This window comes from Paenibacillus sp. FSL M7-1046, assembly GCF_038007405.1.
Taxonomy (GTDB): domain Bacteria; phylum Bacillota; class Bacilli; order Paenibacillales; family Paenibacillaceae; genus Paenibacillus_AQ.
On the sequence record NZ_JBBOXB010000001.1, the window covers coordinates 230,686 to 288,356 of the forward strand.

Consider the following 57,671-nt stretch of genomic DNA (forward strand, 5'->3'; position numbering starts at 1 on the left):
AGGATATCACGGATACTTTCCTTGTATTGATTGTAGATCACCTTTCGTCTATACTTTGGGGTGAATACGATATGGTATTTGCACATCCATTTGGTGTGTGCCATGCCTTCTCTGGCTTGTGCCACAAAAAACCACCTTCTCCTTTCGTTATACATAGTAGCTTGAACACTCCTATTATAACGCTCGCATCAGGTGGTTTTTTGCTATAAGCATCACTACACCACCCGCATAGCAGGTGGTTTTTTGTTTCGCACGCTTCGCGTACTCAACTGGCTAAAGCCATAACAACCTGAAAAGGAGGGCTTTCGCCCCCCTTTTCACGAATCATTTCCTATTAAAGAGCAGATTACTTTGTGCCGGATGCTAGCTTTTCGGAGTCCTGCATCCGCTTTTGTAATCCTTTGGTGTCATTCCGCACATTTTCTTGAACAGCTTGTTAAAATATACAGGATCGCTGTAACCGACCCTTTCGGCAATTTCATAGTTTTTGAGATCAGGCTGTCCAATCAGCAGCTCCTTGGCTTTCGCGATACGAATACCGATAAGATAATCCGTTATCGTCTGGCCGGTCTTGAACTTAAACAGGCGGCTGATATAACTTGCGTTCATACCAACGGTCTCTGCCAGACGCTCCAGCTCAAAATTTTGGCCATATTCCTTCTCCAGAATGCTTTTGGTCTGTTCAACCACATAATGCTCTCCACCCTCGGCAGCCTGAGCCGGAGGATTCTCCTGTTCAGGTACGGCAATCTTCAGTTCCTTGTTCTCCTCCACCCGCTTCAGCAGCTCGTACAATTGAGCCTTCTCTATCGGCTTAAGCAGATAATCCAGTACGCCGTGACGCATGGCCCGCCGGGCATAATCAAACTCGCTAAATCCGCTCAGCACAGCGATGGATAAATTTTTCATATGGCCCCTGGCCTCTTCTATCAGCTTGAAGCCGTCCATCCTCGGCATCTTGATGTCCGTAATCAGGAGATCAATATCCTCAGGGGCCAGCTTGGAAAGATGCCCCCAAGCTTCCTGTCCATTGCCGTATGAGCCAATGACCTCCACTTCCAAGTCCATGCGGGAAGTAATCTTCTCCAGCCCGCGTCGTATTACTTCCTCATCGTCCGCAATCATGACCTTAATCAATTCGAAACCGCCTCCAATTGTAAATCCGTTACGAATGATTGCGCTACCATTTCAATTATATGCCTCATTAGCCGGTTAGAAAATGTGTTGTGTTGCTCTTTTATAGTCTTCAGTTTACTTTAATTAATTCCCCCTTGAAATCAAACACAAAAAGGTATATAACTAAATTGTATTGTTGTTATTAATAAATAACAATATTATAATAACAAGATGACGAAAAGTTATTATTTGTTAGCATTATTTTATCTATTCTTCCAAGTAAAGCGAGGTTTCCAAATGTCACTGCTTAATGAATATGTCGGAGGTGTCACCTGGGGCTTTATGGGCAGACGCGGAACCTGGACTACTGAAGCAGCCGAAGCTTCGATGGGGCTTATGAAATCGGTTACGGGTGCGAACTGGACCGCAATTGCCTTCAGCGCCATTCAGACCACTCCGCAATCCACGGAAATTCCGTACTGGGAGAAGCCGACAGTCACCGACGAAGAAGTAGTCCGGGCGATCCGCAAGGCCAAAGAGCTCACTTTAAAGGTCTGCCTAAAGCCGATTGTCAATTGTGCAGACGGCACTTGGCGCGCTCATATTAACTTTTTCGACAAGGATGTTCCCTGCGAGCCCAAATGGTCGGAGTGGTTCCGCTCTTATACTGACTTTATCCTGCATTATGCTGCGATCGCTGAAGAAAGCGGTTGCGAAATGTTCTGCATCGGCTGTGAGCTGGTTCAGACCGACCGGCGCGAAGCCGAATGGCGGGCCCTGATCGCTGAGGTACGCAAGGTCTACCACGGGATCATTACCTACAATTGCGACAAATACCAGGAGGATAACGTGACCTGGTGGGATGACCTCGATGTGATCTCCTCCAGCGGATATTATCCGGAACAGGACTGGGAGGCCCAGCTTGACCGGATTGAAGCGGTGGTGAAGTCACACAACAAACCGTTCTTCTTTATGGAAGCCGGTTGTCCCAGCCGTACCGGGAGCGCCGCTATCCCCAATGACTGGACGTTACAAGGTGAACCCAGCGAAGAAGAGCAACGCCGGTTCTACCAGGCGATGTTCGGCAGCTGCGAAAGCCGTGAATGGGTACGGGGCTTTATGTTATGGGATTGGCCTGCACACCTCTACCCGCTTGAAGAGGCGGCAGACAATGATGATTACTGCATGTACGGGAAGTCGGCAGCAGGTGTCATCAAAGCGTATTATGGCTCCAAAATCAATAACTAACGATGGGAGTGGACCAGAAAAATGAAGAACTCACCCGAAGATTGGCTAAAGAAGCTGGAAGCGGAGTTGCAGGACAATATTCTCGGCTTCTGGATGGAACACACGCTGGATGAACAACACGGCGGCTTTGTTGGCGAAATTGATAACCAGTTGAATGTTGTCGAAGGCGCAGAGAAAAGCCTTGTGCTTAATGCACGGATTCTCTGGACGTTTGCGAGTGCTTACCGCATGTACCGCAAAGCTGAATACCTGCCCATGGCTGAACGTGCCTACAGCTACCTGCTGGAGCATTTCACAGATAAGGAATACGGTGGATTTTACTGGATGGTAGATGCTTTAGGTGCACCTTCCCAGCCGAAAAAGCAAGTATACGGCCAGGCTTTTGCCATCTACGCGCTAGCCGAGTTCCATCATGCTACGGGAAATTCGCAAGCCTTGGAACAAGCGGTTGAGCTGTTCCGTCTCTTGGAAAAGCACGGTTATGATCCGCTTTATAAAGGATATATCGAAGCACTGTCGCGTGAATGGCATGTAACGGATGATCTGTCGCTAAGCGCCAAGGATATGAATGAGAAGAAGTCGATGAATACGCATCTGCATGTGCTGGAGGGTTATACCGGCCTGTACCGTGTATGGAAATCCGAGGAGCTGAAGGTTAAGCTGGCCGGGCTGATCGAAACGATGCTTGATCATATCATTGACGCGGAAGGCAAGCATTTCCACCTGTTCCTGGATGAGGAGTGGCATGTGAAATCTGAGCTCGTCTCCTACGGCCATGATATCGAAGGCAGCTGGCTGCTGGTGGAAGCCGCAGAGGTGCTTGGTGAAGAGAAGCTGCTCCAGCGCGTGCGCACAGTTGCCCTGAGTATGGCGGAAGCTGCGCTTGAAGAAGGTATCGCCAGCGACGGGGGCATCTGGAATGAGGCCGACGGCAGCGGGCTGCTGAGCAAGGATAAGGACTGGTGGCCGCAGGCTGAAGCTGTTGTCGGCTTCTATAATGCCTATCAGCTGACAGGGAATCAGCGGTTCCTGAATGCTGCCGAAGGTGCCTGGAACTTTATTGACAGCTATTTAGTGGACCGCAAGTATGGCGAATGGTACTGGGGTGTTGACGAGAAGCTGCAGCCGCTCGCGCATGAGCCGAAAGTCAGTGCCTGGAAATGTCCTTATCATAACAGCAGAGCCTGCTTCGAGATGATCGAACGTCTTAAATCAACTATAAAGGAGAATATCTAATGACAACTTTATTCGAAGAACGCAAAGAGCAATTAACGGCACGTTATGAAGCCCTGATCGGACGCAAAAATGAGAAGGTGCCTTACGGCAACGGGACTTATGACCGTTATCAATATCCGCTGCTCACCGCGGAGCATGCCCCGCTGATCTGGCGTTATGATTATAATCCGGCAACCAATCCTTATTTTGCTGAAAGAATCGGCGTTAACGGCATCTTCAACCCGGGCGCCATTGAATTGGATGGCAAGTTCTATATCGTAGCCCGCGTTGAGGGCAATGACCGCAAATCCTTCTTCGCCGTAGCCGAAAGCGACAGCGGTGTAGACGGCTTCCGCTTCTGGGACCATCCGGTAGTGTTGCCTGAAACAGAAGACCCGGATATCAATGTCTACGACATGCGTCTGGTTAAACATGCAGATGGCTGGATCTATGGCTTGTTCTGCACCGAGCGTAAAGATCCGGATGCACCGCACGGCGACCTCTCCAGTGCTGTAGCCCAGTGCGGAATCACCCGTACCAAGGATCTGAAGACCTGGGAACGTCTGGCTGACCTGAAGACCGGTTCCGCCCAGCAGCGCAATGTCGTGCTGCATCCTGAATTTGTGGATGGCAAATATGCCTTCTACACCCGTCCGCAGGATGGCTTCATCGACGCCGGTTCCGGCGGCGGCATCGGCTGGGGATTGTCCGATACAATCGAAAACTCCGTAATTACCAGCGAGTCCATTATGGATCAGCGCTATTATCACACCATCAAGGAAGTGAAAAACGGCCAAGGCCCGGCTCCAATCAAAACTCCGCGCGGCTGGCTGCACATCGCCCATGGCGTGCGCAATACAGCAGCAGGACTACGGTATGTGCTTTATGCTTTCCTGTCGGATCTGAATGAGCCGAACAAAGTTACCCATGCTCCAGGCGGCCATTTCATCGCTCCAGACGGTGAAGAACGTGTCGGCGATGTATCCAACGTTGTGTTCTGTAACGGTGTAATTGCCCGCGATAACGGAGAAATCTATATTTACTACGCATCCTCCGACACCCGCATTCATGTAGCTACCACTACAGTTGACCAAATGCTCGACTATGTGCTGAATACACCGGAAGATCCGCTTCGTTCCTATGCCTGCGTACAACAGCGCATCGCACTGATCGACCGTAACTTACAGCTATAATTACCTACACTTCCTACGTAAAAAGAGTCCGCCAGGTTGATCTCCTGGCGGACTCTTTTTTTATATTTATATGGGCTGAGGTAAGAACCGGCAAGCGGAATGACCGTATGACCTTTCGGCCGAATTCACCACTCTCAATGCGACTTAATTGTACTTCGTACACTTAAAAACGTAAATTCCACTGCCACCGCGAGTATAGTTGCATACTGTACATTTATGTTGGGATATTTCGGCTTGAATGGGTGAATTCATTATTTTTAACTGCATGAAATGCAATTATTTCTAGAAATAATCTGCTTATGCCTTGAATAGTTGCAGGGAATGCAATTAAAGCCACAGGTGCTGATGATGCCTTCTAAATTGCCCCAATAACCTCTCTTGGTCTCAGGCCAAATTATACAGGTGGCGGAACAGCGCAAAAAGAGAAACTAAACTTGCATTTTTTCCTGTTTTTTGAGATTTGAGCGGACTTAGTACCAACTTACACCGCTGCGCGAACAATGTAATTATCCAAGGTTGCCTGTAACCCTTGGGATGACTGGTGCTGATTGAAGATCCGGCTGATCTCAGGCATACATTGCAACACCATTTCATGAACCGCAGGTGTCTGGCCAAAACAGCGCAACCGCACAATATCCAACGGCTCATGAAAATACTGCACACTCGTAACAATCTCGATTTCAGCGCTTGTAAATCCGCTTGCCTCGAGCCGTTGATTGATCTTGTCCAGTACCGGAGTTCCTTCCGGCTGAGGTGCGAACAGCCCGGGAAAGAGCAAGGACAGCTCTGGCGACAAACGGTCGCCGGGATGGAGAGCAAGCAGCCTCCCGCCTTTAGTGAGGATTCTCGTAAGATCGGAGTATGCGGAGGTCGGGCCTTTACGGTTGTAAGCACAATCAAATTGTCCGTCTTCGAAGGGAAGCTTGTGCTTGGTATTGGCCGTAACAAAAGAAACATTGGAAAGGGCTGTGCTGCTGGCCGTTTCAATAAAATCAGCAGTGACGTCCAGCCCGACAATTTGCTTCACCACAGGACTCCAGCGAATCGTAAAATCCCCGTGGCCGCAGCCGATATCGAGCACTCTTTTCCCTGGAACCAGCCCTGCAACCTCCTCGGCAAACATCGCCTCCGCATCGGGCCCCGTGATCGTGGAATTCCAGGGGTACGTATATTTCCCCGTTGCCCCTCCCAGTCCGGCATACCATTCAAACGAATGCGGCAGTCTCCAATCCGGGTGTTCTGTCGGATCTGCTAACTCTGGTTCATTCCATCTCCTCCTGTCTTCATCGTAAAGTACAGCAGCAAATCAGCTATAGAGTTCGCCGTCATCCCCTTGTACTTTTGCTCCCAACGCAGCAGAGATTTCAATCATTTTGTCAATGACAAACTCATCCGCTCTGTGTACGGTAATTTTGCCTTCCTTATAGCTGAACGGCACACTGAAATCTTCGACGGACCAATAAAAGAAATCCCCTTCAAGGCTCATTGTTCCGAATGGGCCTTTCAAGGAGAGCATATTAGTATACTCAAAATCATCTCTCTGGTCAAAGCAGGACTTTGCCTCTTCGAGGGATATCGGATTATTCATACTTTCGGTCCAATGTTCAGCCCGGGTAAGATGTACATTATAACTCACTAGAACTCCTCCACTATATAAACTTATAATTCTTCTAGTATGGGATTGGCCGTGACTGCAGAGAATGTTTGGACTTCCGGCCGCTGTCGCTCCTTCCCCTTAGCTCTGCGGTCCGGCCGCTGAATCCCGGTGGACGATATCGGCAGCGATCAGAATTTTCTCCAGCGGTGCTGACGGATTATGAATGCGGTTCAGCAGCTTCTCCACTGCCGCCCGGCCCATTGCCTCCTTGGGTACATGCACGGTAGTAAGCGGCGGAACGCCTCTTGTTGCATCCTCGATGTTGTCAAATCCCGTGACCGAGATGTCGCCCGGTATGGAGAAACCTTCTTCCTTCAGCGCCTCGCTGACTGTGAGCGCGATGAAATCATTGGCGCAGACTAGCGCTGTCGGCATGGTTTTGGCTTTTTTCCGCTTCGCCATCCATTGGTTGAACTGCTCTTGAATGATTGCGTCATCCATGCCTTCCAGCTGAAGCATCTCGTCATCACCGGCAGGGGGCTTCAGCTCACTCTCTTCCAGGGCGCTGCGGAAGCCGATCCAGCGGTCGCGGAAGCTGCGCGAGTAGCGGATATTACCGATAAAATGCAGCAGCTTATGCCCAGTTGCCATCAGGTGGTTGCTCAGCCGGTTCATGGAATCAGTATTGTTGGCGAATACTGTATCACTCGGAATTAGCGGATCTTCATGATCAATCAGCACCATCGGCAGTCCGATACGGTGCACCTCCAGCAGCAGCGAGGTAGAAATCTGTCCTACCCCAAGCAGGCCGAGAAGACCGTTCGGGTTCAAAATATTGACGAAATTATCTGCACGGTGCTCGGAAACAATCACCATTCCGAGGCCTTCCTGATCCAGTGCAAGTGCGATACCGTCAACAATTTTGCCCCAATAGAGGGAATCCTGAGTCTGTGAACGGATATTGGGCATCAGCACCAGCACCGACTGCTTATTCCGGTCGCTCCCTGAACCCTGGGAGGAACGTTTTATATTTTGCACGTATGCATTCTTCTGTGTGAAATAGCCAAGCTGTGAAGCAGCCTGGATTACCCGCTCTCTGGTTGTTTCGTTGACGCCGCCCTTGCCTGAAAGCGATTTGGAGACGACAAACTTGGATACACCGAGATGATCGGCAATTTTCTGCATGGTAACCTTTTTAGCCATATGAAAACCCTCCAAAATAATCTTGATTTATAAAACAATTCCCGTTTATGGCTGTGGAGAAGCCTGCTGCCCCTGACGCGCTTCCTTCCACTTCTCATTCAACATGTCAAAAGACTGCTGTAAATCCGGCGCGGCAAGCAGCTCCTGAATATAATCTCCTGACCAGAACGACAACTTCGCCCGGTTCGCCATCTCTATGAAGGCATCACTTTGCACCGTAGCCTCAACCAACCGGGGATTGTAGGAGAGAAACTCGCGGAATGGCTCCATAGAAGGCTCTGCAGCTCCCTCAGGAGGCAGGAAGCCCCAGTCAGCCGTGTAAGAGGTCTCTTTTACAAAATACTCTACCCAGGCCATGGAAAGCTCCTTATGCTTGCTGAATTTGCTGACTCCAATGAACCAGTCCGGATTGAGCGGAGCATAATGTTCACTGCTATTGTCATACGGAAACGGGAAGAATCCGATATCCCCTTCAGAAGCACCGGCATCCAGCACCTGGCGGATCGTCCAGTTTCCGAGCAGATACATGCCGACCTCCCCTTTCGCCAGCTTGGTCTTGGAAATCTCCCAATTGTTTGAGAACAGCTCGTCCTCCACATAACCCCTGTCAATTATCGTTCTGGCAATGGACAGAGATTGCCCCCATGCATTATCAATCTGCCACGGGCTGTCCTCATGAACCATGTTGTTCATGTATTCGGGATCACCGGTCATAAAATTGACCATATTATTTCCCCATTCCCGCAGCGGCCAGACGGCTCCGTAATTTAAGTAGACGGGGGTAATTCCCGCCGCCTTCAGCTTGGCGCAGGCTGCGTAGAATTGTTCAAGGGTCTGCGGAATTTGCGTAATGCCCGCCTGCTCGAAAGCCCGCTTGTTATAGACGATTCCACTGGTTGTCGTACCTGTAGATAATCCGTACCTCTTGCCACCGTAAGTAGCGAATGTGGTGAATCTTTCCTGGGCGGACATTTCATTATCCAGCGGCTCAAAAAAAAGCTCAAGCTCTTTCGCCGGCAAATTAACGGGCAGCAGCAGAACATCCCCGGCGTCCTTGGTCGATAATCGGACGAGAATGTCGCTCGCATAATTGGACAAGCCTTCGAATTCCACATTAGCTTCCGGATACTTCTTTTTAAACTGGTCGGCATACCCTTTGAAGGTTCCATTCTCAATCAGATCGATTCGATTCGTCAGCATGACAATCGTGCCTGATAAACTGGATGCGCCCCCGTTTACGGCAGCTGATGCAGCAGGCTCCTTGCTGTTGCTGCGATTCTCGCAACCCGCTGACAGCAGCAGCAGAACCAGCAGCACCGTTTGCACAGGCCAATGCATTTTAATCCTCTTCAAGGTGTTCCCCCCTCTCTTAGCTCTCGCCATTTGTCCGTTCGCTTGGCTCCAGCAGTGGCAGGGATAAGATTACATCCGTCCCTTTCCCGGCCTCACTGAACACTTCAATGCCGTAACCCGCACCATAATGCAGCTGTACACGCTGGTGCACATTTTTCATACCGATTCCTCCATTGATGCTTTTCTTTCGAGGTGTCTCGCGTTTCAGACTGTCATTGAGCTTGTCCAGCGTGTCCTGATCCATACCGCAGCCGTCATCGCTGATATGAAACAGCAGCTTATGCTCCGTAATCTCACATTTAATGCTGAGATGCATCTGCGGCTTGCTGTCATCCAATCCGTGATAAGCAGCATTCTCTATGATCGGCTGGAAGACCAGCTTAATGATGGAGTATTCGTTAAGCTCCTCCGGGACATCGATCTCAAGCAGGAAACGTCCGGGATAACGGCTGCCCAGCAGCTCTACATAGTTGCGCACATATAGCAGTTCCTGCTCCATCGTCGTTTTGCCGGTTAATTCACTCGTGCTGTAACGCAGCAGCTTGCCCAGTATGGAGATCATATCGGCGGCTTCCACATCGTCATTAAGCTCTGCAGTCATGCGGATAGACTCCAGTGTGTTATAGATGAAGTGAGGATTGATCTGGCTCTGCAGCGCCTGCAGCTCCGCCTCCTTCTTCTGCTCTTCAATCCGGTAGATATCCTCGATCAGCTGCCTGATCCGGGCAAGCATCCGGTTGAACTGGTGACCCAGCAAGCCAATTTCATCCCGGCGTTTGACTCGGAAGGTGACATCAAGATCGCCGTTCTGCACTTTTTTCATTAGCTGAATCAATTGAGTCAACGGTTTGGTCAAAGCAAAGGATAAAATAATCGAAATAATCAGCGCCAGCACAATGATAATCAGCGTTGCAGCAAAGGTCACATTGCGGGTCAGCTTCACATCGCGGGTCAACTCATCGACCGGAATGGAGATAATCACCTTCCAATTGGTCTTGGAGGAGCTTGAATATATATTCAGCCTATCCCTGCCGGACACCGTATCGTAGAAGCTCCCGGCGCTGCCCTGCGCCTTGCGGTACAGCAACGTGTGTGAAATATCCGTCGTCAGCAGCTTCTGATCGCTGTCATACACAACTTTTCCGTTCTCATCCACAATTAATGACTTGCCGTGCGTAACCTTATCCAGTTCGGCAACTTGATTTTCCATGTTGCTGATATTGGCATCCACCGCGATCAGTCCGATTGGATTCCACAGGCCGTCGACAATTTTACGGACAACCGTGAACGCATAACGGGTGCTTTGCAGATTGCTTGTGTATGCCTGAGTGCCGAAAAGCAGTGCTTCCCCGCTGGAATACTTGGCCTGCTCGCTCCAGAACTTGTAGCTTTGCTTCAGATCCAACCGGACGCCTCCGTCTTTGGCCGAATAATAACCGTTGCCATAGCCGTCAAAAATATACACGGAATTCGTGCCCCGTTTGATATTGTTGATGAAGGATATATTTCCTTCGATCCCCCGCTGTATAGACAGCAAAAGATCAAAATCACCGGGTGCAATCGACGAACTGTCCGTCTCGCCCGTCATGCCCTGCTTCTGCTCATAATAACGGTTCGAGCGCAGCAGGTTCTGCTTGATATCGTTTACATAAGCGGGCATGGATGAGATTCGTTTCATATCCTCTATGTAGTCATCAATTCCGTCCATCATTTGATCAATCAGCTTTTCTGAATAAGCGATGGTATTATACTCAATGGACTTGGAGTAGCTCTTGAAGCTGATTACACTGATAAAAGAAAGCGGGAGTGTAATGATAATCAGAAAGACAAGGAGTAGCTTGCGTTCCATGCTCATATCCCCGATAAAGGACCACCAGTTGTATTTGCGTTTACCCTTCATACGGCCCTTCTCCTTCAATGGCGTTTACCTAACTTTTCTTATATTCATAACAATTTGCCTAACAAAATCATTATACGTGTTAGTGTGTGGTTGTACAAGAAGATAGCACGCAAAGTTCCAAGTTAACTTCGAAGATTGGTTCCATAGCCCTTTACCAAAGCATTGAAACCTGTTAAAGCGGAATAAGGCCGCTTCTTCCTATGGAAGAAACGGCCTTATCGGCTCAAAAACCTGCGTAACTCTAATGATTTATTTGATGGTAAACAGCGCCAGCTTATCCTTCAGCTGAGTTGAAACGCTCTCCAGCTTGCCTGACAGCGAAACGAGGTGATCGCTCACGTTCTGCTGCTCGCTGCTGAGTGAGGCTACCTCTTCCGAAGTGGCCGAGGATTGTTGCGCTACCGCACTTACGTTGCCCATGGCATCCGACAGGACACCTTGGGAATGATTGAGGCTTCCAATGGCTCCGGTCACTGATTCGAGGCTTGTAATGAAATCCTCCATCTGTCCCTTAACCGATACGAAGATATCGCTTGTGCTCTTCACCGAACTCATCTGCTGCTTGAAGAGCGGTGCAACTTCGGACAGCACAGTTACTGTCTCGTTCATTTCAGCCATGATTTTATCGGTAATCCCGGCTACAAGGGCAATGGACTGCTTGGATTGATCCGCCAGCTGCCGGACTTCCCCAGCCACGACCATAAATCCGCGGCCTGCTTCGCCCGCTCTTGCTGCTTCAATGGTTGCATTCAATGAGAGAATGTTTGTCTGCTGTGTAATGTTCTTCATCACATCAAGCACTTTGATTACAGAGAATACCGTTTCTTTCAAATCGTTGACACGATCCACCAGTGCGGTTGTCATCTCTCCGGTACGGCCTGTCTGCTTCAGCAGCTCTTCCAGTTGCTTCGCTCCGTGTCCGCTGGCTTCACCGACACCACGGGCCGCCTCATCCATCTCGGCATTGGCAGCGATAACGCTCTGCATCTGCGTAGCGATCAGATCCGTCAGTTCATTGCCGCGTTCAGCTTCCAAAGCCAAACTTCCTGCACCACCGGCGATCTCTTCCGTAGCAGCGGCAATTTCCTTCGCGGAAATGGCAGTCTTGCGGGAAGCTTCACCAAGCTCACCAGCAGTATCCAGCACTTCACGGGCTGTGTCCGTTGTCTGTGCAACCAGTTCTGTAATCCGTTCCATCATTGTATTGAAGGAGGCCGACAGTTCGCCGATCTCATCCTTAGATACGTATTCGGTACGCACGCTCAGGTCACCTTTTGAACCTTCAACCATAAGATCCTTCAGGCGTGCCAGCGGTTTGGCGATCATCTGGACCATCCAGAACCCTAGCACTACCGCGAGCGCGGCTGCGGCAAGCGCCGCCAGATAAGTCGTGAACAGAATCGGACGTGCTGCCTTCACCAGCTCGCCGGTAGGCACCACTCCGGTCAGCTTCCAGTCAGCCTTGGTCAAGGGATTATACACTGCCAGCACATCCTTGCCGTCGGCATCACTGGCTTCCTGACTTGCGTTGTTGCTCTTGCTCTCCTTGATGAAGGCTAGCTCTGAAGCCACCCCATCATCAGCAGGTACATTAGAAGCGACTACTATACCATCCGGGTCCACAAGCTGAATCCGTGAGCCGTCTCCGAGGGAAACCGTTTTGAAGGCTTCCTCCAGCAGTGTGTTTTTCAGTTCAAGCATGATTACATAGCCTGAATTGGAACCCATGTTTTTGAGGGATCTTACCATCGCGATATTTTTCCCTTTATCACCTTCAATGGCCGTCGAGAACCAGTAGTTCTGGGATGCTTTGGTTTCCTTGGAGTAATAATATTCATATTCCTGAGTACGGCCTACAACCGTCTTATACCAATCCTGATCTCTTATTCCATCCATTTTCAGTCCGGAGTTGCCGCTTGTAATTACACTATAGTCCGCTGACTGCGGAATCAGTGAAATAGCTACAATGTTCGAATCCGTTGTCGTCTGGCTGGATAGCTTCTTGCTTATTGAATCGGTAGCTACAAATTTATCATAATTGGAACTTGCGGAAGCCAAATCCGTCAAATCACTTTGCATTTTCGAATCAAAATACAGTTGCAGTGCCAGATTCTCATACTGTTTGATAAGAATATCAAGCTTATCAGAGGTCTGGATAATGGTCTGCCGGTTAGCTTCTGATACATTATCTTTAATCGTATTCTTGGCCTTGTTATAGGACAACAGTCCCAAGAGCAGTACCACAATAACAATTGAAGACAAGAAAATCAAAAACAGCTTGACACCAACTGATTTCAGCGGGTTGACCCTTTTCACCTGACGCACCGAAGTATGTAGTACCCCCTTAAGGGTTACCTTGTCGCGCACTTTCTTGACCTTACTTTTGCTTGCTGTCTGTGTTTCACTTGTGCGGTTTGTCTCTGCTTTTTGTACTGTCACCGGTTTCTTCTTGTTCTTCCCCACTCTCATCCTTCTCCCTTTCTGCTGTTCTCCTCTTTTTTCACGCTCGGGAGCCCCCATTACCATCACCTACCAATTAGTTTAGAAGATGTATGTAAGCGTTCACGGAATATATATCGGCATATTGGGTCTTTTTTCTTAGTTTTCTTTACAATTTCCCAGAGAATTTTTTATATTTCCTGAGAATATCCCGAATTTTGGCGGGAGCACAAAAAAAGAGATGCTCTTCAAAAAAATAAGAGCATCCCTTGTAAATAAATAATAAAATTATTTTCTCTTCCGCATCATATCGAAATAAGCTACCGGCTGGTCTACCTTCAAGCGGACACGCTGAAGCGGGTGGCGGGCAACGTCAAGCCGGTTGCCTTCTTCATCCCACAGCTCTCCGACGGTCTGCTTGAAGAAGGTGTTGTCCGGGCCGAAGAACTCCACTTCCTGCCCCGGCTTGAAGTTGTTGCGCTGCTGAATTAGAGCCATGCCGCTTTCGGCATCATACTCCAGCACCAATCCGGCAAAATCATAAGGAGCCGCTTTTTCCTCCGGCTCATAGATATGATCCTCATGATCCGGGGTATCGTAGAAAAATCCGGTGTTCAGCGGACGGTTTGCCGCTTTTTGCAGCTCTTCCAGCCACTCCGGCTTCAGCTCATAACCTTCCGGATCGGCCATGTAAGCATCAATGGCCTTGCGGTAGGCGTTGACTACAGTCGCCACATAGTGAATCGACTTCATCCGGCCTTCAATTTTGAAGCTGTCAATACCTGCCTCAATCAGTTCAGGAATGCTCTCTAGCATGCACAAATCCTTGGAGCCCATCGAGAACTGGTTATCCTCCGGCTGATGCAGTGGAAGCTGGGTTACACCGGGCTCAAGAGGCTGCGGGGACGAAAGGGCTTCAGCCTGCTCTTCTTCGGATACCCATGCACCTTCCGGACGGGCATCTTCGAACAGGTCGTATTTCCAGCGGCACGACTGGCAGCAGCCGCCGCGGTTGGAGTCGCGGTCCGTGAAGTGATTCGACAGCACGCAGCGTCCGGAATACGAGGAGCACATGGCTCCGTGGATAAAGCTCTCGATCTCGATGTCCACATGTGCTTTGATCTCGGCAATCTCTTCAAGGCTGGTCTCACGGCCCAGTACAACACGCGGCAGACCTTCCTCTTTCCAGAAAGAGACAGCCTGCCAGTTCAGTGTGGACTGCTGGGTACTAAGATGCACCTCAAGGCCCGGCACCAGGCGACGCGCGGTATCGACGATGGCCGGATCCGCTACAATAATGGCGGCAATCCCGGCTTCATATAGATTGCGCAGGTATTCTTCAATCCCGGCGATATCTTCGTTATGGGCATAGATATTGGTGGCAACAAATACCTTGGCCCCGTATTTCTTGGCGAATTCCACGCCTTCGCGCATTTCTTCAAAGCTGAAGTTATCCGCTCCGGAGCGCAGGCCGTATTTCTGGCCTCCAATATATACTGCATCCGCACCATAATGCACGGCGAATTTCAATTTCTCCAGATTACCCGCCGGAGCAAGGAGCTCCGGTTTGTCCAGACGGTAACGTTTGCCCTTAAACTTAGGCTTTGTCATGGTTCCCATTCCTGTTCTCCCCTCCATATCTTTGCTGTATAAATAAACCTGAAAATCTTCCTTTTAGATATGAACGCAACTGCGGTAAGTGTTTGGACTTCCGGCCGCTGTTAGGTTTGGATTTCCTGATTTGAACCGTTAGCCACGGTAGAAATCCAAACCTAAAGGCGTACGCTATCGCTCCTACAGTTCCAAACCTTCCCTCCGTTACTCTATCTTTAAGGTTAGGCATTAAGTTCATTTTAAAATCAGCAAATCATTGCATTATTTATATTTTAATATACCTGTTCCTTGTAGAAAAAGCCGAATGTCAGTTCACGCTCAGGGTCCTGCAGCGCCCGGATTCCATCCATCCAGTCCTCCTGGAACGCATAACCTGCCGGATCAGCGGTGTAGAGGTCTATCGCATGGCGGTAAGCCTTAACTACAGCGGCATTGTAGGCAGCGGGCTTCAGCAGCCCTTCAATCTTCAGGCTGTGTACTCCGGCACCCAGCAGCAGATGAAGGTCCTCCAGAATGCAAATATCGTCGGAACTCATAATATGTGTCCCGTTGACATCTTCATAAATCGGAAACTTCTCATTCTGCCGCTCTGCTTCAATCAGGAATAAGCCGCGCTCCTTGCCAAGGCTTCCGCCTTCACTCGGACGGCCTTGATGCGACATATAGCTCTCTACCAGCTTGCGTTTGGAATGATATATATTTGTCATCCCGTGGACGTGTACCTGGGCTTCGATCTCCAGCAGCGGCACCATATCGGTCATCTCATCCATATTCAATTCACGGGCCAGAACGACACGCGATGCTCCCTTGCGGCCCCAATAGTTCGCTGTGGCATAATTGGTCGAGGTCATTTCCGCATTCCAGTGAAGCTTCATGCCCGGCGCTTCATGCTTCACAGCTGCCAGCACCGCTGGATCTCCGAATTCAATGCCGTCAACGCCAAGCTCACCGATCGCCTTCACATAAGCAGGAAGCTCATCCAGCAGACGGTTCGTCATCAGCCCGCCAAGACCGGCATACACCTTGCGGCCTTTGCCGTGAGCCAGACTAACGACAGCCGCAGTGTCCTCCAGCGAGAAGTGTCCGGCAAGTCGCATGCCGAAACGGTCATCCCCGATGAGGAGCGCATCTGCCCCGGCATCCAGCAATACACGCGCTTCTTCCAAGGAAGCCGCCGTTGCCAGCAGCTCCGGTTTGTTATTCATGTTGATTCCTCCTAAATTCATCCGTCCAGCTCATCATCATTTATTTAAAATAGAGGGAGAATTCCCCCTCAAACCCTAAAACGCCTACTGGAATTCCTGGAACGGCAACAGTTCTCATTTTACAGGTTTCCTACTGATTTTGTTCACTTTTTTTGATATTGGCTAAATGTTCCTTGTAGGTCTTGCCAAATAGATGTCCCTGCGTGCCGTCTTTTTTGGTCACATAGAAATAGTACTCTGAGGCTTTCGGCGCAAGCGCAGCCTGAATCGATGCAAGGCCCGGACTTCCGATAGGGCCAGGTGGAAGACCCGGGTTCCGGTACGTATTGTACGGGCTTTCGACCTTCAGGTCCTTATTCAGCAGTCTTTCCTTCTGCTTGTCCAGCAGATACTGGACAGTTGCGTCGATCTCCAGGTTCTGGCCTTTTTTCAGCCTGTTATAAATAACACCGGCTACAAGCGGACGTTCTTCGTCCACAACTACCTCCCGCTCCACGAGAGAAGCTACGGTCAGCAGTTCATGCAGCGACAATCCGCGCTCCGCAAGCTGCGCCTGCCAGTCCGGAATACTGTCCAGCTTCTTCGTCAACTGCTCCAGCATGGCTTCAACAACCTCTTGCGGTGTACTGTCCTTGGCCAGCTCATACGTTTCCGGGAACAAATAGCCCTCAAGCCGGTGCCGTAAACTAGCGTCCTCGGGAATCTTCAGCGTATTTACCTCAGTCAGCCCCGCCCCCGAGTTCATCATTTTCAGAAACACATCGGCTGGCTGGTTCCAAGCCTCTGCAAGCTTCTCAGCTATCTGCTTCGCCGTGAACCCTTCGGGAATGGTGAACACCACCGTATCTTCCTTCACTACATCCCCGGCATTCAGCCGGGCAATCAGCTCATCATAGGTGTCCCCTGGACTTGCCGTATAGGTGCCTGCCTTGAAGCTTGACCCTTCCTTGACCCATTTCAGATATCCCCTAAAGAACATTCCGTTACGTATAATGCCGTTGTCTTCGAGCAGGCTGGCGATTTCCGCACTCCCCATGCCCTTCTCTATCGTAAACGTGACGGCTGGCCCTGCAGGCTCTACCGGCTGCATGCCATTCAAGATATACCATGCTCCTCCCCCTCCTGCCAATGCCAGCAAAAGGATAATAATGAGCACAGTGCGGATTGCGGCTTTCAAATGTGACTCCTCACTTTCCGACTATAAAGTATAAAATTGTATTGTCTTAAATTCAACATAAATTTCATGAGAACGCTGCATCAACCTTTTATGGTCGTATATCAAGCAAAAAGAGCGCGGAAAATCCCGCCCTCTTCATGCTCAACATAATGTTGCATACAGATAAAGATGCTTATTCCGTGTCCTCTGCGGGAAAAGTCAGCTCATCGTACAGCTCGGAAATATCTTCCCACTCTTCATCGTCAACGATGCTCTCCAGCTCCGGAAGACCGTCAGGCGAAACTACAATCCGCAGAATCTCCTGCTCCGCGTCTTTTCCGGAACCGGTCAGCACCGCATATGCGCGGTCACCGACTTCAAACTCGGCAATAATATCGTAAACGGAAGATTTACCCTGCTCGTCTTCCAGTTCCACTGTTTCTCCGTATACTTCTTTGAGCTTAGATGTCCATACCGCTTGTTCGGCGGAAAAATCAGTCATTCTCGGCTCCTCCGTCCAATTCGTCTACCAAAGTATTGAAAGTCTCTTCAACAATGGCCCATTCTTCGTCATTCTCGATCATGAAGAGCTGCAGGTCGTCGCCATCTTCCTCGTAACGGAACGCATACACCTCATCGCTCTCTTCATCCTCGGAATCGAGTGGAACCACCATCATATACTTTGCATCCGAACCGTCGACTTCAAACTTCATGATGACCTCAAATTCCTCTTCATTACCTTCCTCATCGGGAATATAGATAATTTCCGGTTCTTCTTCTTGGCCGATCTGCTCGTTTGTCATATCCGCGCACCCCTCACCTTTTACTGTTAGCATCCAAAAAATTTTGCAAAATCAAGGCTGCGGCCATTTTGTCCACAATCCCTTTGCGTTTCTTCCGGCTGACGTCCCCTTCAATCAGCACCCGCTCAGCGGATACTGTCGTCAGACGCTCATCCCAAAGGTGTACGGGTAATTCGAGTTGTTCCCGCAGCTGGCCGGCGAATTCTATACAGATTTCACCACGCGGTCCAACTGAGCCATTCATATTTTTCGGAAGCCCAACCACAATTTCTCCAATTTCGTGCTCTTTCACCAGTTCGCGGATCCGTTCGAACTCATTCCCGTTTCCGCGGCGCTCAATCGTCTCCAGAGCCTGGGCTGTCCATCCGAAAATATCGCTTGTGGCGACTCCGATTCTACGGTCGCCGTAATCCAGACCCAGCTTCTTCATTTCGGCTGATCCACCCGATGATTGGCAAGGTAGAAACGGACCAGTTCCTCAATCAGCTCATCACGTTCTTTCCTCCGGACCAAACTTCTCGCATTGTTATGGCGCGGAATGTAAGCCGGATCTCCGGAAAGAAGATATCCAACGATCTGATTGATCGGATGATATTCTTTCTCCACGAGCGCGTCGTATACGGCGAGCAAGATTTCCTGAGGAGAAGCTTCCTTTTCATCGCCCTTCACATTGAATTTAACCGTTTTGTCCATGGAGTCCATTTGTGACACCTTCCTTCTGCAAAATCACCCTAAAAGGGCAGCTTCGCAAAGTTGCTGCTGTACAGCTTACTTGCTGCCTTCATCATAACATATTCATGCCCCAACGAGGAAATCCTGCCACAATAATAACGCTTTTTTTGGCATTTTATCTACATTAATATAGATTTTTTTGGCTTTTAAGCTATTGCAGAATACCATGAAAGGCGAATATTCGCAAAAATTCAAAACTTTTTATTTTTTTGAATAAAGCAGCGGCACTGATATGGAGCACTCAGTACCGCTGCTTCTCTGTCTCACATGCTTTTACCTTGTTCGCAGGCAGCGTATCAGCCTAGGCTGATCTGCCTTAGTGTTAGTTGACAGCTACCTTGGGAATCCCTGTAGCCTGATGTTTATGCCAGTGCAGCTACCAGCTCTTCAGCCTTAACGAGTGCTTCGCCAAGCTTGGAGGCATCTTTACCGCCGGCTTGGGCCATATCCGGCCGGCCGCCGCCGCCGCCGCCGCATACCGCAGCAACCTCTTTGACCAGCTTGCCGGCATGGAAGCCTTTCTTCACCAGCTCCTGAGGTACTGCGACTACAAAGTTGACCTTATCGTCCATCGCTGCACCCAGCACAAGTACAGCATCAGGCAGCTTGGATTTCAGTTCATCGGCCGTGGAGCGCAGGGCATCCATATTGCCGGCTTGAACAGCAACAGCCAGCAGCTGTGTACCGCCGCCCACTGTCTTCACGCTGCTTGTCAGCTCTGCCGCAAAGGTAGCGCTCAGCTTGGATTGCAGCGACTCATTCTCACGGGAAAGCTCACGAACCTGGGCATGCAGCGCGTCAATCCGCTTCGGCACATCATTCAGGGAGGATTTCAGCAAGCCTGCCGACTGCTTCAGCAAATCAAGCTGGCTCTCCGTGAACTCATAAGCATAACGGCCGGTAACAGCTTCGATCCGGCGTACGCCGGAGCCGATGCCGCTTTCGCTGACCAGCTTAAAGATTCCAATTTGCGAGGTATTTGACACGTGACAGCCGCCGCACAGTTCAAGGCTGTAGTCACCCACCTGAACGACACGTACCACATTACCGTACTTCTCACCGAAGAGGGCCATTGCCCCCATTGCTTTGGCTTCTTCAATCGGCTTGCTCTCGATCACGACATTCAGGCCGCGCCAGATTTGAGCATTTACGCGATGCTCAATATCACTCAGCTCCTCCGGCGTAATTGCGCCGAAATGCGAGAAGTCAAAACGCAAACGTGCGCCTTCTACTAAAGATCCGGCTTGGTTCACATGGCCGCCCAATACTTCCTTGAGCGCTTTATGCAGCAAGTGGGTTGCCGTATGGTTCTTCACGATATCCCCGCGCTGCTCGCGGTTCACTTCCGCGCGGATACTCTCGCCTACCTTTAGCTCCCCGGCTTCAACAGTAACCAGATGAACATGCTGGCCATGCGGTGCTTTGAACAATCCGGTTACCTTGGCAGTGACAGAGCCTCCGGTAAGCAGGCCGGTGTCACTGACCTGTCCGCCGCTTTCAGCATAGAACGGTGTTGATTCCAAAATCACCTGGCACTCGGTACCTTCACCGGCTGTATCGGCAAGTTCACCGCCGACAACAATAGCAAGTATTTTTGACTCTGTTACGGAGTCATTATAACCAACAAATTCACTTTTAACCGTCAGCTCAGCAAGCGCGCCGCCCTGAATCTTCATGCTGGCTCCATCCTGGCGGGCAGCTCTGGCCCGGTCACGCTGTTCCTGCATCGCGGCATCAAAGCCTTCACGGTCAACAGTAAGTCCTTGCTCGGAAGCAAAATCTTCCGTAAGGTCAAACGGGAAGCCGTACGTATCATAAAGTTTGAAGGCATCTGCTCCAGCGATGGCAGCAAGACCTTCCGTCTTTGCTTTGGCGGTAAGCTCGCCAAGAATGGCCAGACCATCGGACAAGGTTTCGTGGAAACGCTCCTCTTCCGTACGGATGATTTTGGCGATATACTCCCGGTTGTCTACAATGGATGGATAGTACACACCCATAACCTCACCGACGGTTTCCGTCAGCTCATACAGGAACGGACGATCCAGACCCAGCGTCTTGCCGTAACGGACCGCACGGCGGAGCAAACGGCGGATAATATAACCGCGTCCTTCATTGGAAGGAAGCACACCGTCGCCTACTGCAAAAGTAACGGTACGGATATGGTCGGCAATCACCTTAAGCGCGATATCCTGCTCCAAGTTGTCTTTATAGGTAACTTTGGCCAGCTTCGCCGTCTTCTGGATTACCGGCTGGAACAGATCCGTGTCGAAGTTGGAATCGACATCCTGCAGGATGGAAGCCAGACGCTCCAGACCCGCTCCGGTATCGATATTCTTATTCGGAAGCGGTGTATAGCTGCCGTCCTTGTTATGGTTGAACTGTGAGAACACCAGGTTCCACACTTCGAGCCAACGCTCATTTTCTCCGCCCGGATACATTTCCGGATCACTCATGTCATTGCCGTAAGCTTCACCGCGGTCGTAGAAGATCTCTGAGCAAGGTCCACATGGGCCTTCGCCGATATCCCAGAAGTTCTCATCTCCCAGCTTAATGATGCGTTCTGCAGGCAGTCCTACCTTTTCATTCCACAGCTTGAAGGCTTCTTCATCCTCGGCGTACACCGTCACGGAAATGCGCTCCGGATCAAAGCCGATCCATTCCTTGCCGGTCAGGAACTCCCAAGCCCAGGTGATCGCTTCTTCTTTAAAGTAGTCGCCGATGGAGAAGTTCCCCAGCATTTCAAAGAACGTGTGGTGGCGGCGCGTCTTGCCCACATTCTCAATATCATTGGTGCGGATACATTTCTGCGAGTTGGCCAGGCGGGGATTCTCAGGAATCTCCCGGCCATCGAAGTAAGCCTTCAGCGGCGCCATACCCGCGTTAATCCACAGTAACGAAGGGTCATTATGGGGCACCAGCGATGCGCTGGGCTCGATTTTGTGGCCTTTACTCTCAAAAAACTGCAGCCATTTGGAACGGATTTCACTTGCTTTCATCATGTACAGCTCCCGTCTTATCATTAATTCGGCACTTCTGCCGGAATGCACAAAAACGCCCCTGAATGAATTCAGGGACGATTATTATCGCGGTACCACCCTGGTTATCGCCCTGCCCATATGCATGGGACAACTGCTGGCGATCGCCTTGTCGCGGCTGTTAACGGGCGCCCCCGGCGGGATTGTCCCCGCACTCCGAAATCAGCTTTCTGCCGGCCTGTCTTCCGGATTCTCGCAGCCATTACGAATCTATTCGTAACGGAATCCGTTCTCTGAGGGAGCCATGCTCCGGCGTACTTCATTTCATCAACGTTTTATCCGATTTGCATTTTAACATTTCAAGTATAGCCAGTGCCCCTAAATCTGTCAATCTCGGAGGGCAAACGGCTGATGGAAACTTCCCAGTCTATATTGTATAATCGCTCACTTTGCACAACCAAACCATGTGAACCGAATCCGGTCCCCAATAATCCTTAACCACCTTATACGGCTTGCCAAATTTCTGCAGCCATTTTGCCTGCGCACGTTGGTAGCCACTGTCCAGGCAAAACTGCCCAATCCCTTGCTTTCCTAGATATGCCATCAATTCCTTAATCAGCCTCGAGCCTACACCGAGACCCTGATAGCTTGGCAAAACGTATAAGCTTCCTAGCTCTCCCACATCATCAAGTTGATTTCCGGTGCATGAGCGAATATCCTCGTCGCAGGGTGCAAATGAAATCGTGCCGACAACCGTCCCATCTATTTTAGCAACAAGGAAGTATATAGTCGTATTCGCGGGGTTCAGAAAGGCATCAACCATTTGTTTTTTATTGTCAACTTCATGTTGAATGTCCTCCTGCAAATGCCCTAGTCCCTCCTTATCGAAGGCATCTGAAATTGAAGATTTAAAAAGCTCAGATACAAGTCGTCTATCGCCTTGAGTGAGCGTATGTATGGTTAACTGATTAGTCCTAGCCATTGTAAAAATCACCTCTATATTAAAATAACACTTCTATGTTATACAAATGCCCAAATTAACCCACTCCATATATTTCTCTAATATATAGATTCGATGTAATATTTACCCATTTGGTCGAGGACGTAACTACGGTGAATATTTGGACTTCCGGCCGCTGTAGTCGTAAGAATTTCTTGATTGTACCCGCTATATGCGGTGGAAATCCGGTAACAAAGGCGGTCGCTATCGCTCCTACAGTTCCAAATTTCCCCTCCGCTAACAAAGAAAGCAACCTTTCGCGCCCATAGTAAAATAGCACTACACTTGAAGTATTGCTGTTGGTGTCAATGGTTCCTATTCTCTCTTCCATGCTTAAAGGCAGTAATTATGTATGTAGAGCCATCCTCAGATGGCTCATAGGAAACGATATAACGATCAATACGAATATAGTAAGTGTCTTTATAAGTTTTTGACGGAAACAACTTTCCTGACCGAATCACCTTTTCTTCAATCCGCATGAATAGCTTTAATTTATACTCTGCTGTTTCCTGTGGTGAGAAGTGGATGCTTTCGATCTTGGAAAAGCTCTGTGCCGCACTTTTAGTCCAGACTACCTGCATTATAGTTCTCCGTTTCTTATCATATCGATCATTTGCTTAGAAGAAATTATTGAACCATGCATAATATCCCGTTTGGACTCTCGGATCATTTCTGCAATTTCAGGATCAGCATCAAGCTCAGCAATTTGCGCAGCCGAAAGAGCATCTGAGTTGTCCTGAGACTGGATTAATTCAAACACTTCATATTCTGTGTCATTGATTACAATTACAGGCTTCTGACGGTCATTCATAAAAGAACGATACACTTTACCGCTCTTATCCTTTAATTCCAGATACATGTTCTTCAACTCCTTTGTTCAATATTATACCCTGAATTCAGATACACGGATACAACGTCATGATATAGCATAAGACTGATAATCCCAATGTAGTACATGTAGTAATCATGTAGTAACGCCGATAATACTGAATAACACATCTTAGTTCTCAGCAGCAATATAAGCTTATTTCCACTCTGGTTAACACTATATAAGACCCCATAACACACCAAAAGACCCCCGCCCCATGCTTCGGGAGCAAGAGGCCGCAGGTTCAAATCCTGTCGTCTCGACCATACATAAATCCTAAAGTGGACCGTCCCATAAGTGGGTTTTTCGAGAAATGAGACAGTCCTGTTATTAAAAAGAGACCATAAAAAGATAACAGACCAGCGATTCTCCCGTTACTGGAGAATCCCTGGTCTGTCTTTTGGGTCATTGGCTGCTTGCTTTAACAAATTATGGGTGGGGAAACTACCCGACTTCATGTTTTAGTTCATAGTTCATTGGACGCTTGAGCCCTCGTATTCTAGCAACTACGTTATGGATTAATCCCAATGCCCGTTATTGAGCTTGCCCAAGCAGCCTGAAGATAACTGTTGCTGCTTGAGCTCTTGTGGCCTGGCTGTCCGGCGCAAACTTGCCGTCCGGCATTCCGCCAATCACTCCGCTCTTGCGCATGTCTTCCACGGCATCAGCCGCGTAGGATGACACTTGATCAAGATCAGAAAATGACACATGGGCAGCATTGTTACTGGTATTAGCATTGACGCCGGCATTCGCCCCACCGCTCAACGAAACGTTTGCAAGCTGTGCCAGACGATGCAGCATGACGGCCATTTCCTCACGAGTAATCTCCTCATTCAGACCGAAGGTGCCGTCCGGCTTCCCCTTAACAATGCCCAGCTTCTGGGCGCTGGCAACCGCTCCGGCATACCAGGCACCCTGCTTCACATCTGTAAATGTGCTTACGACTGACTCATCAACCAGGTCGAACGCATTCATCAGGATCTTGATGAACTCCGCACGGGTGACGTTGCCTGAGGGGTTAAAGTTATCCGCATTTGTTCCTTGGATAGCTCCTCTGGCCGCGAGTGCTTCGATGCTGTCCACTGCCCAGGCTGCAGTTGCAATATCCTTAAATGAAACATTCGAGTAGCGTGTTGCGTAACTTCCGCTCCGGTTGAGATTGAATTCCAGGGTCCCGGCAGCGGTGTTGTATTTGCCGCTCTTCATAACTTCCAGCTCGCGCTTATCATTGAGATAATAGGCCACTACCCTGTTCGGTTTCTCACCCGGCTTCAACGTGTACGGCAGCGCGACCTTGACGCCCTTCGCCTTCAGTACGGAGGCCGGAACAGCAGTCCCGTCAACACTCAGTCCGAAATCGCTGAGCACATTCACTCCCAGCAGCGCGCTTGCCTGCAGCGGTAAGCCTACCGGATCTATAGCGCTGACAGAAATCTCCAGCTTATTACTCTTTCCGTCGGCATAGACTTTCAGGAAACTCTCATTCAATAGAATGTCCGCCGCTCCAGTCTCAATCTTGACCGTGCGCACACCTTGTACCGCCATGAGCGCTTGCAATGGAAGCTCAACTGACAGCTGCTTCACGCCTGCCGCCGCTTTAACGGATACTGTCAACCTGCCGTCTGTTATTCCCTTGGCTGCAGCCTCAATATTCCCGGCTGTCAGCACTGCCTTGACCGTTCCGTCAGCTCCGGCCACCGGATGCAGCACAATGCTGCCTATGCTTACGGCAGCAGGTGCTGCAGTCGGCGCCGCGCTTGGCGAAGGCTTCGGCGTCGGGACATGCGTCTCGGACCCGGACGCCGGAATTCCCGGCGTAGGTGTCGGTGTCGCCGAAGGCAGCGGCGTTGCTGATGGTGTTACCGCCGGAAGCCGCTGCAGACCGGCAACCGCCGCCGCAAGCCTGCTTAACGCGGCGTCGATTCCCGCCTGGTCAGCCGTTCCGCTCTCCAGCAGCGCAGCCGCAGCGGCTACAGCCTTCTGGAGCGCCGTCCAGCTGTCCGGTGTGTACAGCCCCTGTTCCAGCTCCAGCACTTCCTTCAGCTTCGCTTCCAGGCCGGTCGTGATCACCGGCGGAGTTACGAAAGCCAACGTCAGTGTATACGTCCGGCTCGTTGTTTTGTCCGCAGCCGTTACGGTCACCTTGTACCCGGTCTGGAGCTCCGTTGCAACGGTTATGCCGTCACTTCCATATACGGCAAAGGTTACGCCTGCCGGAACTTGCAGCCCTTCCTTCAATTCTGTCAGTGTAGTCGTCTCCGGCACGATGATTTCTTTCGCTACCTGATCGACAACTCCACCGGGAATCGTGATTCCGCTGATCAGTGCATTGCGGCCTTCCACCGGCTGCAGCGCCTCAAAGGCCGCTTTTAAAGCTGTATAAGCAGCATTAATGTCACCTTCGGTCGAAGCCCCGTTCTCGTACACAGCTTGAGCCGTTGCCAATGCGGCATGAAGCGTCTCCCACTGCCCCGGCGTAGCGGTATAGTTCTCTTCATTCACCGCCGGATCTGCGGCCGTATCAATAGCAGTCTTCAATCTTGTCTTGTCATACTTCACAAATATACGGCAGCTTGCTGATAGCTCTGTTCCGGCAACCTTGCCGGAAATCATGAAGTCTGTAGCAATCGTAAGCTTGTTAAGCGGAATATCCTCCCACTGCACATCTGCCATGCCCTTATTCCCATTCGCATAAGTTACCAGTACTTTGGACGGCAGTGCAGGAACAACCCCTATCGTCGTATTTACGGTAACCTGCTCTATGCTTACAATTTTGCCGAATGTGCCCGGATCGGGTGTTTCTCCCTCCGGCTTGGCCGAGATCGCGCGCCATTCCTTGACTCCCGTGAAAACACTAGCAGATTGTTTTACCAGCGTCAGCCGCAGCTTATCCGTTTCCACCTTATCAAAGGTTACATCGTTAAACTTGTCCTTCTCCTTGCCCTTCTCACTCAGGTTGGTGACAGGTACAAATTTACCGGCTGCCTCATCCCAATAGTCAAGGCTGTAATCAGCTGGCACCTGCACGCCTCCGCCGTCATCGAAGAAATATATCGAGCTGCCGGAGAGGCTTACCTTCTGCTTCCAGGTATATTGCAGCCATTGATTGTCCCCTGAGCCGCCCCAGTTGCCGTACTGTGTTTCTATTGTATTATCACCTAAACCAGTAGAGAAAAGCGGAATATATCCGTCGTTAACCGCATACACCGACTCCCAGGCCGAGGTGTATGAAGCGCTCGGCACAGCCAGCAGCGCCGCATTTCTGTAGCCGAGAGTACTAATGGCTATACGCAATTGGTCTGTAGTAGCCTTTACTTCATCCAGAGTGTAGTTGCCTTTGCTCAGTAATGTTTTAGCCGTATTCAATGCGGTCTGCAGTTGCTGCCAGGATTCCGGTGTGAAGTCGCCGGAATTCCGGACAATTTTCCCTTGCGCCGAATCCCGTTCTGCGAATTTCGCAACCATATCGGCCAGTTCAGCCGTTGCTATGAACACGGACACAGGAACTTCTACGACCGTTTGCTTGTCTCCATCGCTGACGGTCAACTGATACTTATATTCACCTACAGTCTTGAAGGTGGCTTTCAAAACAGCCTGATCGAGCGCACCCTCTTCGACCTCGCCATCACCGGATATTTTCGCCCATTGATAGGTCAGCTTGCCGCCAGGCAGACCGTCATCGTAAATTTGGGGAACCACAGCCAGAAGCTCATCCTGCTGCACTCTTACCGGGGTATCTACCGTTACCTTCGGTGCCTGATTCACTGCTGGCGTGACCGTCAGACCGTTATTGTAGATTTGAATTTCTTTGATCCCTGTTGCGAGTTCGAGTGCATGGGTCACACTGACACGAATCGCTGTCGTATTAACCTTCTCGAACTCCACATTGTTATAGTTGGAGGCCACAACATCCGGGTATCGGAATTGCCCTTTCACCGGCTTCCAGGTTATGCCGTCCGCCTCCAGATACTCGACACCGAACGTCTGCGGTGTACCGTAGCCATCCAGGAGACGGTTATTGTAGAAATAGACCTTCACATTGTCTACGGGCTTGGTGGCGTCAAAATTAAACGTGACCGTATCGGCAGGATTCGGCGAACCGCCGAACAGAGCCGTGTTGAACGTGTGGTCAATGGAAGCTATCGTCGAGCCGTCCGCCAAGCTTTTAATGCTTGAACCGCTCTCGATATACGTCGATTCGATCGTCGTTCCGGCAGCAGCGGCCAGATTCTCGCCACCATTGACAATATCAACGCCCGCCTTGTTGAACATATCCACCGTTTTTGCATTCGTTGCCAGTGAAGTATCATCAGCCTTGGCTAGAGGGGTAGCGCTGCCTTTTTCAAACAACACTTCCGTCTTAGAATTGTCACCAACCGCTCCGGCAACATCACCCTTAGGCATTTCCACCTTGCCAGTCGCTGTATCATAAATAATATGTGACATTTCATTCGTGGTCATTACAAGCTCACCGTTAATGAACAGCGAGAAGCCGGACGGAATGTCTTGATAAGGCAATTTTTTGTCCCCGGTATATACCTTAGGGTCCTGCCAGACGATCGACAGATCCGCATCATGATACCGCACATTGTCTACCGCAAAATGGTCATATTCGACATTGATCGGCCACAGCTCGATCTTGTCGTCCGTTCTCGGCTGAAGACCTGCCATATCCTCCAGTACGGTGTAATTCATCATGCCCAGCGTATCGTGGTGAATCCAAGCCCGCACCATTTTGCCGCTCGGGTTCGGAGGATTATCCTTTGTCCACGGCGTTCCGAAGAAATAGTCCTCCAGCCAGAAGAATTCATTGGAATCAAGGTGATCCGTATTGCCCGTCTCCACCGTATGCAGCCATGCACCCCAGTCGAACAACGTCTTGTAAGTATCACTGTTAATATTGTCCACAGGGTAATGGCGCAAGGAAGCACGGACAGTATTAATGTAGTTGCCGAAGTTGCACCAGGCGAACTGGTCGGTGCCGAAGGCATCCGTCTTGCCATTCTTGAAATCCTCCACCCGTTTCATAATGCTGTTCTGATCCGCTGTGAAGAACGGAAAGATCGGATAATATTCAGGATCAGCGTAATCTGTCAGCTGGGTCAAATATTTAGCCTGAAAGCCCTCCTGTCCTTCTGTCGGCACAACGCCGAAGTTGAAGACAAACATGTTGTTGTCGCGCCACGGGTTGAACACATCCTCTTTACCGACAACCTTTTTATGCAAAAAGCTGCCTTCGCCGTTTGTATCCGCTTTGCCGTCTCCGTCAAAATCCTTACCGTCAAACCACATATCGTTCAAAATTGTACTCTGAATCTTCCCGGCAGTTTCATTCATCCGGGTCTCATTCGCCGTATCCCCCAGCTGTTTATACATTTGTGCTGTGGCCACTGCATTGCCATAAGTAGTCGCAGAGCCGTCCAGGCGGGCATTGTTGCCGTTGCCGTTCCAGTGCATGGAGACGGTGTCACCGTCATTTCCAGTCATCGGGCCGTGGTTATAATAGACGAGATTCGGATCATTGCCCTTGAAATGAGCCAGTGTGCCGGTCACGTCATTGGCTGAGAAATCAGCGAATTTCTTCAGGATTTCCGAACCGCCACCATAGATTTTGTACGCTTCCCAGCCTACCTGCGAGCTGTTCTGCATCATATCCCAGGTCCAGATGTTGGGCCGTCCGGGGTTGTTCTTGTAATTCTTATTCTCGGAATATTCGCCCTGCGCCAGCCAGGTCCCATAGGCATAGGACGGATCGCGGAGCCATTTCAGATCCTGCAGCGCCCACGGCACACTGACTGTGATACCGTTGTTGTAGCCAAGCACACCCTCCATATTCATCGGGAACTGCCAGTCATTGCCGGGAATGTTGGCATCCAGGATATTAAAGCGGTTACACCACCAACGGTAATAGAGCACTTTTTTCACATTTTCATCAGGGACATCAATATATGGGATATTATCCGCCCACCACTCGTTGTACTCCTTCACCTGGGTGGAAAAGGCCTCATTGTTGCCGGCCGCAGACTTGAACTCCTCATACTGCGTCTTGGAGCCGGGAATTTCATCCGCGAGCCAGCCCATAACCACCTTCTGGTCAAGCGTCCCGCCCGCAGGAACGGTAATCTCTCTGACCAGCTCATTCCCGGCAGGAGTAAGTCCGGTTCCGCTAAGATGAACATCCACATATGACATCGCTTTCACAACTTTTTGGCCGGACTTCCCGATCATCAGCGGAGCCGCTACCCGGTCACCGATCAACTCATCCCCTTCTGCCCTGGATACAAACGGAGATTTGACCTTCAGTGTCAACTGGATGTCGCTTGCCGTGGGATTCTTGAATTCCAGCAGTGTTACTGCACTGTTATCATTCGTAATAAATTTGCGCTGGTTAATCTCCAGTTCCCCGCTACGGTAGGTTTGGTTCTCGTGGCTGGGATAATTTTTCCGGGCAGACTGATCCTCCGTAACCTCTCCCGTCGAAAGAGAGAGCGTATACATAACATCCTGGTTCAACGTATCCGCGTAGTACACACTCCCGGCAAAACCCAGCTTCGAGTTGTCCTGTGTCTTCATGTACAGGGCGCTGCCCCGGCTGAACAATGTATTGGCGCTGGCATCATCATTCCCATTATCATCAGGAATCACGCCTTCGTTCACGAGCAATGAATCCAGCCAGGGCAGATCGGCGTTATCTTGCTTAAAGGCATCAAAGTCAAAATCCTCAATCGTCTGCATCATTTCCCCGACGGTAGCTTTGCTGAAATCAATTCCTTCCGGGGTAGTGATGTTACCCACTTTCCACTCCGGTTTCCCGTAATCGGTTCCTACACCCTTATGATCGAAATCTGTCGTATAATTCGCCGATGCCGGGACGATCCCGCCATTTAGGACTACGGCAGCGCAAAGCGCTGCCACACAAGCCTTCCCTGACCGCTTAGTCTTTCTCATAACTTGTTGTCTCCTCCTTTTTATCCCTTGATTCCTGTCAACGCAATACCTTCCACAAAATATTTGTTGCCAATCAGGAAGAACACCAGGCAGGGAGCCGTAACGATCAGAGCGAGCGCCATAACCTGTTCATAGTTCGGAATGCGCATTCCGTTCACAATATACAAACCCATTGGCAGTGTGTAATCCGCTTCTGTCTTCAAATAAATCATCGTATAGAAAAATTCATTCCAGCAGTTGATGAAGCTGAACAGGGCCACAACAATCATGGCCGGACGAATGAGCGGCAGCATGATGCGGGAGTAAATGCGGAAATAACCCGCACCATCAATCTTAGCCGCTTCACTGAGTTCAAGCGGAATGGTCGTGAAAAATTGCCGGAGCAAAAAGACAAAGTATGCATTGCCGCCTGCGCAGAAAAATGCGGGAATAATAAGTGCTGGCTTGCCGGCCAGTCCCAGGGAGGTATACAGGGAATATTGCGGCAGCAGGGTTACAGCGCTTGGCAGCATCATGGTGCTGATTACGAGCACGAACCACATCCCGCGCAGCGGGAACCGCAGCTTGGCAAAAGCATAACCCGCGAAACTCGTGGTCAGCACTGTTCCGATTACATAAGGCACCACAATTGAGACGGAGTTCCAGAGCTGCCGCAGAAACTGGATGCGCTCAAGCCCCAGCCGGAAATTATCAAAGCCCGGCTCACTGGGGATAAATACTGGCGGGCGCGCCAGAATCTCTGAATGGTTAACGAATGCGCCGCGCAGCAGCCAATAAAGCGGAAAAGCGAATACCAAAGCGAGCAGGCAGGAGAGTAGGATGAGTATGACGTTCACCGCTTTTGTTTTGTTCTTTGCTCTCTTAAGACTTGAATATTTTACAGTCGCAGATACAGCCATTATCTCACCCTCTTTCTTTTGCCCATCGAATCATCCTTCTTGAGCGCGCCCTGGAAATAGAACAAAATAACCGTAATGACCAATGTGATCAGGAAGACGACCCAAGCCTCGGCAGACGCCAGCCCGCGCATCCCCACCTGCACAAAGGAATGATCATAAATCATAACGTTGATGAAATAAGTCATCCGGTCCGGTGCACCGTTTCTGGACAACACCACACTTTGGGTGTAAATCTGGATAGAGGTCATCATGCACATAATCAATTGGAAAAAGAGTACTGGCTTGATCGTCGGGTAGGTGACCTTCTGGAACTTGTGCCAGGCATTGCCCCCGTCCATCTCGATCGCCTCCAGCAGTTCACCGGGAACATCCTGCAAGGTAGCAATGAAGACAACAATCGTGCCCCCGCATGTCCACAAGCTCATAATAAACAACGTCTCGAAGATCCGCACAGGGTCTGTCAGGAAGTCTAAAGGTGCTATGCCCAGCTGCAGCAGCAGCCAGTTGACCAAACCGCCCTTGGCCTGATTCTGCAGCAGCATCTGCCAGACAATCGTGGTCGCCAGCATCGGAATGACCGAGGGCAGGAAGAAGACCGCCCGCAGCATATTTCTGCCTAGAAACTTGCGGTTCAGCAAGAGCGCGACCAGCAGACAGAAGGCAATAACAAGCGCTACGTTGATAAAAGCGTAAATCAGGGTGACCGTGATCGATTTTTTGAACTCGGAGCTTGGATTGCTGAAAATATATCTGAAGTTGTCCAGCCCGATCCATTCCATCACCTGCCCGCCGCTCATCACCGTGATTTTGTGAAAGCTGTAGAACAAGCTGGCCAACATCGGATACAGGGTCAGTACCAAAAAGCCGATAATCGCGGGTGCTGCAAATAAATATCCGGCGACCGCTTCCTTGGTGGCGCCTTTGGCAGGCTTTTTAACATAGTTGGTTGCCGTACCGGTCTTGCTCTCTGGATTCATAGCCATAGCCCTCTCTTTGAAAATAAGCTTTAATTACGAAACTTTTCCGCTTTCCCACAGTTTCTTAATCGTTGGCATAATCTCATCGTAGATGTCCTTGACGCTCTTCTGACCGGTCAGCGCCTTGTCGATGGATTTCTCGTATTCCGTATTCATCTTAAGGTAGGCCGGAACATAATAAGCAGGCCACTGTGCAATGGAATCCTTGGTTGTGGAATAACTGAGTATCGTTTCTTTGGCACTTGCCGGAAGATCGGCAGTCCATTTCTCAATGAGGGCAGGGTCGGTGTACCAGTCGGCTTGGTTAGGCAGCCATGCTCCGCTCTTGAGCAGGTCCAGGGCATTCTCCGGGTTAACCATGTAAGCGTAGAATTTCTTGGCTTCCTCAATATGCTTGGACGTATTGTAAACTACCAGTGGAGCGCCTGCGTTCATCGTTACGGCTTGTTCCATCTTTGGCAACACGCCGACACCGATATCATCATTGCCTTTGATGTTAGCCAAATCCCACGAGCCGCTGACCGCCATCGCATAGCCGCCGCTCAGCGCATCAATAACCGAACCGGCGCCGGTAGTCCATGAATAATTGAAGGGCGAGGCTACCTTGTCCTTGTTGATAAGATCGGCCAGCTTCTGGATACCCTCAACCGATTTGGGCGAATCCCACAGAAATTCCTTGCCGTCCGGAGATACAATACCGCCTCCGTTCGCATTGGCTGCCCAGAAATGATGGAACTCACGTCCCGCGGTAAACCCGATTCCGTAATTCTCTGTCAATGAAGCGTTGAACCCCTCATCTGCGGCCGTTTTGCCTTTGGTATCCGTGGTCAGCTTCTTGGCATTGCTCACAAAGGTGTCCCAATCCCAGGCATCCTCAACCTTGGATGGCGGATAGGCGATGCCCGCAGCATCGAATTTCGCTTTACTGTAGTACAGCAGCTCCAGTTGGTTGGAGAGGCCGACACCGATAACTTTCTGCTCCGGAGAATGGATTGTAATCGCTGCCAATTTCTCCGGTATCGAACCATCGGCAAGCAGGTCACTAATATCCTCGAGAATGCCCATTTCATTGTATTTTTGAATATCCCCCTCACCCATGTAGCTGATATCCGGCAGTTGATCGGAGGCTAGGCGGGTCTGAATGAAAGTATCAAAGGTTCCGTCCGCCGGCAGCACTTGCGCATTGATCTTAACTCCAGTGTCTGCTGTATATTTCTCTGCAGCCTCTTCCACCAGCTTCTTCTGCGCGTCATCGCCCCAATACAACAGTTCAAGCGTAATATCCTTGCCGGACGTGCCTCCCTTATCATTCGCGGCTTTTTCTGTGGCTTTGGCGGCAGAGTTACCCGTGTTTTCCTCTCCATTCCCCGAACAGCCGGCCAGCGAAGCGAAGACCATTGTTAATGCCAGTGATAGAACCAGAGTGCGTTTACCAAACTTCATGTTTGTTGCCTCCCTTTTCTTTTAAATCTATATAAAATGAACTTGTGAGTTTTTCATTTAGGTATCCTGTGCAACTGCGGAGAAGACTTGGACTTCCCCTTCGCTGCTCCTTTACCTAATGGCGATTTTCCAAGTTCACCTATATTTATTTCGATTATACTAAGTTAAACGTTTAATCTAAAAGCTTCGCGGGTTTTGTCCTTTAAGCAGCTTGTCCCATTCTGCCGCTTCTTCCGGCGATTATGGACAAGCGCTGAAGACGCCGCCCTGAAGTCTTACTTGGCGCTGCAGCCGGCCTTGCCCGGAGCGGAATCCCACCTTGTCTTCAAGCAGCAGGTATCTGGAAGGGTACGCTGCATAGCTCGTAATTGTCCAGCCGTCCGCCTCTTCGGTAACATAACCGTTAACACAACGCAGCTTGCCGCTGCTGTCTCTATAGAGGTAGGCGGTTGTCCCAAAACCCAATAAGTAGGCAACCAGCTCTTCACCCATGTCCCAATCATCTCCGGATACAGTGGAGAACAGCGAGGCGAATAACGGATCACTGCTTGCTACAAATACCGACTGTCCGAACCTGTTCCTCGATAACTCCGGCATATTCAGATTCGGTGCAGCCACACTGTAAGTTGAGGCCGCCTCTCCCGGCTGCAAGCGGCGCGGAGTGGAGCGCACATTCCAGTCATAACAATTGAACACGGCCATTGTAGAACGGTAAGCCGCCTCCAAATATTCGGGATTGCCCAAATGCTCATAGGCAACCCGCGCCGAGCCGGACACCAATCCCCCCCATAAGGAATGGATCATGGAAGAGAGGGCTTCCCACCAGCGGTCCGGGTTCTGGACCCTGTAGTCATTACTGAACCCGATGTTCGCCAGAATCAGCTGTCCGTAGCGTTCCGCTTCGTCCAGATTCCCAAGATGGCACAGCGTTTCACAGGTAGGTCCGAACCCTGCGTTATCATAGAAGTGCTCTGTAATTGCCCCGCCGTATTGCTGTACTTCTGTCTGCAGATTCCGGCCGAACCGCTCCCATAGCTGCTGCAATTGCCCCTGCCATTCCGCAAGTCCCTCCTCCTCAAGTGCCTGCAGCAAATCCTGAATATATAGGGTGAAAATGCCGTTCAGCCCCGCCTCGTCTTTCTCGCGCTGCCTGGAATGGCAGTCCGGGTTCAGACGCAGGCATATCACTTCGGCAGCCCACTCCAGATAAAGCTGTGGCGGATGCAGCCTCAGCAGCGCAGCATCCATTCTCGACAGCAGGTAGAAAACATGCGCAATATAATCCAGATCATAAATCCGGTAGAAGCCTCCATACAAGGGGCGCGGCCGAGTAAAATCGCCCTCCTCGAACCAATGGAGCTTCATATCCAGCACTGCAGCAGCCTCGGCCTTCTCAACCTGCTCCGGCACTGCAGCCGACATGCTGTTCTTCATCAGCAGGAAGGTCAGCTTGCCAAGCGATTCTCCCTGATGGGACAAGGGACGGAACGCGTAGGGGCGTTCCACTCCATCTGCGCTTCCATAGCTATGGGCTACCAGCCATTCCGCCCGTTTCTCCAGCATAATGTCGATCGGCTCCAGCACGTTCCACACCAGGATGTCGCTGCGTCCGTCTTCAAGCACCAGCTCCAGCTTATGCTCACCGGGCGCCGGACGAAGCAGCGTAAGTGTGTACCTGCCACTCTCTCCTTTTACCGGAATCGCCTGATCTGTAATGTCTTCGCGGCGGATCTCCTCCGTTCCCGGTGGAGCGCTGAATAGGCGTATTTCACGTATAGACTGTTCCTGTCTTATCCCAACCTCAGCTTGAAAGATTCCGCCCTGTGTCAGCACAGGCGTATAGCTCCAGTGCGGGTGGCCAAACGCGGCTCCCTGGCGGTAGAAATCATCCTGATCCTGGCAAGGGAGAAATACATACTCCCAGCTGGAGGTCTGCCCGGGATCCAGATCCAGTGCATGGTAAGCGTTACCATAGATCCAATCTGCAGCTGCTGAGGCGGGCATTGAAGCTCCATCCTCCACCAGCGACAGCCGATGATACAGCAAGCCGTCCAAGGAAGGTGATACCTGCTCAAGAAAGCGGTTACTATAACGGCAATAGGAGCCTGCCGTGACTGTTCTGCCCCCAGTCTGATAAATACCCAAGTGCGGCGCCTCATTGCTGCGCCTGATAGCGGCAAACTTGGTGAAGTCTCCGCCCAAATGAGTGAACACTGCACACGATTCACGCATATTGCGCAGCACATTCTCATCCCTGAACATGATATAGGCCAGCGAGAACCATACATGCAGCCCGTTAATCCGTACAGCTTGTTCGGAGCGGTTGGACAATTCGATGCTCCACCTGAAGCGCTCCTCCTCCAGTGTGTATACGAAGCGGATCGTTACCGGAAAAGCATCAAATTCAACAGCAGCGCGATGCTCTCCCTCCTGGATCACCCTCGGCTTAAGATCCACACTGCGTATGATCTTCCCATTCAATTCGAGCGTCCATTCCCCGAACAGCTTATCCTCGTCTTCGTATCCTGCCTGTTGCAGATAAGCGGGATTAACCACCCAGTTCATTGCGGCGGGATCTTCCTGCATCACCAGGGACTGCATGGCTCCCCGGGAGCTAAGCTCCATTCTGTATTTTGCATTGCTGAGAAACGTCATCGCCATCACCTCTTTCACGTCCTGCCTTATAATCTAAACGTTTAGATAAATGAAAAAATATGATGTGAGACATCGGCTTTATCTCACATCGTTTACAGCAGCTACAGAGTCACGCTCGATTAACCGGCATTCCGGCATAATCAGGGGCGCCGACTCGTTCCCATTGATCACATTGTACAAGCTCTCTATGGCCTGATATCCCATCTCGTGCAGCGGAAGTTCCATCGTCGTAATCCGCGGGCGCAGATAATCGCTGAATTCCCGGTTATCGAAGCCAATCACCGACAAGTCCTCCGGAACCTTAACGCCTCTTTCGTCGGCTGCCTGCAATACCCCTACCACCATAACATCATTCATGGAGAGGATAGCCGTCGGCGGCTCCGGCAGAGATAACAGCTCGCCGGTCAGGCGATATCCGGATTCCCGCTCCCAGTCCCCCATCTTGATCAATAAAGGATCAAAGGGCAGTTCAAAGTCGGTAATCGCCCGATAATAACCGTTCAGCCGCTGTCTGGACGGAATGGAATCCATCAGCCCGCTAATGACCGCGATTCTGCTATGACCCTTCGCGACCAGATGGGACATGGCCTCATAAGAAGCCTGTTCATCGTTATAATGTATGGAAATGTCGTCCCGTGTATAACCATAGGTATATACAATAGGTTTGTCGTCTGCATCAATTAGTCCGGTTAGGTCACGGGTATGTACACCGATATAGATAATCCCGTCCACCTGCTTGCTGAGCAGCTCGGACACGGCATTGGAGGCGTACTTCCGGTATGCTTCTATATCAGCAAAATTACGGCCGATACGTTTATTTAGACGAAGATTGACCAGCAAAATATGCAGATCATGCCGATCGCCAAAATCATTAATACCATCAATAATCTCGGGTGCATTAAACACCGTCACATCCTCTGCGATAACACCGATCGTATTCGTACGGTTGAGCTTGAGGCTCTTGGCAATATCGTTGGGTTTGTAATTCAGCTCCTCAATGGCTTCAACGACTCGCTGACGCGTTTCTGGACGGACATTGCGGGTACCATTAAGCACATAGGAGACTGTAGCAATCGAAACATTGGCTTTAGCGGCGATATGCTTAATGCTGGTTTTGCTCATTGTAATTCTCCTATTCTATGCCGCAAACGTTTTGTTAAACGTTTAGATTGTTGAATGACACCTAAAATATACCATACGAAACTTGATGAATCAAGGGGTTTTATTGGTTAAGAAGGAATAACCGTAATATTTCTCCGCATTACTCATGCTTGTCCAAATATCCGGACTTTCCCCGCCTATGTACCAGTAGGCCACTCCCGCTAAATTTTTAGTAACAGCAAAATGATATTTGGCAATTAACGAGCGCCCGTCCTCAATCCAAATCAAGTGTTGCATGGCATTGTCCGTATAGCCGGCAACGTATTGAGCTAATGATTCATTCCATAGCGGTCTCATTGAATAGGTGCTGATTCTCTGATTTTGCTCAGTGAACGTAATGAATTCGGAGGATGAAACTGTTCCATTTTGCTTCAACATCCAGTCCCGGTTATAGAATGGCAGTGCCAATATAACCTTGTCATTTGATACGACCTTTAGCAAGGTTTCGACTGCGTTTATGATATAGGGAAGCGAAGCATTGGAGCCTGGATTGACACTTCCACCGTAATGCTCATCGTAGCCCATCATTACTACATAATCCACTTGTTCCCCAAGCGCAGCGTAGTCGAATGCCTCTGTCCAATCCGTACCAAGATCAGGCGACACATCTATAGACAACGTAGCATTAACGCCATGCAATCTCTCTGCTAATAAAGCAATAAAATCTGTAAAATATTTCCGATCCGCTGCCTTTACATTCTCAAAATCTATATTTAGCCCATCAATGTCATATTTACTTACCATCGCTGCTAATTGGGTTATTGCAGTATTTCTTGCTGTTATGCTAGATAACATTAGATGAGTAGCTTCTTGATCGGACCGGTTACCGACCATCGCCCAAATTTCTTTGTCCTTCGTCTTTGCCCACGAAACAAGCGAAATTTCCGTTGAATCCGTTACCATCCCACTTCTCCCTACAAAGTACCACCGTGGAGATAAGATGTTCACATTCGATTTCAGAATAGTACTCTTATAGTCTGCGGTTGTTTGTCCATACTGCCAGCCGATTACAATATGTTTATGCGGCTCACTCTCAAGCTCTGTGGCCCAGCTTTTATTTTGCAGCACCCGATAAATAAGTACAGTTGCTTCCTGCCTGGTAATTGCATCCGTTGGACGAAAATATCCTTTTTCATCGCCGTTCATTAACCCTAGCTTACTAACGGCAGCAACAGAATCCCTAGCCCAAGCAGCAATACAATTACTATCCTTATATGCTGTCAGATTAGCGGATTTGCCGTTCGTTTGTTGCAATGCACCAGCCATCCAAACAGCTGCCTCTTGTCTTGTAACAGCTCTTTTAGGTGCAAAAGTAGTCTCCGAGGTTCCACTTGCCAGGTTCAGCTGAACAGCCGCCTGAATCGGACCGTAATACCATTCACTCTTTACTACATCTGTAAAATCCGTTACTGGACTAGCCACTGGGTCAAGCTTTAGCAAACGTTCCAGCACAGTAATAAACTCTGCTCTGGTCATAAACTTGGCTGGTGAAAAACTCGTCAACGAGGTTCCTGTAATAAGCTTTTTATTATATAAATCTATGATCTCTTTTTGGGCATAGCTTGTGTTTATATCATCAAAAGGCAGCCGCCCATCGGCCAATATATGCTGACAAAACATGCTTGTTGAGCAAATGACAGCGGCTGCCGCTATTATGAATCTACCTAATATGGCCTTCACGAGATTCCTCCTATGACATCAATTTTAGAATTGTATCAAAGATAGAATCTTTATTCATTGATGAAATACTGGTAAATCACAGCAAAAAACAGCCAGTCGCCGGAAATTTCCAGACACTAGCTGTTTAGGTTGAGAGATGTAAATACAAGTTACAAATTCCAAATGCGGTACACAATAACTGCCGCTTCAGCGCGGGTGAGCGTATCGTCCGGTGCAAGCTTGCCGTCTTTGCCGCTCACAATTCCGAATTTCACCAGAGCCGCCAGGCTTTCTCTGGCATAATCAGCAATCCGGTCTGCATCCGAATAGGTTTCCAAAGTTGCGCTGCCAATGGCCTTTTTGCCGGCTGCCGCCAGTGCACGGTAAGCGATCACCATCATATCCTGGCGGGAAAGCTCACTGTTTGGCTTGAACATGTTGCCTTCATAGCCAGTGACGATGCCTAGTTGCTTCGCAATGGCAAGTTCATTTCTATAATCAGCGTCTTTCTGGACATCGCTGAAGGCAGCACTATCCTGATCTGTACCCTTCAATTCAAGGGCTCGCACAAGAAGCGCGGTGAAGTCCGCTCTATTCATGGCTGTCTCCGGGGAGAAGCTGGTCTTTGAGGTTCCTTTGACGATATCCCGGGCAGCCATGGCAGCAACAGCCTGCTTTGCCCAAGACAGGTTCTCCATATCCTCAAAGCTCATAGGGTTATACGCTGCCGCGTAGGTGCCAAAATAAGTCGTTTGGAACACAAGTGCTCCGCTTGCGGCGTCATAGCGGCCGTTCGGGATAGCTATCATGCTGCCATTGGCTGCACGGTACCAAACGACGAGCGAATCCGTGTGGCCCAGCTCTTCCACTGCCGGCTTGTAAGGAACGGTTACCTTTACAGGCGCATTCGGGTTGTTCCATGTCACTGCCTGGCCGCCAGCTATGACGTTCAGCTCCATTACCGGACGATTGCCAATCCTATCACGGGCTGCCGTATTCAAATTGTCCATTGAGGCCTGATTTACACGGATGGACACGGTGTCAGTATTTACTGCAGCACTGGACAGCATATTGCTCGGAACCTCGATGGCCGCTAAGTCTGTTTTTATCAAAAGCACATAGTTTTCCTGGCTCTTCAAGCTTTGAGTCGGAAGCTGCACTTCATACGAGGATACGTTTGCTTGCTTCGGCACTTCGACTATGATCTGTTTCCGTCCATTTGCTGCCGGAGCGGCTTGCTCAAGCGCTTTTTTCAGGTGGTCGCCCGAAATCGCCGCCTTCGCCACTGCGCCTTCGGTCTTTACTTCCGGTTTGATCGCCACCACACCGTCTTTGCTCTCAACGGTTCCGGTCTGCGGAGTTGATCCGTTGCTACTGTTACTGTTGTTATTGTTGCTGTTGCCGCCCTCGTTCGATTGGCCAGGTTTACCCGTAAGCGCAAGCACACCGTAAACGGAGGTGTCCTGATATCCATTGCCGGTTGTATCATTCCATGCGGCAACACTTTGCCGGGCCCCGTCTTTGGCGTCATTGATCTGTACGTCGAAACCGATCTTTTTGTCGTTGCTTGCTGAGATTTTTTTAAACGGAATCTTCACTTCTACTGTGTAGTTGGTTCCGGCAACCTTGGTTGATGATTCGAATCCGCCAGCGATCCCAGCCGGATTGAAGGAAGTCGCGTTGTCAAAATTGACTCTGAACTGTCCGTCATCGTCTTGATAGAACGTCGTTTTCCCATTGTTTTCATCCAGGAAGATTTCGACGGAATCCTGTTCCCATACGTTCTTACTGCTCTTGTCCAGCTGCGCGTCGCTGACCTGAATCAAAACATACAGATTTTGATCATCCCAGAGGGTTTTGGCCACTCCGGTCGCGCCCTGCCACGCCATCTGGTACCGATTCACCGGCAACTCCGCCGCCTTGCTCCAGACAGCATCAACCGTCCCGTCAACTACAGGTGAAGCATAAACCGCGGTGGATTGGTTTGCGCCGGTAGAATCAGGTTTATGCTCCTCCATAAATTTACCGGGGTTGATAACCCCGTAGTAAGCCGGCTTGGCCTGCAGGTTCTTATCGAATAATAACGGATTAGCAGAAGCTCTCCAGCTCGTATGGTCGTCCAAGCCCCAGAAGGTAACGCGCTCTATATTTGCGGCGTGAGTTTTGAAGAGCTCCATCAATTGCGCGTATAAATAGCCCTGGGCATTCGCAAGCTTCTCGGAAAGCTGATTGTTGCTTCCAGCCTGAATATCAAGCTCGGTGATGCTTACTTCTACGCCTAAGGAAATAAACTTCTCCAGCGACAGCTTTACGTTTTCGGGATTGGTGTTGATACTGTAGTGCCCCTGCATGCCGATGCCGTCGATGAGGCGTTTTCCCGGATGTGTAAGCGCATACCTATCATTGATGGCTTTGACCATATTATAAATGGCTGCCGCTTTATTCTGGTTATCTTCGTTGTAATCGTTGTAGTAAAGCTTGATATTCCAATCTGGATGTTGGTCCAGCACTTCTCTTGCCGCCAGGAAGGCCTGCTCCACATAATCTGCGCCAATGGAACTCTTCCAAGGGGATTCACGCAGCGAGGTTTCCCAATCTGCCGGATTACCCGGATTATCGCTCATCGCTTCGTTCACGACATCCCAAGAGATCACCTTGTCACCGAAATGTTCCACGACCGTTTTAATATGAGTCTGCAGATTTGCGAGCGCTTCGTCCCGCCCCAAGGGAAGGCTATTACCTTCCGCATCCTTTGTCGTATTCATCCACACGGGGGATTGCTGATGCCATACCAGCACATGCCCATGCATCAACATCCCTTCAGCCCGTACCTTAGCAACCATGGAATCCGCAGCGTCGAAGGTAAAATTGCCCTTCGCCGGCTGCAGCGCATCCGGTTTCATCGCGTTTCCTGCGGTAGCGACATTGTGATGCATTTTAAGCAGCTCCAGCCGCACGCCTTCCAGATCCTCGGCTGTTATCGCGTTGCCGATCAAAAAATCATTTTGATAGGCAGTCTTTACAGGAATCAGGTCCTTTTGTATGGCGATTGGACCTGTGCTTGTTTTCTCAAAATGGATGTCGTCGATATAGAAAGATGCTGCTGCGTTATTTGCGCTCTCGACATAGATGGTTAAATATTCGCCGCCCACACTGTTATAACGGTAGCTTCCCTCAAATTTAACCCAACCGTCGCTGGCACTGATTGTTTTTGGGGAAAGAGCTACATAATTTGCACTGCTTCCATTCCCGGTCTGCGTGGACAGCTGCAGCTGCGAGCTTGCGGGTTCAATCAGCTTGACCCATGCCGAAATGTTATATTCGCTGCCCTGGTCCACATACTTCTCCACACGCAAGGACGGCCCATGCCACGTAGCTGTTCTGGCCTCTACTTTCAAGGCATAGGAACCACCCTCGGTATGATTCTCTGTATCTGTAAGAGTCAGCTTCTCAGTCCCGGCTCTGCCTCCAAAACCGCCGGTAGTCTGATCCTCAAAGGTGATGGCAGTGAACGGTAAAGCCGGTTCTCTGGGCGGCTCTTCTCCACCGTCCGAAGCGATTTTCTCGGTGATAAGGAGGTCTCCGATATAGAAAGAAACCTCGGCTCCTGCTTTGTTGGAGTTCATGCGCAAGGCCTGATCTTTGCTTGTATCGACGGTAAATTCCTTAGTCAGGGTGACGGCTTTGCCCGCTTCAAAACTCACTTCCGCATAATTTCCATAGCTGTTCACAGTTTGAAGTGCAGCATTGGCGCCGCTGGGCAGATCCACATTTACATCCACATAAACAATTGAAGTCACCGTGTAGGTTTTTCCGTTTTCCAGGCCGAGGGCACTGAATTTGAAATCAGCCGCGTCCCAGTTGTTTACTCTGTTGCTTACGTATAATGCCGCTCCGTCTGCATTGCCTGCAAAAGACTTGCCGGTGACAGCCGTCAGGCTGGCACCACCCGATTGAACAGCTTTGCCTGCACCGGCCGCAAAGGTTTCGTGATAAACCGTTTTCGTGACTTCCAGTTTCGGTGTTGCAGCTTGCGCAACCGGAGCAAGACAGCCTAACGGAATAAGCAGACTCGCTGCCAGTACTAACGAGAAGACCTGTTTAATCATTTTACTCATGCGTTGCACTCCTCTGTATGAATTTGGGTTAGACAAGTTAAGCGCTTACAACTATGGAAAGCCGCCCCCCTTTCTCACCCCAAATCGTAGCATAATGCAAAAAGTGCGTCTTACTCTAAATTAAAGATTGTACCGTACTTTTTATATAACATTTGAATTGCGCTTAATCCGCAACTTACCTAAGAACTTGCACAACAAATCAACAAATTGATTGGCTTATAATAATCATAAGAACAATTGAGCGATACTATGGAGGTTATTATGAACTGGAAATCGGCGATTGAACAAACGTTGGCCACCACCCGTCTTAACATCAAGCGCTTCGGAGACCAATTTCCCATCGTAAGCCTTGGGGACGGCAAATATCATTTAACTGACCATACCAGCTGGACGGAAGGATTCTGGTCCGGGATATTATGGCTGAGCTACGAATACAGCAAGGACCCGGAGATTCATGCTGCAGCCATCAAAAGTGTGGACTCACTCAAAAAACGCTTGGAGGCTGAACAGGGACTCGATCATCATGACATCGGCTTTTTATATTCGTTGTCCGCGAAGGCCCGCTGGATTGTCGATAAGGATGAAGATTCCCGTCTGCTGGCGCTGCAGGCTGCCGATATTCTGATGAAACGCTGGCGGTCTGCCCCGCAGTTGTTTCAAGCCTGGGGGCCGGAAGGTGATAGTGCCAACGGGGGCCGGATTATCATTGACTGCCTGATGAATCTCCCCCTGCTCTATTGGGCTACTGAACAGACCGGGGACCGCAGCTATGCCGACTGCGCCAGCATTCAGGCTGAGAAAAGCCGCCGGTTCCTGGTGAGGGGAGATGACTCTTCCTACCATACTTTTTATTTTGATCAGGTAACGGGAAATTCTATCCGCGGAGGAACTGAACAGGGTTATCAAGACGGTTCCACTTGGACGCGGGGACAGGCATGGGGTGTGTATGGCTTTGCCTTAGCTTACCGCCATCTCAAAGAACCTTATTTCCTGGATACCTCTAAACGGCTTGCCCGTTATTTTCTGGAGCAGCTCCCGGAGGATCATGTTGCGTACTGGGATTTCGATGCTCCGCAAGAGCAGGACACACCCCGCGACAGCTCGGCTTCTGCTATCTTTGTATGCGGTATCCTTGAGCTGCTTGAACACTTGCCGGAAGATGATCCGGATCGGGCATTCCTTGACGAAGCAGTCCACAAATCTATAGATTCTCTGGTGAACCGCTATTTCACTGCCGGCAGTCAGACTGAGGAGGGTTTTCTGAGGCATGGTTCCTATTCCGTCAGGGGAAATTCGTCTCCCGATGATTTCATGATCTGGGGCGACTATTTTTTCCTGGAAGCGCTGATGCGGCTGGAGCAAGGAATACCGGGATATTGGTACGAACGTTAATGTGAATTTGGGCAACGGTATAAGATGAATCAACCTTACAACCGTATATGTAATCGCAAACCGGCAGGCCCCCCCATCGGAGCTCTGCCGGTTTGATGTGCTATATGGATTGCTGACGCTTTTATTAAACTATTTTATTTTTCATCGCCTGCTATTTATACTGTAAGTAAAAATGGTTGCAAGGGAGCGTTTCATGAACAGGAACGATCGTACGCCCAAAGGGCTTGAACCCGGTCTATTGATGTACAAGTATAAATATGAAGATGATGAATCCCATTGGTTTCACGCGCACAGGGGAATTGAAATATTGTACATATATAACGGTCATGGAGAAATCATGGTGGAGAATCAGACCTACCCCATTCAGGATCATACGCTGGTTTGGTTCCAGCCCTATCAGTTGCACAAAGTGATGGTTCCTCCGGCCCCCAACCGTTCTTATATTCGGACCAATCTGACCTTTGACCCCAGTTTTCTGGAGCATTATCTTACCGCTTTTCCTTTCCTGGAGAAGTTTTTCCGGAACATGTGGAAGGGTACTCTGCAGAGGCCGGTTTTCTACGCCATGAATAATACTCCGATTCTGGATTTGCTGGAGGAATTACATCATTCCGTAAATGATTCTGCCGCAAACAAAGAAGAAGATACCGGATTCCTGATGCTTCAGCTGATGCGTTTGCTTCAAAAACAAGTGTCCGGTGTCCAAACCGAAGACAATCCTATCCAGTCGCGTGGAGGCTCACATATCGAACGGATTACCGACTGGCTGGACGAACATTACAAGCAGCCCTTCAGCCTCGAAACGCTGGCTGCCAGTTTGCATCTGTCGCCTTACCACATTTCACATTTGTTCAAGCAATATGCCGGCATCACACTGTCCGAATACTTGATTCAGCGGCGTGTAAGAGAGGCTTGCATACTCTTAGCCAATACCGGTAAATCCATTCAGGAGATTGCTGTGGAGGTCGGTGATCTTTCCCCGTCATATTTCAGCCAGATGTTTAAAAAGATCAAGGGAATTTCACCGGACCAATATAGAAAAAGCATCCGCTGAATCCCTGCCATGGGCTGGATCACACAATCTCATAATAATCACAAAAAATCGCCCCTTGGTAAAATGGAAGTAATAAGCAACCATTTCAAAAAGGGGCGATTTTCGCCTGCTCTAGCTGATTCGGACACCAGAGCCGTTATTTGCAGATATTCGGCACATTTCCGGTGCTTGCGGGCACCAGTGACGTTATAATCACTTTTCACACGCTGTTTGCTGCTCTCCGGCGAAATAACGTCTTTCCAGTCCGCGACGCTGCACGCCATGCCTCTTTTCCACAAATAACAGCTCCTCAGACCTCAGCGCTAATACAATGCCCAGATTGGAACCGAAAAGATCAACCACAGCGGCATCCCCCTGCTGCTAGAGAAGACCAGCGGCTGCTACAGAATAACTTCAACCTTGACGGACGAGCGTCCAGGGTACGGCGGCAGGACGTTGCCCTCCACCCGTTCTCCGTCAACGGTGATTTGTTTGACGCCTTTGCAGACCTTGCTTACGTTCGTAACGGTGATGTCATAGACACAGCCTCTGAAGCGCCGCTTCACCGTAAAACCTTCCCAATCTGCGGGAATGCAGGGGTCGATGGACAAGCCGTTCATCACCGGCTTCACCCCCAGAATATACTGGGTGGCGGCGACATACATCCATGCAGCCGTTCCGGTTAGCCAGGACACGTTGGCGAGGCCGAACTTGTCAGACTCCGGCCCGAACAGGTTGGAGGCATAGACGTAGGGCTCTGCTTTGTACCGCCATAAGCCCGCCTTGTCCATGGCCACATTCGGCAGCAGCTGGCGGTAATATTTGTAGGCCAAATCTCCCCGGCCCAGCATACATTCAGCTATAATAGCCCAAGTGTTGGCGTGGCAGAATACTGCTCCGTTCTCCCCCGTCCCTTTGTTGTAATTGGTCAAAGGGTCGGCAGGATCGGGAAAGCTGGTGATGGAAGGATGAATTTTTTTGATGCCGAGCTCCGTGTCCAGCATGTCGCGGACGCTGTCCATCGCCCGCAGCCCCTTATCCTCGTCCGCCATGCCGGACAATGTGGCCCAGGTCTGGGCATTGAGCCAGATTTTGGCTTCGTCGTGTTCGTCGCTGCCGAGGAACCGGCCGTCGTCCATAATGGCCCGCCGGAACCATTGCCCGTCCCAGCCGATGCTGTTGACCCGTTTACGCTGCGCCTCATACATGGCTTCATACTGAGCGGTATGCTCCGGATGGCCGGCGGCGGCCGCAAGATCAATCATGCGCAGCAGCACCGTTCCAAGCTGCATCGCCGTCCAGATACTCTCGCCCCGCCCCTCGCGGCATACACGGAACAACTGGTCGTTCCAGTCCGAGCGTAGCATCAGCGGGAAGCCGTTAGGCCCCAGCTTCGACGCCGTAAAATCAATCGCTGCCTTCAAATGCTCATATACCGTGCCTTCGCTGCCGTCATAATAAGGCAGTTTGGCTTCCAGAAAAGCGGCATCTCCGGTTTCTGCAAGCAGATCCCATGCGGCAAGTGCGGTCCACAAATGGTCGTCGGAATGGATACTCGTTACCGGCTCCCAGCCTTCGTTCGGAAAGAAATAATGGTTAACATGGCCGTCCTTGTATTGTTGGCCAAGCAAAAGCCGCAGCTTGTCAAAGGCAAGCTCTGTGTCGAAGGGCACAACCGCCAAAATATCCTGCGAGGTGTCCCGGTAGCCCACTCCGCGGAACGTGCCGGTGGCGTAAAAGGAAATGTTGCGTGAAAACAGAAAGTTACGGTGCGCCTGGTACGGATTCCAGATGTTGATCATCCGCTCGGCGTCCTTGTCCGGCAGCCGGCTCTCCCACGCTCCCAGATAGCTCGCCCAATTTTCTTTCAGCGCCAGGAAGGAGGATTCTACAAATCCGGCTTCCCGGGAGTGGGCTACGGCCCGTTCAACTTCCTGCTCATCCGCTGCGGTGCCGAGAAATACATTGATGGTGCGGCTCTCGCCCGGCTGCAGCGTAAGATTGAACTGCAGCGCACCACAGGGGTCCCCGCCCATCAGCGTTGATCCGGTGCAGCCGCCGTTCTCAATCGCCGCCGGGTTGGATTCGCTGCGGTAACAGCCGATAAATTCCTCGCGGTCGCCGTCATAGCCAGAAAGTGGCGTATCCGAAGCCAGATAGACCAGCGGCGTCTCTTCCGGTTTGGGCTGGTTTTCGACCCCGTACCGGTACACCAGCGTTTCCGCTGGATGATATTGCACCGAAACCTGATGTTTGTTGTAGCATTGCCACTGCAGCTCGCGCATAAATTCCATCATGCCGAACTCGGCGTAGGCGTAAACCTTCAGTTCTTTCGCTGCACTGCCCTGGTTGGACAAGGTCAGATTCCAGATCAGCGAGTTCTCGTATGGCCCGACAAAATACACCGTCCTGGCGGCGATATCCGCCCGCTTCGCCTCAAAGCGGGTATAACCCATGCCGTGGGCGCTTTTCCACTCCTCAGGTTTGTCCAAGGCGGGCTCGCTGGTCGGGCACCAGTACCCGCCTGTTTTTGCATCCTGCACATAGATGTAAGGACCCGAACGGTCCATCGGCAGGTGAAAGAAACGGTAGCGCGTGATCCGCCAGATCTGGGGCGACTTGTAAAAGGCCACACCGCCCCCCGCATGCGACAGCATTGTGTGGAAGGTACCGTTCGACAGGTAGTTCATCCACGGCGTAGGCATATCATGCCGTTTAAATTCAACTTCCTTCTCCTCGTCGCTGAAGGTATAGTAATCCTTCGGCTCCGCGCGGTTTGTGCGTAATCCGCTTGACGGCAAGCCGCCCGCGGCCTCCTTATGTTCCTGCTGCCCGGATGGTTCAGCATGCTTGAAGTGTTCCGCTTTCACTGAGCTTCAGCTCCTTTAAGATGAAATTAGTTTGTTTATTTCGGTTCGACCTCGTCCAGGGTCAGACGGTATTCCAGGTCCTTCATATAGGTACCGTCGGCGTTCAGAAAGGTCAAACCGAAGGTCAGGTCACCACCTGTTCCATGCAGTATCGCGATCAGCCGGTTGAGGCCGCCCCGCAGGGTAAGCTCCTGCTCAGGCTCCGCCACCAGCACGCCGTTCAAATAAATCTCATAAGGCACAGCCGTATTGACGCGCAGGCGTCCGCGGCGAAGTTGTCCGGGCACCTGCACAAAGAAGCTCAGAAACCAAGGATCAAGCCCCGCATCCGCAATACGCAGTGACCCGTCGCCGGAACGCCGCTCTTTCTTCTGCATCCAGCCATAAAGGCCTTCGCCCAGATTATTCAAAGAAAACTCCGGATCGGTGTAGTAAGCCTTCATCGCCCGGTAATCGACATGGGGCGGACAAGGCAGCGCCATCGCCACTTCCATGGCCCACTCGCCGTCACCCTTCACGCTATCCAGTAAACCGTCATCAAAGGACGCGCCCAGATTGGCGAGCAGGCGGGTATACAGGCGCAGCGCCTTGTCACTCCCGGGGTCCGTCAGCAGCTGCGAGCAGAATACGGAACCCGCCCCTGTCTTCACTTCGGCAAGGAATGTTCCAGCAGGACGTGTGTTTCTGCGGTTTAGCTCCACCAGTGCCAGACGGCTGTATTCTGCCGTGTAGCCATGCACGAAATAGTCCTTCCATGGCGTGCCTTCGACACTGGTACAAAGAGCACAAGCGTCCGGCAGCTCCAGGCTGTTGAGGGCCAGCGCGCGGTTCATGACCTCGCGCGGCGACAGAAACACCTTGTCGAAGCCGAACAGGTCGACCGGGCTGAAGCCGCGCACAGCGGCGCGGGCGTAGTCCGCCGCCAAGTGATACGTCTCGTGCGGCACCACACGCACGGGGCGGCCCAGCAGGCGGGCAAGCTCCGCCTGCTGACTGTCCTCCGCCGGCAGGAGAAGCACCTGTCCGCCGGCTTCGGCATGACGCCGGAGCGCCTCGGCTGCCCCCGGCGCCTCAAGCATGCAGGCTTCGGCCACGATCAGGCCGAAGTCCTGCCCGTCCCCGGGCGCCGCTTCACCCGGCGCGTTGGCCACTGCCGGCGCTGTCGTATCCAGCGCCGTATACCGCAGCCGCAGCTTATCGAGGAACGCTGCGGCTTTCCCGCCGGGGCGCAGCAGCGCGGCCACCGGCCGGGCCTCAGCCCCGGCGTTGTCCCCGGCGCGCCCGGCGTAGGCCAGCAGGTTGCGCAGCAGCAGGCAGGCCTGCGGCACGCGGCCAATGTTCGCCATCAGCTCCAGCTGATTGGCCAGGAACAGGCCCTCCCCGCTGCGGTATTCCAGCAGCGGCGACCACAGATCACCGCCGTCGCCAAAATCGCCAGCACTGCATTCCAGCAGCAGCGTGAAATCACCTGCGGCCGGCTTCTCGAAGGCGGCATGGACAATCGGCAGCGGACCCTCTTCGCGCAGTTCCTCATGCCAGAACATCAGATCCTCGTCGCCAAGCCCCTCAAGCACGGGATGCTGGTAATTGCCCGCATGGGCGCGGAGGAAGGGCCGGCGTGAGAGCGGCAGCCTGCCCAGCGAAAGCTGGGTCTGCTCCAGCAGCAGCAGCTTGCCGCCCCGCGCGACAAACGCCTTCAGCAGCGCCTCCAGTCCGCCATCCAGATCCTCGGCCTTGCTGCCGATAACGAGCAAATGATCAGCTGCAAGCCCGACCAGTCCAGAACGGTCTACCTTTTCGCAGCCCGGAACAAGCCGGCGGATGTGTTCGTAATCCTCATCCGCTCCCCAATACACGGTCTGACGCTGTACGTTCACGGGTTGGTTCAGCAGGCTTGCGGACATGATCCTGTATTCTAAGCGCAGCTCATGCACCCGCCGCTCACCGTGAAACAGCACCGCCGTCAACACCACCTGCTCTCCGGCGGCGGCGCGGAACGGCACCCACTCCACCCCGACGACCTTATGCTCGGCGGGACTTTGGCGGAATCCAAAGCTTTGCTCATGGACGATGCTTTTCCCCTGCAAGACAACGAATTCCACCCGGACGTCCTGTGTAGAGAACGTGTCGTTGTATACGTCGAAGCTGCGGCTGACCGGCGCATCGTCATAGAAGCAGCGGTTGTACTCGGCGGCGATAATCGTAGCCGGCTTAAAGGCCTCAGCCATAATGCCAAAGGCTGGATTAGGCGTGTACAGCGGATAATCCTCCGGCAGCAGGCCGTTGTTCATTGAAAGCGAATAGGCCGGAATAAACTTTGGCTTCACGCCGGACATCCCCGGCTCGGAGGATGGCAGGACAATGTTCTGCTCCGGCATCGCCCGCATGAAATAATGGGCGAAATTGAAGGTGGAAATACCGGACACGCCCTGCCGTCTTGCATACTCCACAAACAGCCGCTCCTTCTGCGCCAGCCCCGCTGTGCTTTCGTCCGTACCGCGGTAGGCCTGCAGTCCAACATACATGCTGCTGTTTTGCGGGCATATATACCACCAGCCGCCATGTTCCCCGAAGGTCAGCGGAACTGTCCTGTCCCACTGGCCGATCGTGCCGTCGATGTTGTAATGGCGGCTTTCCACCTCCGTATGCACTTTGGGCAGCAGCCTGTTGTCTCCTTCGGCGATGATCGGACGGGTAGGATCAAGCTCGCGGATTGCAGCCATAAAGCCGGGCATATGCAGTTTGAAGCCGTCCCGTCCGTCCACCCAGCGCATTTCGTTCTGCAGACTCCAGAGAATGACAGACGGATGGTTTTTGTCGCGCTGCACAAGCCGCCGCACATGCTGCCGGCAGTTCTCCACAAAAGCGGGATGGTCTGCCAGCATGGATTTGCTCGAGCCATAAATCGCCGTCTCATCGACGATCAGCATGCCTTCTTCATCGGCAATCCGCACATAATCGGCCGGATACGGCTCGGCATGCAGCCGGATGCTGTTGACACCCACTGAGCGGCATATGCGGTACCAGTTGCGGATGTACGCTTCCGTCTGCTGCGCCCCGCCCTGAAAATGCCAGGAATCGCCGCGCAGATTGACCGGAATGCCGTTCAGTATAAACTGCGGGCCTTCGCACCAGATTTCGCGGAAGCCGAAATCTTCCACACGCCGGTCGATGATCTCCTCTCCATGCAACAGTTCCAGCACCGCACTGTATAGAAACGGCTCATCCGGGCTCCACAGTCTGGCACCGCTCCAGTCCATATTGAATGAGGCACAGTACACTGCCCCGGCCACTTCGTTTTCACATAGCCTGAGCGTCTCCACAGCGGCGCCATCGACTGGATGGGCCATGCATTCAGCAGACAGGACCGGTGCAGATTCCAGATCAACTCCGTAACATTCCGGTCTGTCTGGCCGCATGCCGGTATCGGCTTGCTCCGCTCCTGCCCCTTCAGATCCTGCGCTAGCCCTATCTGAAAACCCCAGCGCTTTCCGGCCCTCCTCAGACTGCCGCAGCACGCCTTTCTCCCGAATGCTCAGCTTTACGCGCAGCGGGCTGCGGGCCGCATCTCCCGCTGCGGAGGCAACAGCATTCACCTCTATCCGCCCTTCCCGAACGGAAGTACGAATAGTTACATTCTCCAGCGACAGTGCCGGATAACCTTCCAGATATACATCCTGCCAAAGTCCACGGCAAATCCTTCCGTACCAGGAACCCAAAAGCCCGGTTATTTTTTGCATGCCGTTTGGAAGCACCACCCTGTCGAATCCGCCGCAAACGACATGCAGATGATGCTCCCGCCCCTGCACCACCAGGGAAGTAATGTCGAGTCTCAGCGGCAAGTAGCCGTCTTCCCAAACACCAATCTCCTGCCGGTCCAAATAAATGACGGCCTTCTGCATAATGCCGTCCAGCCGCAGCACGATCCGTTGACCGGCCATGCTCTCTGGAACCCGAAAGCTTCGATGCAGCACTCCCGCTTCCGCGGCATCCCATTCCTCCGGATAACCGTACAGCTCGAACGGGGCGTAGTCATACTCCTGGAATTTGCCGAATCGTTTGCCTTCCGGGAGCGGATAAGTCCGCCTCCAGCTGGAAGGAACCTGGATCTTGCGGGCTTCATAAACTATTTTTTCCGGCAGCCTGCGGCATTGCGGCTGATCATACAGGGGCATGAAATCCCATTCCCCGTTTAGACATAGCAAATTACGCATCTCTTATTCCCAACTTTCCGGTGAAGGAGCGCACCTCAAGCACTAGATCGAGCTTCCGCCAAATATCCTGGCCGGCAGGGGTCCCTTCCCATTTGATAAAATGCGGCTCCATAATTTCGGCCCAGTTGTCCGGAGTAAGTGCCGTTTTCAGCCTTCCTTCATAAGGGGCAGGCTCCCGCGTGGCCGGCTGCTCCGCATAAAAAAACAGCACATTCTCATGAAGCCCGATAATTCCGTATTTATCTCCGTCACCCGGCCGTTCTTCCTGATATTGATAGTGGTAATAAACATAGCTGGCGGCTTCTTCCGGCTTCAGCAGTGCAAGCCGTCCGTAGGGCTCGCCAGCAGCGTTTGAGCGCTCCCAATGCTGCGCTGAAACAGGCTGCTGATAATGAAAAATATCAACCAGCGGGGCCCAGCGGCGACCCTGTTCCCCTCCCGGCCAAACTGCCAGCCGTTCTGAGGCTTCGGGCAGCAAACTTTCCGGCGGAACCGCCTCTTCCAGGCATTCATAATAAAGAAACAGCTGGTGGCTGCAGGCAAACAGGCTCAGATTGACCACATTGAGATGTTCCATCGCTTCGGCGAGCGAAGATGAGACCTCTTGGCTTCGAAAAAAAGAAGCAGGTTCCTTGCCCCTGAGCCCCTCGGCCCTGTATAAACAGCGCTTCATGCCGAACCTCCCTTTCGCTTGTTTTCCCTATCATGTTACCGCATACAATTCTTCTTCGCCTTGACGATCGGGACCTTATTTAGCATGATAGCGACATGAGATCTCAAGACCGCCTGAAACCGCAACTGCGGTGAGGAAATAGGCGTAAGAAGGTTCTTCGAAATCCAGCTCGGCATGGCAAAGGCCCGCCAAAAAGGAACACTCCCTTTTGCGGGCCCGGTTAAATCATAAATTGAAATGAATAGGTGTGGAAACAACTCCGAACAGCTCCGACAGCAGCGTCCGCGCTATCACGCGGTGACCTGATGCGTCCGGATGGATACCGTCACCATAGCTATAACTGGCATCAAGCCTCCGCTCATACCGGATATGCTCCAGCAGCGGAGTGCGCAGGTCGATCACGCCATCGGCGGGACAACCGCCGAAGAGCAGCCAGTCCGCATAACGCTCCAGCACGCGGTCATAATCCCTGTAGGGCGCCAGATAACTGAAATCAGGCGCCCCTTCAGGCAAGAGCTGGCCATTCATTGAAGCGGCGTCGAACGGCGGCGGGGTCATGAGCACCGCTTTAGCCCCGGCTTCACGGATCTGTGCGCTCAGCTGACGCATTCCCGCCTGATAGGCCGCAAACCGTTCGTCCGAGTAGGGATGGTAAATTCCGTCATTCATGCCGTAGCAGGCTACAACTACACCGGGAGCGGCAGCAGCGAGTTCTTCCGCCAGCCGGTCGTGGATACAGGGCCTTGGAAATGGATGCCTCGCTTCGCTCAGGCCTGATACCGTCTCACTGGGGATACCGCGTGCTACCAGTTCCACCGCCTGATCCGGGCGGTGCTTCCGCAGCCATTCCTCTACATAACTAATATATCGGCCATCCGCCGTAATGCTGTCCCCGAGAAACAGAATTACCGGCTTCACCGGATCATTTGTGATAGGACCGGCAAATAAATGCAACATTGTTCTCCCTCCTGACAATAACGCAGGTCTTGGCTTAGCCGAAGTCCGGCGATAGGCCCGCAACCTTAATGGTAACGCTGCCTGCCCATTTTTGCCTTGACGATCCCGACCTTCTTTAGCATAATATGGCCATGACAACAAAACTTTTTGCGCGGGACATCGGACTTGAGCCCGGCTTTACCTTCAGGATCCAGAAATGCCCGCTGACCCATGATTACTACGTCCATAGCCATGATTTCTCCGAGCTGGTCGTCATTCTGTCGGGAAGCGCCGTGCATATTATCGAAGGGAGAGAGTATCCGGTTACCGCCGGACAGGTTTTTCTGATCCACAGCAACGTTTCCCATGGTTATAAGAATGTCGATGGCATCGAATACGTTAACGTCATGTTCCAGCCCGAACAACTGCTGCAGCTGCCCGAGCTCAGGCTGCTGCCGGGCTTTCAGGCGCTGTTCTATATTGAGCCTTTCTACCGCAAGGAAATGTATTTCAAGGGCATGCTCACCCTTGACGCCGGGCAGCTGCGGGAAGCGACGCGGCTGCTTGATGTGATCCTCGAAGAGCATGACCGGCAGCCGGAAGGATACCGGCTGATGATCCGCACCTATTTTACCGCTCTGGTGGGCAAGCTTTCACGCTATTATCAGAACAGCCTCGGAAGCGAGGACAACAAGGCGCTGCGGATCGGCGAGACCGTGACCTATATCGAGGAGCATTTTCTGCAGCCCATTTCCCTGCAATCCATGGCGGATATGGCCTATTTGTCCACCCGCCAGTTTCTGAGAGTCTTTACCCGCAACTACCAGACCACCCCCATGGATTACGTCATCCGCAAGCGGCTGGACTATTCCTGCACGCTGCTGCGCAGCCCCGGCCTCACCATTTCCCAGGTGGCTATGGACAGCGGATTCCATGACCAGAACTATTACTCCCGCCAGTTCCGCAAAGCATTCAACTGCACGCCAAGTGAATACCGCGAGAAAATGCGGGATTCCTAACGTCATCTGCAGTCACTCCTTATCCTCATCCCTGCCGGCGGCCATTCCCTCATCCCTCTGACGCAGCCGCCGCCGGTACGCCCCGGGCGTCACGCCAAATCTCGCACTAAACAGCCGCGTCATGTAGTTGGGATCGCGGATGCCCACCCGTTCGGCAACTTCGGGTATGCCGAGCACTGTACCACCCAGCAATTTTTTGGCTTCTTCCAGGCGCAGACGCAGCACATACTGCAGCGGTGTTGTGCCGATATGCTGTTTCATGCACCTCGTAATATAATCCGCCTGGAAATGCAGCTCCTCCTCGAGTCCGGCAAGATCAAACGGCTGTCTCCAATGACTATCCAGATAGGCTGCGGCTGCCCGGGCCAGCCGGACCGCAGGCTCCGGCGCGGAAGTCCGGGCGCATTCCGCCTGCAGCGCGGCCAACAGCTCTGCCAGCAGCAAATGGAGCCGGACTGCGTTCTCTGCGTTTAACCGGTTGTGGATCTCGTTCATCCCACGCAAAATCGGCTCCAGTGCTTCTACATCGACTGCAGCAAATTTGGGCATATACAAACGCTGCTGCGCAGAAGGCTCAACATCCTCTACCGTCCCTTTGGCGAGCAGCGATGACCAGGGAATATCCTCCCGCCGGATATGCGCTGTCGGACATCCATGAATGAAATGCACCCAATAAATTTCCGTATCCTCCCCGCAGGGCCGATGCCCGGCATGCGGCAGCCCTGCCTCCAGCACCAGCAGCTTTCCCGGACCCACGGCATATTCCTTATCTTGTTCTGTCATATACAGCGTTCCCCGCTTCACCAGCAGCAGATCGTACACACCGAAGGTGCGGGCGAAATGCCGGTCACCCGGCGACCAGACGGCATGTCCTACTGTCACAAATTGCGGCAGCGGCGGGATGGCGAATTCCAGACACAGCACAGTATTCCTCTCCTGTCATAAGTCGATTTTGTGCTATTCAAAGTCTATATTATCACTGGTTACTCCGGCAGAAAAGAGGTACATTGACTGGGAATCCGCTTTTCATCCAACCATATAAGGGGCTGTTTATCCATGCGTTTTCGTCAGGTACACCTCGACTTCCATACTTCCGAAGCCATTGCCGGCATCGGAAGCGAGTTCTCCAAATCCCAGTTTCAGTCCATGCTGCGGGCCGGGCGTGTCGATTCCATCACCGTTTTCTCCAAATGCCATCATGGCTGGGCCTATCATCCCAGTGAAGCCAATGAAATGCATCCGCATCTCAGCTTCGACCTGCTCGGCGAAATGATCGCGGCTGCCCATGAAATCGGGGTCCTCACACCGGTTTATTTATCAGCTGGTCTCGACGAAAAGCTGGCACGGCGCCATCCCGAATGGCTGATCCGCGACGCGGAGGACCGGACGCGCTGGGTGAAGGACTTCATGACACCGGGGTATCACGAGTTTTGCTTCAACACGCCTTTTCTGGACATCTTGCTGGCGCAAATCCATGAAGTGGTCTCCCGTTATGACGCGGACGGCATCTTTCTCGATATCGTGGGCATCCGCAAATGCCGCTGCCAGTACTGCGTAGCTGCGTTGCGCGCGGACGGCCAAGACCCGCGCGACGAATCTGCCGTCGCCGCCTTGGGCGAACGGACTTACCTGAACTATGCGCGCCGCGTACGGGAGACCATAGACGCCGTGAAGCCCGGTCTTCCGGTCTTTCACAACAGCGGCCATCAGCGGCGGGGCCGCCGTGACCTCGCCCGTGTCAACAGCCATCTGGAGCTGGAGTCGCTCCCGACCGGAGGCTGGGGTTATGATCACTTCCCGCTGTCGGCACGCTACGCCCAGACGCTGGGTATGGAATTTCTCGGCATGACCGGCAAATTCCATACCTCCTGGGGCGAATTTGGCGGATACAAGCATCCGAACGCACTGCGGTTTGAGGCAGCGCTCAGTCTTGCCCATGGCGCCAGATGTTCGATCGGTGATCAGCTTCATCCCACGGGCCTAATGGATGAGGCGACCTATGCCCTGATCGGCGCTGCCTATGCGGAGGTGGAGTCGAAGGAGCTATGGTGCACCGG

The 57,671-nt window shown here is 51.5% G+C and carries 41 protein-coding genes (2 of these 41 only partly in view); 8 read left to right on the forward strand and 33 right to left on the reverse strand.

Annotation, left to right across the window (positions count from 1 at the left end):
* Together tnpA and NYE29_RS00865 are read right to left on the reverse strand one after the other, a co-directional pair.
* Window positions 1-155 carry the 5' portion of an IS200/IS605 family transposase gene (gene tnpA / locus NYE29_RS00860; protein WP_438495773.1) on the reverse strand. The gene continues 331 nt to the left of window position 1, outside the view, so 155 of the gene's 486 nt are visible here — the first part of the coding sequence; the start codon lies at window positions 153-155; its stop codon lies beyond the left edge, outside the window.
* 208 nt (window positions 156-363) lie between these two features.
* Window positions 364-1,137, reverse strand: coding sequence for a response regulator transcription factor (locus NYE29_RS00865; protein WP_076111392.1), 774 nt, complete (start codon window positions 1,135-1,137; stop codon window positions 364-366).
* A gap of 276 nt (window positions 1,138-1,413) precedes the next feature.
* Between NYE29_RS00865 and NYE29_RS00870 the strand changes: the two genes are divergently transcribed.
* From NYE29_RS00870 to NYE29_RS00880, 3 genes are read left to right on the forward strand one after another with little or no spacing between them, the layout of a single operon-like run.
* Window positions 1,414-2,364, forward strand: a complete 951-nt coding sequence (locus tag NYE29_RS00870; protein ID WP_340893883.1) for a glycoside hydrolase family 113 — start codon at window positions 1,414-1,416, stop codon at window positions 2,362-2,364.
* Between the two features lie 21 nt (window positions 2,365-2,385).
* Complete coding sequence (locus NYE29_RS00875; protein ID WP_340893884.1) at window positions 2,386-3,600, forward strand: AGE family epimerase/isomerase; 1,215 nt, start codon at window positions 2,386-2,388, stop codon at window positions 3,598-3,600.
* Window positions 3,600-4,772: a glycoside hydrolase family 130 protein gene (locus NYE29_RS00880; RefSeq protein ID WP_340893886.1), complete on the forward strand. Its 1,173-nt coding sequence runs from the start codon at window positions 3,600-3,602 to the stop codon at window positions 4,770-4,772. The genes NYE29_RS00875 and NYE29_RS00880 overlap by 1 nt, the downstream gene beginning before the upstream one ends.
* A gap of 481 nt (window positions 4,773-5,253) precedes the next feature.
* Here NYE29_RS00880 and NYE29_RS00885 read toward each other — a convergent pair whose 3' ends face one another.
* The 14 genes from NYE29_RS00885 to alaS form a co-directional block, all read right to left on the reverse strand.
* The gene (locus tag NYE29_RS00885) at window positions 5,254-5,994 is read right to left on the reverse strand and encodes a class I SAM-dependent methyltransferase (RefSeq protein ID WP_340899573.1); all 741 of its coding nucleotides are present in this window, start codon (window positions 5,992-5,994) and stop codon (window positions 5,254-5,256) included.
* A gap of 84 nt (window positions 5,995-6,078) precedes the next feature.
* The gene (locus tag NYE29_RS00890; protein ID WP_340893887.1) at window positions 6,079-6,408 is read right to left on the reverse strand and encodes a hypothetical protein; all 330 of its coding nucleotides are present in this window, start codon (window positions 6,406-6,408) and stop codon (window positions 6,079-6,081) included.
* 99 nt (window positions 6,409-6,507) lie between these two features.
* A complete protein-coding gene (locus NYE29_RS00895; protein WP_038588122.1) occupies window positions 6,508-7,572 on the reverse strand; it encodes a LacI family DNA-binding transcriptional regulator in 1,065 nt (354 codons plus the stop codon).
* A gap of 45 nt (window positions 7,573-7,617) precedes the next feature.
* Window positions 7,618-8,925, reverse strand: coding sequence for an ABC transporter substrate-binding protein (locus tag NYE29_RS00900; RefSeq protein WP_081965748.1), 1,308 nt, complete (start codon window positions 8,923-8,925; stop codon window positions 7,618-7,620).
* Between the two features lie 16 nt (window positions 8,926-8,941).
* Window positions 8,942-10,825, reverse strand: coding sequence for a sensor histidine kinase (locus NYE29_RS00905; RefSeq protein WP_340893893.1), 1,884 nt, complete (start codon window positions 10,823-10,825; stop codon window positions 8,942-8,944).
* Between the two features lie 249 nt (window positions 10,826-11,074).
* Entirely contained in the window at window positions 11,075-13,294 is a 2,220-nt protein-coding gene (locus NYE29_RS00910) for a methyl-accepting chemotaxis protein (RefSeq protein ID WP_038599062.1), read from the reverse strand.
* Window positions 13,295-13,552: 258 nt separating this feature from the next.
* Window positions 13,553-14,884, reverse strand: a complete 1,332-nt coding sequence (locus NYE29_RS00915; RefSeq protein WP_340893895.1) for a peptidase U32 family protein — start codon at window positions 14,882-14,884, stop codon at window positions 13,553-13,555.
* A gap of 266 nt (window positions 14,885-15,150) precedes the next feature.
* Window positions 15,151-16,083, reverse strand: a complete 933-nt coding sequence (locus NYE29_RS00920) for a peptidase U32 family protein (protein ID WP_340893896.1) — start codon at window positions 16,081-16,083, stop codon at window positions 15,151-15,153.
* A 130-nt stretch (window positions 16,084-16,213) separates the two neighbouring features.
* Window positions 16,214-17,260, reverse strand: a complete 1,047-nt coding sequence (gene mltG, locus NYE29_RS00925) for an endolytic transglycosylase MltG (RefSeq protein WP_340893898.1) — start codon at window positions 17,258-17,260, stop codon at window positions 16,214-16,216.
* Window positions 17,261-17,432: 172 nt separating this feature from the next.
* The gene (locus tag NYE29_RS00930) at window positions 17,433-17,741 is read right to left on the reverse strand and encodes a DUF1292 domain-containing protein (protein ID WP_038588108.1); all 309 of its coding nucleotides are present in this window, start codon (window positions 17,739-17,741) and stop codon (window positions 17,433-17,435) included.
* Window positions 17,734-18,042 carry a DUF1292 domain-containing protein gene (locus NYE29_RS00935; protein WP_038588104.1) on the reverse strand — a complete coding sequence of 103 codons (309 nt, stop codon included), beginning with the start codon at window positions 18,040-18,042 and terminating at the stop codon, window positions 17,734-17,736. Before NYE29_RS00935 ends, NYE29_RS00930 begins: the two co-directional genes overlap by 8 nt.
* Before the next feature lie 13 nt (window positions 18,043-18,055).
* Window positions 18,056-18,472, reverse strand: coding sequence for a Holliday junction resolvase RuvX (gene ruvX, locus NYE29_RS00940; RefSeq protein WP_038588101.1), 417 nt, complete (start codon window positions 18,470-18,472; stop codon window positions 18,056-18,058).
* Window positions 18,469-18,744, reverse strand: a complete 276-nt coding sequence (locus NYE29_RS00945; RefSeq protein ID WP_036696603.1) for an IreB family regulatory phosphoprotein — start codon at window positions 18,742-18,744, stop codon at window positions 18,469-18,471. Before NYE29_RS00945 ends, ruvX begins: the two co-directional genes overlap by 4 nt.
* A 392-nt stretch (window positions 18,745-19,136) precedes the next feature.
* Complete coding sequence (gene alaS, locus NYE29_RS00950; protein ID WP_340893900.1) at window positions 19,137-21,770, reverse strand: alanine--tRNA ligase; 2,634 nt, start codon at window positions 21,768-21,770, stop codon at window positions 19,137-19,139.
* A 1-nt stretch (window position 21,771) separates the two neighbouring features.
* Between alaS and NYE29_RS00955 the strand changes: the two genes are divergently transcribed.
* Entirely contained in the window at window positions 21,772-22,029 is a 258-nt protein-coding gene (locus tag NYE29_RS00955; RefSeq protein ID WP_076114242.1) for a hypothetical protein, read from the forward strand.
* 147 nt (window positions 22,030-22,176) lie between these two features.
* On the opposite strand, the gene NYE29_RS00960 is transcribed toward NYE29_RS00955, so the two are convergent.
* The 11 genes from NYE29_RS00960 to NYE29_RS01005 all read right to left on the reverse strand — a co-directional run bounded on the left by NYE29_RS00960 (window position 22,177) and on the right by NYE29_RS01005 (window position 43,477).
* Window positions 22,177-22,731: a GNAT family N-acetyltransferase gene (locus tag NYE29_RS00960; RefSeq protein ID WP_083675942.1), complete on the reverse strand. Its 555-nt coding sequence runs from the start codon at window positions 22,729-22,731 to the stop codon at window positions 22,177-22,179.
* A 323-nt stretch (window positions 22,732-23,054) separates the two neighbouring features.
* On the reverse strand, window positions 23,055-23,330 hold the full coding sequence (locus tag NYE29_RS34480; RefSeq protein WP_445322144.1) for a type II toxin-antitoxin system RelE/ParE family toxin: 276 nt from the start codon (window positions 23,328-23,330) through the stop codon (window positions 23,055-23,057).
* A complete protein-coding gene (locus NYE29_RS00965) occupies window positions 23,330-23,608 on the reverse strand; it encodes a hypothetical protein (protein WP_076114244.1) in 279 nt (92 codons plus the stop codon). The genes NYE29_RS34480 and NYE29_RS00965 overlap by 1 nt, the downstream gene beginning before the upstream one ends.
* 543 nt (window positions 23,609-24,151) lie before the next feature.
* Window positions 24,152-30,565 (reverse strand): S-layer homology domain-containing protein, encoded by a 6,414-nt coding sequence (locus NYE29_RS00970; protein WP_340893903.1) that lies wholly within the window; start codon window positions 30,563-30,565, stop codon window positions 24,152-24,154.
* A gap of 20 nt (window positions 30,566-30,585) precedes the next feature.
* Entirely contained in the window at window positions 30,586-31,464 is an 879-nt protein-coding gene (locus NYE29_RS00975; protein ID WP_052091927.1) for a carbohydrate ABC transporter permease, read from the reverse strand.
* Complete coding sequence (locus tag NYE29_RS00980; RefSeq protein WP_076113583.1) at window positions 31,464-32,441, reverse strand: carbohydrate ABC transporter permease; 978 nt, start codon at window positions 32,439-32,441, stop codon at window positions 31,464-31,466. Before NYE29_RS00980 ends, NYE29_RS00975 begins: the two co-directional genes overlap by 1 nt.
* Window positions 32,442-32,474: 33 nt before the next feature.
* Complete coding sequence (locus NYE29_RS00985; protein ID WP_076113584.1) at window positions 32,475-33,884, reverse strand: extracellular solute-binding protein; 1,410 nt, start codon at window positions 33,882-33,884, stop codon at window positions 32,475-32,477.
* Window positions 33,885-34,124: 240 nt separating this feature from the next.
* On the reverse strand, window positions 34,125-36,539 hold the full coding sequence (locus NYE29_RS00990; RefSeq protein ID WP_340893906.1) for a hypothetical protein: 2,415 nt from the start codon (window positions 36,537-36,539) through the stop codon (window positions 34,125-34,127).
* Window positions 36,540-36,617: 78 nt separating this feature from the next.
* A complete protein-coding gene (locus tag NYE29_RS00995; protein ID WP_038588083.1) occupies window positions 36,618-37,661 on the reverse strand; it encodes a LacI family DNA-binding transcriptional regulator in 1,044 nt (347 codons plus the stop codon).
* Between the two features lie 90 nt (window positions 37,662-37,751).
* On the reverse strand, window positions 37,752-39,380 hold the full coding sequence (locus NYE29_RS01000) for an S-layer homology domain-containing protein (RefSeq protein WP_340893908.1): 1,629 nt from the start codon (window positions 39,378-39,380) through the stop codon (window positions 37,752-37,754).
* Between the two features lie 149 nt (window positions 39,381-39,529).
* Window positions 39,530-43,477 (reverse strand): endo-1,4-beta-xylanase, encoded by a 3,948-nt coding sequence (locus NYE29_RS01005; protein ID WP_340893909.1) that lies wholly within the window; start codon window positions 43,475-43,477, stop codon window positions 39,530-39,532.
* A gap of 261 nt (window positions 43,478-43,738) precedes the next feature.
* On the opposite strand from NYE29_RS01005, the gene NYE29_RS01010 reads away from it, so the two are divergent.
* Complete coding sequence (locus NYE29_RS01010) at window positions 43,739-44,869, forward strand: glycoside hydrolase family 88 protein (RefSeq protein WP_076113589.1); 1,131 nt, start codon at window positions 43,739-43,741, stop codon at window positions 44,867-44,869.
* A gap of 193 nt (window positions 44,870-45,062) precedes the next feature.
* Window positions 45,063-45,923, forward strand: a complete 861-nt coding sequence (locus NYE29_RS01015; protein WP_340893910.1) for an AraC family transcriptional regulator — start codon at window positions 45,063-45,065, stop codon at window positions 45,921-45,923.
* 192 nt (window positions 45,924-46,115) lie between these two features.
* Here the strand turns inward: NYE29_RS01015 and NYE29_RS01020 are convergent, their stop codons facing one another.
* The 5 genes from NYE29_RS01020 to NYE29_RS01040 all read right to left on the reverse strand — a co-directional run bounded on the left by NYE29_RS01020 (window position 46,116) and on the right by NYE29_RS01040 (window position 54,616).
* Window positions 46,116-46,265: a hypothetical protein gene (locus NYE29_RS01020; RefSeq protein ID WP_340893912.1), complete on the reverse strand. Its 150-nt coding sequence runs from the start codon at window positions 46,263-46,265 to the stop codon at window positions 46,116-46,118.
* A gap of 38 nt (window positions 46,266-46,303) precedes the next feature.
* Window positions 46,304-48,772, reverse strand: a complete 2,469-nt coding sequence (locus NYE29_RS01025; protein WP_076113591.1) for a GH36-type glycosyl hydrolase domain-containing protein — start codon at window positions 48,770-48,772, stop codon at window positions 46,304-46,306.
* A 35-nt stretch (window positions 48,773-48,807) separates the two neighbouring features.
* Window positions 48,808-52,986, reverse strand: coding sequence for a glycoside hydrolase family 2 TIM barrel-domain containing protein (locus NYE29_RS01030; RefSeq protein WP_340893915.1), 4,179 nt, complete (start codon window positions 52,984-52,986; stop codon window positions 48,808-48,810).
* A complete protein-coding gene (locus NYE29_RS01035) occupies window positions 52,979-53,659 on the reverse strand; it encodes a hypothetical protein (RefSeq protein WP_340893916.1) in 681 nt (226 codons plus the stop codon). Before NYE29_RS01035 ends, NYE29_RS01030 begins: the two co-directional genes overlap by 8 nt.
* A 225-nt stretch (window positions 53,660-53,884) precedes the next feature.
* Window positions 53,885-54,616, reverse strand: a complete 732-nt coding sequence (locus tag NYE29_RS01040) for a GDSL-type esterase/lipase family protein (RefSeq protein ID WP_340893918.1) — start codon at window positions 54,614-54,616, stop codon at window positions 53,885-53,887.
* A gap of 131 nt (window positions 54,617-54,747) precedes the next feature.
* Here NYE29_RS01040 and NYE29_RS01045 point away from each other — a divergent pair, with 131 nt between their 5' ends.
* Window positions 54,748-55,614, forward strand: a complete 867-nt coding sequence (locus NYE29_RS01045) for a helix-turn-helix domain-containing protein (RefSeq protein WP_076113595.1) — start codon at window positions 54,748-54,750, stop codon at window positions 55,612-55,614.
* A gap of 12 nt (window positions 55,615-55,626) precedes the next feature.
* On the opposite strand, the gene NYE29_RS01050 is transcribed toward NYE29_RS01045, so the two are convergent.
* Complete coding sequence (locus NYE29_RS01050; protein ID WP_340893921.1) at window positions 55,627-56,538, reverse strand: AraC family transcriptional regulator; 912 nt, start codon at window positions 56,536-56,538, stop codon at window positions 55,627-55,629.
* Between the two features lie 132 nt (window positions 56,539-56,670).
* Between NYE29_RS01050 and NYE29_RS01055 the strand changes: the two genes are divergently transcribed.
* Window positions 56,671-57,671: the 5' portion of a beta-galactosidase trimerization domain-containing protein gene (locus tag NYE29_RS01055; RefSeq protein WP_340893922.1), read on the forward strand. It continues 985 nt past the right edge of the window; only the first 1,001 of its 1,986 coding nucleotides appear in the window; it begins with the start codon at window positions 56,671-56,673; its stop codon lies beyond the right edge, outside the window.

Bases quoted from the DNA above. Each gene is read 5' to 3' on its own strand.
- NYE29_RS00870 (WP_340893883.1), top strand. From the start codon at position 1,414: ATGTCACTGCTTAATGAATATGTCGGAGGTGTCACCTGGGGCTTTATG.
- NYE29_RS00875 (WP_340893884.1), top strand. From the start codon at position 2,386: ATGAAGAACTCACCCGAAGATTGGCTAAAGAAGCTGGAAGCGGAGTTG.
- NYE29_RS00880 (WP_340893886.1), top strand. From the start codon at position 3,600: ATGACAACTTTATTCGAAGAACGCAAAGAGCAATTAACGGCACGTTAT.
- NYE29_RS00895 (WP_038588122.1), bottom strand. From the start codon at position 7,572: ATGGCTAAAAAGGTTACCATGCAGAAAATTGCCGATCATCTCGGTGTA.
- NYE29_RS00905 (WP_340893893.1), bottom strand. From the start codon at position 10,825: ATGAAGGGTAAACGCAAATACAACTGGTGGTCCTTTATCGGGGATATG.
- NYE29_RS00910 (WP_038599062.1), bottom strand. From the start codon at position 13,294: ATGAGAGTGGGGAAGAACAAGAAGAAACCGGTGACAGTACAAAAAGCA.
- NYE29_RS00915 (WP_340893895.1), bottom strand. From the start codon at position 14,884: ATGGGAACCATGACAAAGCCTAAGTTTAAGGGCAAACGTTACCGTCTG.
- NYE29_RS00920 (WP_340893896.1), bottom strand. From the start codon at position 16,083: ATGAATAACAAACCGGAGCTGCTGGCAACGGCGGCTTCCTTGGAAGAA.
- NYE29_RS00930 (WP_038588108.1), bottom strand. From the start codon at position 17,741: ATGACTGATTTTTCCGCCGAACAAGCGGTATGGACATCTAAGCTCAAA.
- NYE29_RS00935 (WP_038588104.1), bottom strand. From the start codon at position 18,042: ATGACAAACGAGCAGATCGGCCAAGAAGAAGAACCGGAAATTATCTAT.
- ruvX (WP_038588101.1), bottom strand. From the start codon at position 18,472: ATGAAGAAGCTGGGTCTGGATTACGGCGACCGTAGAATCGGAGTCGCC.
- NYE29_RS00945 (WP_036696603.1), bottom strand. From the start codon at position 18,744: ATGGACTCCATGGACAAAACGGTTAAATTCAATGTGAAGGGCGATGAA.
- alaS (WP_340893900.1), bottom strand. From the start codon at position 21,770: ATGAAAGCAAGTGAAATCCGTTCCAAATGGCTGCAGTTTTTTGAGAGT.
- NYE29_RS00955 (WP_076114242.1), top strand. From the start codon at position 21,772: ATGTACAGCTCCCGTCTTATCATTAATTCGGCACTTCTGCCGGAATGC.
- NYE29_RS00960 (WP_083675942.1), bottom strand. From the start codon at position 22,731: ATGGCTAGGACTAATCAGTTAACCATACATACGCTCACTCAAGGCGAT.
- NYE29_RS34480 (WP_445322144.1), bottom strand. From the start codon at position 23,330: ATGCAGGTAGTCTGGACTAAAAGTGCGGCACAGAGCTTTTCCAAGATC.
- NYE29_RS00965 (WP_076114244.1), bottom strand. From the start codon at position 23,608: ATGTATCTGGAATTAAAGGATAAGAGCGGTAAAGTGTATCGTTCTTTT.
- NYE29_RS00970 (WP_340893903.1), bottom strand. From the start codon at position 30,565: ATGAGAAAGACTAAGCGGTCAGGGAAGGCTTGTGTGGCAGCGCTTTGC.
- NYE29_RS00975 (WP_052091927.1), bottom strand. From the start codon at position 31,464: ATGGCTGTATCTGCGACTGTAAAATATTCAAGTCTTAAGAGAGCAAAG.
- NYE29_RS00980 (WP_076113583.1), bottom strand. From the start codon at position 32,441: ATGAATCCAGAGAGCAAGACCGGTACGGCAACCAACTATGTTAAAAAG.
- NYE29_RS00985 (WP_076113584.1), bottom strand. From the start codon at position 33,884: ATGAAGTTTGGTAAACGCACTCTGGTTCTATCACTGGCATTAACAATG.
- NYE29_RS00990 (WP_340893906.1), bottom strand. From the start codon at position 36,539: ATGACGTTTCTCAGCAATGCAAAATACAGAATGGAGCTTAGCTCCCGG.
- NYE29_RS00995 (WP_038588083.1), bottom strand. From the start codon at position 37,661: ATGAGCAAAACCAGCATTAAGCATATCGCCGCTAAAGCCAATGTTTCG.
- NYE29_RS01005 (WP_340893909.1), bottom strand. From the start codon at position 43,477: ATGAGTAAAATGATTAAACAGGTCTTCTCGTTAGTACTGGCAGCGAGT.
- NYE29_RS01010 (WP_076113589.1), top strand. From the start codon at position 43,739: ATGAACTGGAAATCGGCGATTGAACAAACGTTGGCCACCACCCGTCTT.
- NYE29_RS01015 (WP_340893910.1), top strand. From the start codon at position 45,063: ATGAACAGGAACGATCGTACGCCCAAAGGGCTTGAACCCGGTCTATTG.
- NYE29_RS01030 (WP_340893915.1), bottom strand. From the start codon at position 52,986: ATGCGTAATTTGCTATGTCTAAACGGGGAATGGGATTTCATGCCCCTG.
- NYE29_RS01035 (WP_340893916.1), bottom strand. From the start codon at position 53,659: ATGAAGCGCTGTTTATACAGGGCCGAGGGGCTCAGGGGCAAGGAACCT.
- NYE29_RS01040 (WP_340893918.1), bottom strand. From the start codon at position 54,616: ATGTTGCATTTATTTGCCGGTCCTATCACAAATGATCCGGTGAAGCCG.
- NYE29_RS01045 (WP_076113595.1), top strand. From the start codon at position 54,748: ATGACAACAAAACTTTTTGCGCGGGACATCGGACTTGAGCCCGGCTTT.